Annotated in this window: 37 protein-coding genes and 2 pseudogenes (1 of these 39 running past the window's edge); 21 read left to right on the top strand and 18 right to left on the bottom strand. The window is 61.5% G+C overall.

Annotated features, from left to right (window positions below; all coding sequences use genetic code 11):
- Both CHB97_RS20980 and CHB97_RS20975 read left to right on the top strand, forming a co-directional pair.
- Positions 1 to 6,403, top strand: partial view of a filamentous hemagglutinin N-terminal domain-containing protein gene (locus tag CHB97_RS20980; protein WP_089289969.1) — the end only. 17,156 nt of this gene lie to the left of the window's left edge; only the last 6,403 of its 23,559 coding nucleotides appear in the window; the start codon falls outside the window, past its left edge; its stop codon occupies positions 6,401 to 6,403.
- A gap of 134 nt (positions 6,404 to 6,537) precedes the next feature.
- A complete protein-coding gene (locus CHB97_RS20975) occupies positions 6,538 to 7,260 on the top strand; it encodes a SapC family protein (protein ID WP_089289968.1) in 723 nt (240 codons plus the stop codon).
- 372 nt (positions 7,261 to 7,632) lie between these two features.
- Here CHB97_RS20975 and CHB97_RS20970 read toward each other — a convergent pair whose 3' ends face one another.
- The 3 genes from CHB97_RS20970 to CHB97_RS20960 all read right to left on the bottom strand — a co-directional run bounded on the left by CHB97_RS20970 (position 7,633) and on the right by CHB97_RS20960 (position 10,730).
- Complete coding sequence (locus CHB97_RS20970) at positions 7,633 to 8,448, bottom strand: amidohydrolase (RefSeq protein WP_089289967.1); 816 nt, start codon at positions 8,446 to 8,448, stop codon at positions 7,633 to 7,635.
- Positions 8,449 to 8,499: 51 nt separating this feature from the next.
- A complete protein-coding gene (gene fucP / locus CHB97_RS20965) occupies positions 8,500 to 9,798 on the bottom strand; it encodes an L-fucose:H+ symporter permease (RefSeq protein WP_089289966.1) in 1,299 nt (432 codons plus the stop codon).
- Between the two features lie 140 nt (positions 9,799 to 9,938).
- A complete protein-coding gene (locus tag CHB97_RS20960; protein ID WP_089289965.1) occupies positions 9,939 to 10,730 on the bottom strand; it encodes an IclR family transcriptional regulator in 792 nt (263 codons plus the stop codon).
- 290 nt (positions 10,731 to 11,020) lie between these two features.
- Between CHB97_RS20960 and CHB97_RS20955 the strand changes: the two genes are divergently transcribed.
- The 4 genes from CHB97_RS20955 to CHB97_RS20940 are packed head-to-tail and all read left to right on the top strand — an operon-like array spanning position 11,021 to position 14,664.
- Positions 11,021 to 12,409 (top strand): aldo/keto reductase, encoded by a 1,389-nt coding sequence (locus tag CHB97_RS20955; protein WP_160106102.1) that lies wholly within the window; start codon positions 11,021 to 11,023, stop codon positions 12,407 to 12,409.
- Positions 12,409 to 12,702: a UxaA family hydrolase gene (locus tag CHB97_RS20950; RefSeq protein ID WP_089289963.1), complete on the top strand. Its 294-nt coding sequence runs from the start codon at positions 12,409 to 12,411 to the stop codon at positions 12,700 to 12,702. Before CHB97_RS20955 ends, CHB97_RS20950 begins: the two co-directional genes overlap by 1 nt.
- Positions 12,703 to 12,706: 4 nt before the next feature.
- Positions 12,707 to 13,909, top strand: coding sequence for a UxaA family hydrolase (locus CHB97_RS20945; protein WP_089290008.1), 1,203 nt, complete (start codon positions 12,707 to 12,709; stop codon positions 13,907 to 13,909).
- 17 nt (positions 13,910 to 13,926) lie between these two features.
- Positions 13,927 to 14,664 (top strand): SDR family oxidoreductase, encoded by a 738-nt coding sequence (locus CHB97_RS20940; RefSeq protein WP_089289962.1) that lies wholly within the window; start codon positions 13,927 to 13,929, stop codon positions 14,662 to 14,664.
- A 654-nt stretch (positions 14,665 to 15,318) separates the two neighbouring features.
- On the opposite strand, the gene uca is transcribed toward CHB97_RS20940, so the two are convergent.
- The 4 genes from uca to CHB97_RS20920 form a co-directional block, all read right to left on the bottom strand.
- Positions 15,319 to 18,912 (bottom strand): urea carboxylase, encoded by a 3,594-nt coding sequence (uca, locus tag CHB97_RS20935; RefSeq protein WP_089289961.1) that lies wholly within the window; start codon positions 18,910 to 18,912, stop codon positions 15,319 to 15,321.
- Between the two features lie 19 nt (positions 18,913 to 18,931).
- Positions 18,932 to 20,719: an allophanate hydrolase gene (gene atzF, locus CHB97_RS20930; protein WP_244559644.1), complete on the bottom strand. Its 1,788-nt coding sequence runs from the start codon at positions 20,717 to 20,719 to the stop codon at positions 18,932 to 18,934.
- 122 nt (positions 20,720 to 20,841) lie between these two features.
- Positions 20,842 to 21,753 (bottom strand): DNA-binding response regulator, encoded by a 912-nt coding sequence (locus CHB97_RS20925; RefSeq protein ID WP_089289960.1) that lies wholly within the window; start codon positions 21,751 to 21,753, stop codon positions 20,842 to 20,844.
- Positions 21,746 to 25,108 (bottom strand): ATP-binding protein, encoded by a 3,363-nt coding sequence (locus CHB97_RS20920; protein ID WP_089289959.1) that lies wholly within the window; start codon positions 25,106 to 25,108, stop codon positions 21,746 to 21,748. Before CHB97_RS20920 ends, CHB97_RS20925 begins: the two co-directional genes overlap by 8 nt.
- A gap of 204 nt (positions 25,109 to 25,312) precedes the next feature.
- On the opposite strand from CHB97_RS20920, the gene CHB97_RS20915 reads away from it, so the two are divergent.
- The 7 genes and pseudogenes from CHB97_RS20915 to CHB97_RS20885 form a co-directional block, all read left to right on the top strand.
- Positions 25,313 to 26,482 (top strand): porin, encoded by a 1,170-nt coding sequence (locus CHB97_RS20915; RefSeq protein ID WP_200820050.1) that lies wholly within the window; start codon positions 25,313 to 25,315, stop codon positions 26,480 to 26,482.
- A 155-nt stretch (positions 26,483 to 26,637) separates the two neighbouring features.
- Positions 26,638 to 27,933 carry an urea ABC transporter substrate-binding protein gene (gene urtA / locus CHB97_RS20910; RefSeq protein ID WP_371333129.1) on the top strand — a complete coding sequence of 432 codons (1,296 nt, stop codon included), beginning with the start codon at positions 26,638 to 26,640 and terminating at the stop codon, positions 27,931 to 27,933.
- Between the two features lie 115 nt (positions 27,934 to 28,048).
- A complete protein-coding gene (gene urtB / locus CHB97_RS20905; protein WP_244559646.1) occupies positions 28,049 to 29,638 on the top strand; it encodes an urea ABC transporter permease subunit UrtB in 1,590 nt (529 codons plus the stop codon).
- A gap of 10 nt (positions 29,639 to 29,648) precedes the next feature.
- Positions 29,649 to 30,791: an urea ABC transporter permease subunit UrtC gene (urtC, locus tag CHB97_RS20900; protein WP_089289957.1), complete on the top strand. Its 1,143-nt coding sequence runs from the start codon at positions 29,649 to 29,651 to the stop codon at positions 30,789 to 30,791.
- Entirely contained in the window at positions 30,788 to 31,546 is a 759-nt protein-coding gene (gene urtD, locus CHB97_RS20895) for an urea ABC transporter ATP-binding protein UrtD (RefSeq protein WP_244559643.1), read from the top strand. The genes urtC and urtD overlap by 4 nt, the downstream gene beginning before the upstream one ends.
- Before the next feature lie 3 nt (positions 31,547 to 31,549).
- Positions 31,550 to 32,245: an urea ABC transporter ATP-binding subunit UrtE gene (gene urtE / locus CHB97_RS20890; RefSeq protein ID WP_089289955.1), complete on the top strand. Its 696-nt coding sequence runs from the start codon at positions 31,550 to 31,552 to the stop codon at positions 32,243 to 32,245.
- Positions 32,246 to 32,322: 77 nt separating this feature from the next.
- Positions 32,323 to 32,529, top strand: a pseudogene (locus CHB97_RS20885) (transposase); the annotation flags it as partial.
- Positions 32,530 to 32,979: 450 nt separating this feature from the next.
- Here the strand turns inward: CHB97_RS20885 and CHB97_RS26890 are convergent.
- The 5 genes and pseudogenes from CHB97_RS26890 to CHB97_RS20865 all read right to left on the bottom strand — a co-directional run bounded on the left by CHB97_RS26890 (position 32,980) and on the right by CHB97_RS20865 (position 38,428).
- A complete protein-coding gene (locus CHB97_RS26890) occupies positions 32,980 to 33,441 on the bottom strand; it encodes an IclR family transcriptional regulator C-terminal domain-containing protein (protein WP_244559642.1) in 462 nt (153 codons plus the stop codon).
- 171 nt (positions 33,442 to 33,612) lie between these two features.
- A pseudogene (locus CHB97_RS27125) lies at positions 33,613 to 33,762 on the bottom strand (helix-turn-helix domain-containing protein); the annotation flags it as partial.
- 148 nt (positions 33,763 to 33,910) lie between these two features.
- Complete coding sequence (locus CHB97_RS20875; RefSeq protein ID WP_089289953.1) at positions 33,911 to 35,263, bottom strand: MFS transporter; 1,353 nt, start codon at positions 35,261 to 35,263, stop codon at positions 33,911 to 33,913.
- A 73-nt stretch (positions 35,264 to 35,336) separates the two neighbouring features.
- Entirely contained in the window at positions 35,337 to 37,193 is a 1,857-nt protein-coding gene (locus CHB97_RS20870; RefSeq protein ID WP_089289952.1) for an alpha/beta fold hydrolase, read from the bottom strand.
- Positions 37,190 to 38,428 (bottom strand): acyl-CoA dehydrogenase family protein, encoded by a 1,239-nt coding sequence (locus CHB97_RS20865; RefSeq protein WP_089289951.1) that lies wholly within the window; start codon positions 38,426 to 38,428, stop codon positions 37,190 to 37,192. The genes CHB97_RS20870 and CHB97_RS20865 overlap by 4 nt, the downstream gene beginning before the upstream one ends.
- A 404-nt stretch (positions 38,429 to 38,832) precedes the next feature.
- Between CHB97_RS20865 and CHB97_RS20860 the strand changes: the two genes are divergently transcribed.
- Both CHB97_RS20860 and CHB97_RS20855 read left to right on the top strand, forming a co-directional pair.
- Positions 38,833 to 41,268 (top strand): TonB-dependent receptor, encoded by a 2,436-nt coding sequence (locus tag CHB97_RS20860; protein ID WP_089367495.1) that lies wholly within the window; start codon positions 38,833 to 38,835, stop codon positions 41,266 to 41,268.
- A gap of 67 nt (positions 41,269 to 41,335) precedes the next feature.
- Complete coding sequence (locus CHB97_RS20855) at positions 41,336 to 42,799, top strand: FAD-dependent oxidoreductase (protein WP_089289949.1); 1,464 nt, start codon at positions 41,336 to 41,338, stop codon at positions 42,797 to 42,799.
- A gap of 53 nt (positions 42,800 to 42,852) precedes the next feature.
- Here the strand turns inward: CHB97_RS20855 and CHB97_RS20850 are convergent, their stop codons facing one another.
- Positions 42,853 to 43,758: a LysR family transcriptional regulator gene (locus CHB97_RS20850; protein ID WP_089289948.1), complete on the bottom strand. Its 906-nt coding sequence runs from the start codon at positions 43,756 to 43,758 to the stop codon at positions 42,853 to 42,855.
- A 253-nt stretch (positions 43,759 to 44,011) separates the two neighbouring features.
- Between CHB97_RS20850 and CHB97_RS20845 the strand changes: the two genes are divergently transcribed.
- From CHB97_RS20845 to CHB97_RS20825, 5 genes are all read left to right on the top strand, one after another.
- Complete coding sequence (locus CHB97_RS20845) at positions 44,012 to 45,004, top strand: aldo/keto reductase (RefSeq protein ID WP_089289947.1); 993 nt, start codon at positions 44,012 to 44,014, stop codon at positions 45,002 to 45,004.
- The gene (locus CHB97_RS20840) at positions 45,001 to 45,813 is read left to right on the top strand and encodes an alpha/beta fold hydrolase (RefSeq protein ID WP_143271088.1); all 813 of its coding nucleotides are present in this window, start codon (positions 45,001 to 45,003) and stop codon (positions 45,811 to 45,813) included. The genes CHB97_RS20845 and CHB97_RS20840 overlap by 4 nt, the downstream gene beginning before the upstream one ends.
- An 89-nt stretch (positions 45,814 to 45,902) precedes the next feature.
- Positions 45,903 to 47,048, top strand: a complete 1,146-nt coding sequence (locus CHB97_RS20835; protein ID WP_160106100.1) for an alpha/beta fold hydrolase — start codon at positions 45,903 to 45,905, stop codon at positions 47,046 to 47,048.
- An 89-nt stretch (positions 47,049 to 47,137) separates the two neighbouring features.
- Positions 47,138 to 49,324: a TonB-dependent receptor gene (locus CHB97_RS20830; RefSeq protein WP_089289944.1), complete on the top strand. Its 2,187-nt coding sequence runs from the start codon at positions 47,138 to 47,140 to the stop codon at positions 49,322 to 49,324.
- Between the two features lie 129 nt (positions 49,325 to 49,453).
- Positions 49,454 to 50,476, top strand: a complete 1,023-nt coding sequence (locus CHB97_RS20825; RefSeq protein WP_089289943.1) for a DUF1838 family protein — start codon at positions 49,454 to 49,456, stop codon at positions 50,474 to 50,476.
- A gap of 152 nt (positions 50,477 to 50,628) precedes the next feature.
- On the opposite strand, the gene CHB97_RS20820 is transcribed toward CHB97_RS20825, so the two are convergent.
- The 5 genes from CHB97_RS20820 to CHB97_RS20800 all read right to left on the bottom strand — a co-directional run bounded on the left by CHB97_RS20820 (position 50,629) and on the right by CHB97_RS20800 (position 56,135).
- Positions 50,629 to 51,645, bottom strand: a complete 1,017-nt coding sequence (locus CHB97_RS20820) for a zinc-dependent alcohol dehydrogenase family protein (RefSeq protein WP_089289942.1) — start codon at positions 51,643 to 51,645, stop codon at positions 50,629 to 50,631.
- Between the two features lie 24 nt (positions 51,646 to 51,669).
- Entirely contained in the window at positions 51,670 to 52,110 is a 441-nt protein-coding gene (locus CHB97_RS20815) for a cyclophilin-like fold protein (protein WP_244559641.1), read from the bottom strand.
- A complete protein-coding gene (locus CHB97_RS20810) occupies positions 52,110 to 53,294 on the bottom strand; it encodes an MFS transporter (protein ID WP_089289941.1) in 1,185 nt (394 codons plus the stop codon). Before CHB97_RS20810 ends, CHB97_RS20815 begins: the two co-directional genes overlap by 1 nt.
- Positions 53,295 to 53,472: 178 nt before the next feature.
- Positions 53,473 to 55,686 carry a xanthine dehydrogenase family protein molybdopterin-binding subunit gene (locus CHB97_RS20805; RefSeq protein WP_089289940.1) on the bottom strand — a complete coding sequence of 738 codons (2,214 nt, stop codon included), beginning with the start codon at positions 55,684 to 55,686 and terminating at the stop codon, positions 53,473 to 53,475.
- Positions 55,683 to 56,135 (bottom strand): (2Fe-2S)-binding protein, encoded by a 453-nt coding sequence (locus CHB97_RS20800; protein ID WP_089289939.1) that lies wholly within the window; start codon positions 56,133 to 56,135, stop codon positions 55,683 to 55,685. Before CHB97_RS20800 ends, CHB97_RS20805 begins: the two co-directional genes overlap by 4 nt.
- 147 nt (positions 56,136 to 56,282) lie before the next feature.
- Between CHB97_RS20800 and CHB97_RS20795 the strand changes: the two genes are divergently transcribed.
- Entirely contained in the window at positions 56,283 to 57,179 is an 897-nt protein-coding gene (locus CHB97_RS20795) for a LysR family transcriptional regulator (protein ID WP_089289938.1), read from the top strand.
- Positions 57,180 to 57,671: the final 492 nt, after the last annotated feature.

The following is a 57,671-nucleotide window of genomic DNA, read 5'->3' as shown; positions in this document are numbered from 1 at the left end:
CGGCACCACGGTGTTGAGCGGTTCCGTCACCACCAAGGGCGATCAGAAATATCAGGGCGGCGGCACCATCGGTGCTTCCACCATACTGACCGCCGGCGGCGGGGTTGAGTTTGGCGGGGCGCTGAATGGCCCCGGCACCTTGCGGGTGAACAGCAGCGGCGTCACCCGCTTCGGCGGGGCGGTGCAGATTGGCGGTCTGGAAACGGATGCCGGCGGCACCGTGGATATTGCCGGCCGCGTCACCACCACCGGCAGCCAATCCTATGGCGAATTGCTGCGGCTGGATGGCACCAGCATCACCCTGACCGGCACCAGCGTCACATTGGGCGCAGGCGCCGATGGTAAGGGCAGCCTGATCATCAACGGCAATGCCGTGATCAACGGCAATGTCGGCGCCAGCAATGCGCTGGTCGATCTGGCCATCAGCGGCACCACCAATCTGCTGGGCGGCACGGTACAGACCAGCGGCAGCCAGAGTTTCGGCGGGCTGCTGACCCTTTCCGGTGACACGGGCCTGACCGGCAGCACGGTCAGCCTGCGCAACGGGGCCACAGGCAACCAGGCCCTGACCATCACCGGCGATGCTGTGCTGGAAGGTGGGGCCGGTGCGACCCTGGCCAGCCTGACGGTGACCGGCGGCACCACGCTGAATGGCGGTGCCGTCACCACCACCGGCGGCCAGTCCTATGGCCGGGCCGTCACCTTGAACGGCAGTCAGGTGCTGACCACCACGGGCGGGCGGATCAATTTTGCCGGCACCATCGATGGCACTTCCGATCTCACCATCAATGCCGGTGCGTCGGATGTGGTCTTTATCGGAGCCGTGGGCGGCACCAGCCGCCTGGGTACCCTGACCATCAACAGCAGTGGGCTGACCAGCTTCGCCGCCGCCGGCATGAACATGGCGGCCGTCATCACCGATGCGGCCGGCACGCTGAACCTTAATGGCGGCACCATCACCACCAGTGGCGTTCAGACCTATGGCGAAGCCATCAGCTTGGCCGTGGCTACGAACCTGACGGGCAGCACGGTGACCCTGGGCCAGGGTGCCACCGGCGCCCATGCCTTGACCATCACCGGCAATGCCCAGTTGGGTGGCACCAGCAGCCTGTCCGGGCTCTCCATCAGCGGCAGCACGCTGCTGGGCAGCACGTCGGTTACCACCAGCGGGGCGCAGACCTATGGCGGGGCCGTCACCCTGGCCAGCGATACGCAACTCACCGGGACGCTTGTTTCCCTGGGCAGCACCCTGGATGGGGCCTTTGCCCTGGCCATCCGCGGCGATGCCAGCTTTACCGGCGCGGTTGGTGCCGGTACGGCCCTGGCCGGGCTGGATGTCAGTGGGGCAACGGCGCTGAATGGTGGCAGCATCACCACCAGCGGGACCCAGCGCTTCGGCGGGGCGGTGACGCTGGGGGCCAACAGCCTGCTGAGCGCAGGTTCCGTTGACCTCCAAGGTACCGTGACCGGGCCGTTCGGGCTGACGGTGAACAGTGCCGGCTTGACCCGCCTTGGCGGTACCATCAGCGTCGCGTCGCTGACCACCGATGCGGCGGGCAGCCTGTCGCTGGCCAGCAGCAACATCACCACCACAGGTGCGCAGAGCTATGGTGAACGCCTGACCCTGCTGGCGGATACGACCCTGACCGGCAGCACCGTCACCCTGAACCAGGGCGCCGACGGTGCCTTCGGCCTGACCATTGCCGGCGATGCCGCCTTTGGCGGTGCCATGGGGGCCAACAGTGCCCTGAGCTTTGTCGATGTCAGCGGCAACACGGCGCTGAATGGCGGCAGTGTCATCACCAGCGGGGCGCAGACCTATGGTCGGACGGTGACACTGAACGGGGGCACGCTGGTGTCGGCCGGCTCGGTGAATTTCAAGGATGCCGTGACCGGCCCGGCCGGGCTGACAGTGAACAGCGCCGGCGTCACCCGCTTCGGCGGGACGATCACGCTGGGTTCCTTGACCACCGATGCCGCCGGCAGCCTGTCGCTGGCCAGCAGCAGCATCACCACCACAGGTGCGCAGAACTATGGTGAGCGCCTGACCCTGGCGGCGGATACCGTCCTGACCGGCAGCACCGTCACCCTGAACCAGGGCGCCGACGGTGCCCGCGCCCTGACCATCAAAGGTGATGCCGTCATCGCCGGGGCGGTGGGGACGGCGGCGGCCCTGACTGGGCTGGAGGTCAGTGGAGCGACCACCATCAGTGGCGGCACGATTAACACCAGCGGGGCGCAGACCTATGGTGGGGTCATCATCCTGGCCAGCAATACGGAACTGACCGGCGGCAGTATCAGCCTTGCCCAGGGGGCCGATGGCGCCTTCAGCCTGGGCCTGAACGGCAATGCCGTGATCGGTGGCACCGTGGGGGACAAGGCCACGCTCACGTCCCTCACTGTCACCGGCACCACCAGCCTGAATGGCGGTCGTATCACCACCAGCGGGGCACAGACCTATGGCGGGGGCGTTGCCCTGGCGGGTGCCACCTTGCTGTCCGGCGGATCGGTTGACCTTCAGGGGGTCGTGACCGGCCCGGCCGGGCTGACGGTGAACAGCGCTGGCGTCACCCGCTTCGGCGGGGCCGTCAGCGTCGCGTCGCTGACCACCGATGCGGCGGGCAGCCTGTCGCTGGCCAGCAACAGCATCACCACCAGCGGCGCGCAGAACTATGGTGAGCGTCTGACCCTGGCCGCGGATACGACCCTGACCGGCAGCACCGTCACCCTGAACCAGGGCGCCGACGGTGCCTTCGGCCTGACCATTGCCGGCGATGCCGTCTTTGGTGGGGCGGTGGGCAAGGCGACCGCCTTGACCAGCATCATGGTCAGTGGAGCCACCCGGCTGGCGGGCGACACCGTCATCACCTCCGGCGCGCAGACCTATGATGGTGCCGTCACCGTGGGAACGGATAATCTGCTGGCAGCCGGCGGCGATGTCCGCTTCAACGGCACGGTGAACGGTACCGCCGCGCTGACGATCAATGCCGCCGGGCAAACCCGCTTCCAGGATGCTGTGACACTGGCCAGCCTGACCACCGATGCGGCAGGCAGCCTGTTCATTGGCGGTCCCGCCATCACCACCAGCGGTGCGCAGAGCTATGGCGAGCGGGCTGTGCTGGCGGGGGATACCGTTCTGACCGGCAGCACCGTCACCCTGAACCAGGGCGCCGATGGTGTTGCCGTCGCAACAGCCTCCAATGGGGCCCTGGCGGCACCAGGGGAAAGCGCCCTGACCATCAAGGGCGATCTGGTCAGTGGCGGCGCCCTGGGCGGTGTCACGGCACTGAAATCCCTGTCCGTTTCCGGCACCAGCCAGCTGGGCGGCGCTGTCATCAGCAATGGCAGCCAGCGCTTCGACGGCAAGGTGACCCTGACGGGGGCTACGAACCTGACGGGCAGCACGGTGACCCTGGGCCAGGGTGCCACCGGCGCCCATGCCTTGACCATCACCGGCAATGCCCAGTTGGGTGGCACCAGCAGCCTGTCCGGGCTCTCCATCAGCGGCAGCACGCTGCTGGGCAGCACGTCGGTTAGCACCAGCGGGGCGCAGACCTATGGCGGGGCCGTCACCCTGGCCAGCGATACGCAACTCACCGGGACGCTTGTTTCCCTGGGCAGCACCCTGGATGGGGCCTTTGCCCTGGCCATCCGCGGCGATGCCAGCTTTACCGGCGCGGTTGGTGCCGGTACGGCCCTGGCCGGGCTGGATGTCAGTGGGGCAACGGCGCTGAATGGTGGCAGCATCACCACCAGCGGGACCCAGCGCTTCGGCGGGGCGGTGACGCTGGGGGCCAACAGCCTGCTGAGCGCAGGTTCCGTTGACCTCCAAGGTACCGTGACCGGGCCGTTCGGGCTGACGGTGAACAGTGCCGGCTTGACCCGCCTTGGCGGTACCATCAGCGTCGCGTCGCTGACCACCGATGCGGCGGGCAGCCTGTCGCTGGCCAGCAGCAACATCACCACCACAGGTGCGCAGAGCTATGGTGAACGCCTGACCCTGCTGGCGGATACGACCCTGACCGGCAGCACCGTCACCCTGAACCAGGGCGCCGACGGTGCCTTCGGCCTGACCATTGCCGGCGATGCCGCCTTTGGCGGTGCCATGGGGGCCAACAGTGCCCTGAGCTTTGTCGATGTCAGCGGCAACACGGCGCTGAATGGCGGCAGTGTCATCACCAGCGGGGCGCAGACCTATGGTCGGACGGTGACACTGAACGGGGGCACGCTGGTGTCGGCCGGCTCGGTGAATTTCAAGGATGCCGTGACCGGCCCGGCCGGGCTGACAGTGAACAGCGCCGGCGTCACCCGCTTCGGCGGGACGATCACGCTGGGTTCCCTGACCACCGATGCCGCCGGCAGCCTGTCGCTGGCCAGCAGCAGCATCACCACCACAGGTGCGCAGAACTATGGTGAGCGCCTGACCCTGGCGGCGGATACCACCCTGACCGGCAGCACCGTCACCCTGAGCCAGGGCGCCGACGGGGCCTTCGGCCTGACCATCAAGGGGGATGCCGTCATCGCCGGGGCAATGGGAGCGAGTACGGCGCTCTCCGGTCTTTCCGTCAGCGGCGGCACCGCCCTGAACGCCAATGTGACCAGCAGCGGAGCACAGACCTATGGCGGGGCTGTGACCTTGGGCAGTGATATCGCCCTCTCGGGCGGGACCATCAGCTTCAACAATAGTGTTGATGGGGCACACCGACTGTCCGTCACCGGTCCGGTCAGCTTCGCCGGCACGGTGGGGGCCGGGACGGCGTTGACCGGGCTGGAGGTCAATGGAGCCGCAACCATCAATGGCGGGGGCATCACCACCAGCGGATCTCAGCGTTTTAATGGTACCGTCACGCTGGGGCAGGCCACCCGCTTTGCCACCGGCACTGGCGACGCGCTGTTTGCCGGACCGCTGACCGGCGCTTTTGCCGTGACGGTGGACAGCGCCGGCCTGACCCGCTTCGGTGGGGTCACCAATCTGGCCAGCCTGGTCACGGATGCGGCCGGAACGCTGTCGCTGGATGGCGGCACGATCACCACCAACGGGGTGCAGACCTATGGTGAACGCGCCGTGCTGGGAACGGATACCGTGCTGAGCGGTACCATCGTTACCCTGAATCAGGGCGCTGACGGGCAGGCCTCTGGTGCTCAGTCCCTGACCATTACAGGCGATGGCATCATCCGGGGCGGGGTTGGTTCCGGCACTCTGTTGAAGTCCGTGGCGGTCAGCGGCCGCAGCACGCTCAGCGGCGCTGTCAACAGCACGGGCGCCCAGACTTATAGCGGTCCGGTAACCCTGGTCGGGGCCACCAGCCTCAGCAGCAATGCCGGTTCGCTGACCTTTGGCGGCGCGGTGGACAGCAATGGTGGCGCCAGTCTGACCCTGACCACCGCCAATGGGGGGAATATTGCTTTCAACGGCGCCGTGAGCGTTGGCAGCCTGCGTGCGACAGGCGGCAATATCACCTTCAACGGTATCACCACCGCCACTACAGGCGCGATCAACCTGACGAGCAACAGCGGCACCGGCGTCATCAGCTTTGCCACCGGTGCCGCTGTACAGGCCGCCACCGGCTTTACCCAGGCGGGCGGGGCACGCGTATTGCTGCCCTCCAGCGTGGTGGTCACGGTGGGCGACATCAGCTTCGCCGCACCGGCGGAACTGCCGGCTGGGGCGGCATCGATCAGCACCAGCGGTACCATCACCATGCCGGGTCTGACCGGTGCCAGCACCAACCTGACCCTGTCGTCGGGTACCGGTGCGCTGGTGATCGGTGTCAGTGGCGGTGCGCCGGCACAGACCATCCAGGTACTGACGCTGGCCGTACCGACGGCTGGATCGGCCAGCATGTTCGGCAGCATCGGTGCCAGCAGCGGCGCCCAGGCGGCAACGGTGATCAACAGCCCCCTGCGTTCTGCGCCCTATTTCATCAATGGTACGCCATGGGGTCAGGTGGACGCGGTGACGCAGGTTGTTTCCGTCATCGTGCCGAAGACCCCGGTTCCCAGCACGCCCACCGTCACGGCGCTGTTCTCCGGGACCGTCACCAGCGCCGGTGTCACCCCCAATGCGCTGGCGGCGTATCAGGCCCCGCAGGTTCTCACCTCTGTCAATACGCTGGGTGCCGGCAGTACCCCGCAGGTGCTGGAAACCACCAGCGGTAACGCACCGGTGGTCAGCAATGGCGGGTCCATCGGAAGTGGCGTACAGGGGGCCGCCAGCCCATCCGTTCTGACAAATGCGCCGGCTTCAACGGCCCCGTCGACGGGTGCCGTATCCGGTCAGGCGTCGGGCGGGGCTTCAACCGGCGCCGCCACCGGGCCGGCCCAGGGTGAGACCACGGGCCAGAATGGTGGTTCGACCCCATCCAGTTCCGTGACGGACGAGGAAAAAGGCAGGAAGAACTAAATTCCCCTGTATCGGCACCCAACCGATGGTATAAGGGCGCTCAGTTGCCTGTTCGCATAAGTCGTATAACAGACGGGCTGAAAGCCGATATTCTTTCTGCCCGTCTGCCTCTTGATCCACAGAGAGTTGACACTATGAGCAATCCCAAGCTGCCCGTGATGTATCAGCGCCCCCGCCCGGTCCTGGCGGAGCAAGATGCCAACACCTCCCTGGTCAGCAGCGGCGATTTCGGTTTTGCCGCCAAGACCAATTCGGTGCCGGTTATCGCCACTGAATTCACCCTGCTGTGCAAGTTCTTCCCCATCCTGTTCGCCGACGCGGAATTCCCGCAGCCGGTCGCCCTGTTGGGGCTGCGGGATGAAGAAAACCTGTTCGTGAACACTGACAGCCAGTGGGAAACCGACATTTATGTGCCGGCATATGTGCGCCGCTATCCCTTCATCTTCCTGGAAGACAAGGAACGCGGTGAATTTGTGCTGTGCCTGGATGAAGCCAGCCCCGCGCTGGTGAAGGATGACAGCAACCCGCTGTTCAAGGATGGCAAACCGACGGAGCTGGCCGATCGTGCCCTGGAATTCTGCCGTCAGTTCCAGGCTCAGCACGCCGCCACCGCCGAGTTCGTGAAGGCGCTGGTGGAGAATGATCTGCTGGTGGAAAACCGCGCCGACATCACCATGCTGAATGGCACGAAGCTGAGCTTGAACGGCTTCAAGGTGATTGACGAAGCCCGTTTCAATGCCCTGCCGGAAGAGGAATTCCTGCGCTGGCGCGGGCGTGGCTGGCTGCATCTGGCCTATTGCCACTTCATCTCGATCAGCAATTGGGCTGGTTTGATCGAACGCGTCGCCAAGCGCTGATCCTCATTGCATCTTATTCCCCGGCAGGCCCCGCCTGCCGGGGTTTTTCTTTTAGGGCGGCGATGGGGACGGCCTATTTGCCAGCTGTCAATATTGGAGCCAGATACGTTTAACGGGAAACGCACCTGGCTCTCGAGGGTTTGACCCTTGGCGGATTGGAGGCCGGCGACGCGAGTGTCAGGAAACGGGGCACATATCCGGTAGATGGTATCAACCCTGCTCTTCATCCACACCAAGACGGTCTCATCACCAAAGACAAGTCATCCAGAATGGCCGGTTTGCTTGTAGGCAGACGCCTGTCACTGAACGGCACAGACGACACAATGCCGAAGCTCGATCGCCTGTTCCGCTTCAATTTTACAACGGGGTGATTTAAGCCAAGTGATAGAAACGCTGGGCGTTTCGGGCAAACAGGGCTCCATGCCGGCCCGTCGGGGTCCACTCCCCGCACATGGCATGCCAGCCCGCATAATTGCCGGCAAGGTTCAATACGGGCCAGTCGCTGCCCCACATCAACCGGTCCTCCCCAAAAACATCCAGCAAATAGCGCGCATAGGGGGCCACCATGGCGGCGTCTGCCAATGCCCCCGCCTCCGTCAGCAGGCCGGATAATTTGCAATGCACGCCGGGCAATGCCGCCAACGCGCCCAGCGCCGCCGCCCACGGTTGCCACGATCCCTTTTCGATAAAGGGTTTTGCCCCATGATCCACCACCACGCGTAGCCCCGGCCAACGTTGAACCAGGGTCGCGATGGCGGGGATATGGGCCGGGCGGATCAATGCATCAAAGGAAAGGTCGGCCTGCACCATGGCCGCGATGGCCGGCTCCAGCGCCAGATCCAAAATCCAATCCGGCGGCAGGTCCTGCAACATCGGGCGCAGCCCCTTCAAGGCGGGGTTTGATGCAAGCCGCGCAATCTCCGCCGGCGCATCGGGGCTGGCCAGATCGACCCAGCCGACAACACCCAACACCAATGATTCCACGGCGGCCAGTTCCAGCAGCCAGCTTGTGTCCCGCCTATCAGGCTGGGACTGCACCAGCACCACACCGGAAAGGCCGATATCACGGGCAGCGTCAATCAGATCGGCAAGGTCAAAATCACGGTGGATGCCAGGCAGATCGGGCCCAGGCCAGCCATGACCGTTGCGACCGATCTGCCAGAGGTGGCAATGGGCATCAATCAGCATGCAACAATGCCTTTGACGATGTCGGCGGACGACTCCGGCATTTCCGCCATCTCAATGCCCCCCTACCGGCAGCATGGAATGGCCCGCCACATTGCGGGGGGCAGACAGGCCGAACAGGCCGACAATGACAAAACAGAAACAGGGAACCAGAAAGGCCCAACGGATAGTGCTTGCATCGGAAATGCCGCCCATCAGCGCCGTCAGCACCGCGCCGCCGATAATGCTCATCACCAGGAAGGAGGAACCGGTTTTGGTCAGCGGCCCCAGTCCTTTCAATGAACTGGCGAAGATCGTGGGAAACATGATGGACATGAAGAAGCTGGTCGCCGCCAGCGCCAGCAATCCGTCATGGCCACCGACCAGCACCGCGAACAACATCAAGCCGACATTGGCAACAGCGAACAGCGCCATCAGCTTGGTGGGGTCGACACGGCCCATCAGGGCCGTACCGGCAAAGCGCCCCGCCATGAAGGCGACCAGCGACCAGGTGAGATACGTTGCTGCCGTCTTTTCCCCCATGCCCGGCACTTCATGCTGGGCATAGCGGATCATGAAGCTCCAGACACCGACCTGCGCGCCGACATAGAAAAACTGGGCCACCACCCCGAACAGGAAACGGCGATGGGCCAGCAACCCCATGATCGGCCTGTCTACATGATCACGCGGGCGATCATGCACCACCGGACGCCCGGCTTCCTCCGGGAAACGGGTGACGGCCACCAGCAGCGCCCAAACCAGCACCACTGCCGCGATGATCAGATAAGGCACCTGCGTGGCCGATGCCTCCGCCGTCTGAAAGGCCAACAACTGATCCGGGCTCATGGCGGCGAATTCCGCCGCTGTCGGCTCCACGCCGGACAGGATGAACTGGCGACCGACCAACACCGCCGTGACCGCCCCAAGCGGGTTGAAGGCCTGGGCCAGATTAAGCCGCCGCTCCGCCTTATCGGGATCGCCCAGCACGGTGATCAACGGATTGGCCGATGTTTCCAGAAATGCCAAACCGGAAGCGATGACAAACAGCGCCCCCAGAAACAGCCCATACTGCCGCAATTCCGCCGCTGGCCAGAATAGCAGGGCACCTGTGCCAAACAGCACCAGCCCAACCACAACCCCAACCTTGTAACCATGGCGGCGCATCAGCAGGCCCGCCGGCAGGGCCAGGAAAAAATAGCCCAGATAGAAGGCCGACTGCACCAGACCCGATTGCAGGTCGGTCAGGAAAAAGGCCTTCTTCAGATGCGGGATCAACACATCGTTCAGGTTGTTCGCCACGCCCCAGAGAAAGAACAAGGCGACAATAAGGATGAGCGGCCCCCATTGCTTGGGGCCCCTGGCCACGGACGTCATCGGCGTTCTCCCTGTACCGCCCTTATGGGCGTTATTCGCCCTTGTTCATGGGCACCCCGATGATTGTCATGGATGAACTGAATGTCAAATATGAAATATTGCTACAGTGAGATCAAAATGGGCCGATATATTCCCTCCCCTTACAGGCGGCTATCGGACGCCAATAGGGCCCCGGAAATTTGTGCGGCGGCGGCGCGCAGTTGTTTCAACGCATTATCCATCGTCGTCACCGGCTGCATCACCTGCATGAAGGGGACGGTCAATGCCGCCTCCGCACTTTCCCCCCGCAGGATCGGGGCGGAAAGGTCCGTCACGCCCTGGGTGAAATCGCTTCTGGCCTTGTCATAGCCCCGTTCCCGCACCAGATCGGCGTGCCGGCGGAAAGTCTCTATCTGCTCTTCCGTCACCTCTGACGGCAGTTCGGCGATCCAGCGCTCCCGGATGGCCGGTTCCTGGAAGGCGAACAGCACCGCCCCGGAACGGGTATTCAACAGGGATCGGCGGAAGCCGACACGCACGGCAAAACCGATCTGTTCCGCCGACTCCATGCGCGCCACCACCACGATGTCGCTGCCCGACCGCACAGCCAGATGGCAGGATTGGCCGATGGCCATGGATAATTCGCGCATCACCGGAAGGGCGATTTCCAGCAGACTTTTCGTCGGCGCCCGGTCAACACCCAGGGAGAACAGGCGGTCGGTGGGTACATATCCCTGGCCATTGGGTGCCTGTTGGATAAAGCCGCGATATTCCAACACCTGAACCATGCGGAACAGTTCGCTCATCGAACGGCCCAGCTTCTGCGTGATCATGGACGTGGTCAGCGGGCGACCTTCACGGGCCAGAAGCTCCAATATATCCAAACCCTTTTCCAGGGCCGGCGCGCGGTAACGCCGATCATCACCATCCATTTCCGCTTCTTGCCCGTCCATTTTCATCCCCTGGCCTTGTACCTCAGCTTCGCCCCCCAACCAACGGATCGGAGGGCAAGCCAAATGGCAATTCATGGTTTCATATATGAAATCCAAACCGGGATGAAGCCAAGAACCGCGTTTTGTCATTTGAAAATATTTTTATATATCATAAAGTGGTGCGAATAAGCCGTGAACCAGGACGGCGCGCAAACCTGTTCGATAAAGACCGCCCACCATGCAGAAGCGGGCGTGTCGCAGGGAGGATGAATGACCAAGCCAAGGGTATATCACCTTGGGTGGGGGCCCGCATGATGCGACGGCTCTGCTTCACCCTGGATTTGGCCGATGATGCGGACCTGATCGCTGAATATGAACGGCTGCATCAGCCCGGCGGCGTCTGGCCGGAAATTGCCGCCTATATCCGGTTCACCGGCGTGGACCGGATGCAGATATGGCGCACCGGCACACGGTTGTTCATGATTTCCGAGGTGGCGGCGGATTATCCGCGCCCAGCGCCCCACGCCCTTTCTGACGCGGCAGCCCGCTGGGAAGCCTTGATGCTGCGTTTCCAGCGGCCTGCGCCCGATCTGGACGGGGAAAAATGGCGATCCATGCACCTGATCTTCGATCTGGATGCCCATTCACCCGCCAGCCACAACAATATGCCCCCAGCAAAACGGACGATTGGGCGTACCGGGCTGCGGGTCAGCGAAATCGGCTTTGGGGCCGCCCCGATGGGCAACCTTTACCGTCCCTTGGCTGACACGGTTGCCCGCTCCACTCTGGCGACGGCCTTGGATTGCGGCCTGGGCTATGTCGATACCGCCCCCTATTACGGGTTCGGGCTGAGCGAACGCCGGGTAGGGGACGGCATCCGGGGCAAGACGGGCACCGTCATCTCCACCAAGGTGGGGCGCCTGCTTCACCCCGCATCAGGCACCCCGGCAACCGGTGAACGCCACGGTTTCCACAATGCCCTGCCCTTCGATCCCGTTTACGATTACAGCTATGATGGCGTCATGCGTTCCTATGACACCTCGCTGGACCGTCTAGGGCTGGCGCATATCGATATCCTTTATGTTCACGATATTGGCCGCGTCACCCATGGCGACCGCAATGAGGAAATGTTCCGGCAGTTGACGCGGGGTGGCGGCTTCAAGGCGCTGCAAAGCCTTAAGAATCAAAAGGCGATCACTGCGTTCGGCATTGGCGTTAACGAGGTGGAGGCCTGCCTGGAATGCCTGGACGTGGCGGACCTAGACGCCATTTTGCTGGCCGGGCGCTACACGCTGCTGGAACAGGGGGCGCTGGACCGGCTGTTGCCGGAATGCGCGCGGCGCGGCGTGTCCATCGTCATTGGCGGGGTCTTCAATTCCGGTATCCTGGCGACCGGGACGCGGGGCGACAATACCCCTTGCTATAATTACGCCCCTGCCCCGGCGGCGGTGTTGGAAAGGGTGCGGCAGATCGAACAGATATGCGACCGCCATCAAGTCACCCTGCCGGCGGCGGCCTTGCAGTTTGTACTGGCGCATCCGCAAGTTGCCAGCGTCATACCGGGCCTGGACAGCCCGGACCGTGTGCTCGCCATCCGCCATTTCCATCAAACCCCGATCCCCAACGATTTCTGGGCGGAGCTGCGGCAGGCTGAACTGATCCGTCCTGATGCCCCCCTTCCCGGTTTGGAGCTTGCCTGATGGCCCCCGCCGTTATTCTTCTGCATCCAGACGACAATGTGGTCGTCTGCTGTCGCACCGTCCATGCGGGGGAGCTTATCAGCGTTGCTGATGTTGAGATCACCGCCGCCGAAACCGTGGCGTTGGGGCATAAGCTGGCCCGTTATCCGCTGCCTGCCGGTGCCAAGGTCATCAAATACGGTGCCTCCATCGGCTCCATGACCGCACCGGTGAGTGCCGGCGGCTGGGTCCACATGCACAATATGAAAAGCGACTATATCAGCGCGCATCTGCGCGATGCGGCAAAGGGGTGATGCCATGCAGGCACAGGGCTATCTGCGCACCGATGGGCGTAAAGGCATCCGCGATATTCTGATCGTCGCCTATCTGGTGGAATGCGCCCATCACGCGGCCCGCCGTATCGTTGATCTGGCTGCCGATCCCCAGGTGCATCTGGTGGGCTTTCCGGGCTGCTATCCCAACGATTACGCCAAGCGGATGATGAAGGCGCTGGTTTCCCACCCCAATGTCGGCGGCGTGGTGCTGTTATCATTGGGGTGTGAGAGCTTTGATCGGGAAGGACTGGCCGCCCATGCCGCCAATAGCGGTCGCCCGGTGGAAACCATTGTGATCCAACAGGCCGGTGGTACCCGGTCAGCCATCGAAAACGGGCTTCAGGCTGTAAAACGGATCAAGGCAGAAATGGCAGACCGCGCCGTGCGGGTGCCGCTTTTCCTGTCCGATCTGGTGGTCGGCACCATCTGCGGCGGCTCCGACGGCACCAGCGGGATCACCGCCAACCCGGCGGTTGGCCGTGCTTTCGATCTGCTGGTCGATGCCGGTGCCACCTGCATCTTTGAGGAAACAGGGGAAATGATCGGTTGTGAAGGGCCGATGGCGGTCCGCGCCGCCACCCCTGCGGTGGCCGACGCCATCGTCGCATCCATTGCCAAGGCCGAAACCTATTACCGTACGATGGGGTATGGCAGTTTCGCCCCCGGCAATGCCGAAGGCGGCCTATCCTCGCAGGAGGAAAAATCCGCCGGAGCCTATGTGAAATCGGGCAGCCGCCCCATCGTCGGCGTCATCAAGCCGGCGGAACAGCCGATAGCACCCGGCCTTTATCTGCTGGATGTGGTTCCGGATGGGGAGCCGAGATTTGGCTTCCCCAATATTTCCGACAATGCCGAAATTGTTGAGATGATGGCCTGCGGCGCGCACCTCACCTTGTTCACAACGGGTCGCGGATCGGTCGTTGGCTCTGCGATCGCCCCCGTGATCAAGGTCACCGGCAATCCAGAAACCTGGCGGCGCATGGGGGAGGATATGGACATCAATGCCGGGGCCATCTTCGACGGCTCCGCCACGCTGGACAGTGTGGGGGCCGATATTGTCGCCCTGGTGGAGGCGGTGGCCGCCGGGGCCGAAACCAAATCGGAAGCTATGGGCCACCGCGAATTCATCCTGACCTACAAAAGCTTTGAACCGTCTGGGCCCGGCTGCATGCCGCGCGTCGCCTGACCGGATTGGGAAAGACCATGCAGAAGACCGGAAGACTGGCGGGAAAGACCGCCCTGATCACCGCCGCCGGCCAGGGAATCGGTCGCGCCACTGCGGAACTTTTCATCGCTGAGGGGGCCCAGGTCTGGGCGACCGACGTCAATGCCGACAGCCTGACGGGGCTGGCCGGATGTCACCACCGCCGTCTGGACGTTTGCGATCCCGATGATATCCAGGCGGCAGTGACGGAGATCGGTGCGGTGGATATTCTGTTCAACTGCGCTGGGATGGTCGCCGGTGGCACCATTCTGGACTGCACGGATGAGGATTGGAGCCGTTCCTTCGACCTGAATGTGACAGCCCAGTTCCGCCTGATCCGTGCCTTCCTGCCCGGAATGCTAGCCCGTAAGGGCGGGTCGATCATCAACATGTCGTCGGTTGCCAGTTCCATCAAGGGTGTGCCGAACCGCTTTGCCTATGGTGCCTCCAAGGCCGCCGTGCTGGGGCTGACCAGGGCAGTGGCGGCTGATTTTGTGGGAAGCGGCATCCGCTGCAACGCCATTTGCCCCGGCACCGTGGACACCCCGTCCCTGAATGACCGCTTGCGGGCAACAGGCGATTACGAAGCCGCATGGGCCACCTTCACCGCGCGTCAACCCATGGGCCGGCTGGGCAACCCAGGCGAAATTGCCGCCTTGGCGCTCTATCTCGCGTCTGACGAAAGCAGCTTCACCTCCGGTCAAGCCCATATCATTGATGGCGGCTGGACGATCTGAACGATAACACGGGGTTAGGTGGAAAATGCAATTTTACATCACCCCGACCAACGCGATCGCGACGGGCCTGTGATTTGCCGCACTCATCGTATCCTGTTATAATTATAGTCCTCTGTTTTGGCTTTGTTGTTGAGTGAAGTTCAGGATTGGGATCATGCCCCCAATCCTGAACATTGCGAACTAAGCGGGGGATTGGTCAGCAATTCCCGATCGATCAGGGATTTTAAAAAGGCGATAATATCGGCCCATCTGGTCCGCCTATGGTCGTCCCGATCCACAAGTTCCGGAGATCCACATGAGCATCTGCGATCGGTCACGATCAAGGGAGATTGGTGTTAGAAGAGAAAATCGCGGGGTTTCTGGAAACGCCCCCATTTATTAAGCCACTCGCAACAACCGCAATGAGCCTCAAGATGGTGGTTTACAAAGGTGGAGGTGGCAACCGGAAGCGGGCATAGGGACATAGCAAGATATGGGCTGATGGCGGTTCCCCGTGGCCAACCTAACCAACCTGGGTTGTCCCTCGTCGGATACCACCAGAACCTACGCTCACAACATCACCAAGCCGTCCCTTTTGTTTTGACGACGGACACGATTAACTTAAACCCGTCCGCAAACACGGGCGCAGATCACGCTGGACAAGACTGCCCACCGTCAGGCCCCCTCCATCGATAATAAGGCGTCGCCCGCCGTCACGGACCTTCCCGCCCGGCAATGAACGGCCATGACACGACCGGCGGTGCGTGCCTGGATGGCGAATTCCATCTTCATGGCTTCCAGGACGACCAATGTCTGGCCAACCTCCACCTGCTGCCCCACCTCCACCAGCACCTTCCAGACATTACCGGAAATATCGGCCTGGATGGCGTTATCATCCGCCACCGCCGACGGCGCCATATCGGATTCTGTCGTCGGACCAGTCTCATCCGACTGCCAACGGGCCACCTCCGCTGTGAAGGCCGCTTGCTGGCGGGCGCGGAAGGCGGCGATGTCATCGGCCTCTACCGCCCAGGCGGCCTCATGCACCTCCAGATCGAAAACCGAATCCTCCACCGCCACCTGCGCCCGGCCCGCGCGGAAATCGGCACGGAACCGGTCCAGTTCCGGCTCCGTCACCGGGTAGAAGCGTACACGATCGAAGAAGCGCAGAAGCCAGGGTTCGGCCCCAAACTGCCGATTGGCCAGGAACTTGTTCCAGATGGGCACGGTGCGCCCTACAAGCTGGTAGCCGCCGGGGCTGTCCATGCCATAGATGCACATATAGACGCCGCCGATGCCCACCGTGCCCTCTGCGGTGTAGGTGCGGGCGGGATTATATTTGCTGGTCAGCAGCCGGTGGCGCGGGTCCAGCGGTACCGCACAGGGGGCACCCAGATAAACATCGCCCAAGCCCAGCACCATGTAGCTGGCATCAAAGATCGTGTCGCGCACCTGGCCCCTTCTGTCCAAGCCATTGATGCGCTGAATGAAATCCACATTATTGGGCAACCAGGGAGCGTCCGCCTTCACCGTTTCCTGATAGCGGGTGACCGCCCCCAGGGTGGCACTATCCTCAAACGCCATGGGCAGGTGCACGATGCGGCTGGGCACCTTCAGCCCCGCCACCGACCCCAACCCTTCTTCCAGCATCAGCAGCGTGGCGACCAGCGCATCCTGATGGATCACACGGCTGTCATAATGGATCTGCACCGACCGCACGCCGGGCGACAGCTCGGCCACACCGGGAACCTTGGCCGCCGTCAGCGCCTCCATCAACAGATGGATGCGCAGCCGCAGCCGCAGGTCCAGCACATTCTCCCCATATTCCAGCAGGATATATTTATCGCCGGCCTGACGATAGGTGACCATGGGCCGGTCGCCCCTGGCCGGCAGGCGGGTCAGGATGCAGCTATCGGGTGCGATCACCGCCGGGACCGGCAGGGGCGCATCCGCCAGCCCGGCAATGGCCGCATCCTGCGCCTGTTCCAGGGCCAGCGCGTCGGCGAAGCTGACAGGGCGGAAGCGGATGGTGTCGCCCGGCTTCACCTGCCCCACCTTCCACAGGTCGGCCTTGATGATGGTAGCCGGACAAACGAAGCCGCCCAGGCTTGGCCCGTCACAGGTCAGGATGACGGGCGTGTCGCCGGTAAAATTGATGCTGCCGATGGCATAGACGCAATCATGGATGTTGGACGGGTGCAGTCCCGCCTCCCCGCCATCGCTGCGCGTCCATTCCGGCTTTGGCCCCACCAGCCGCACGCCCAGCCGGTTGGAATTGTGATGCACGCGGTAATCGCTGGCGAAAAAGGTTTCCATGGCCCCGGACTTGAAAAAGTCGGGGGCGCCATGCGGCCCATACAGCACCGCGATATCCCAATGTTTGCCATAGGCAGGAATCAGGCTGGCCGGCACAGGTGCCGGGTTCAACGCCGGTGCCGGGGTGGTGCAGGCGGGCGATCCCGGACGGCTGACCGGCAGCACATCGCCCACGTGCAGGGAGCGGCCCGCATGGCCGCCAAACTGCCCCAGGACGAAGGTCGATTTGCTGCCCAGATAATCGGGCACGTCCAAGCCATTGCGGATAGCGATATAAGTCCGGCACCCGCTTTCGGCCCGACCCAGGCGCAGAACCTGCCCCGCCTTGACGCTGATCGGCATCCAGAAGGGCAGCGCCTCTCCCCCCTCCAGCGTCGCCGCCATGGCGGCACCGGTCAGGGCGATGGTGGCATCGCCGTGGAACCGTAGCGTCGGGCCTTGCAGGGTGCATTCCAGGCCCGCCGCTGCCACGTCATTGCCGACGATGCGGTTGGCCAAACGGAAGGCATAATCATCCATCGGCCCCGACGGCGGCACGCCGATATCCCAATATCCGTGCCGGCCCGGATAATCCTGCACCGTCGTGTAGGTGCCTGGCTCCACCACCTCCACCACGGGCGAGACATGGTGATAGCTGTCCAGAAACCGGGTGGACATGCGCCCCTGGATGAAGGTATCGCCCGACAGGATGCCGCGCAGATAATCCAGATTGGTGGCGATGCCATGCAGGCGCGTGGCATCCAGGGCCGCCAGCATCTTCAACCGCGTCGCCTCCCGATCCGGGCCATGCACGATCAGCTTGGCGATCATCGGGTCATAGTTGGCGGACACTTCCGTGCCCGTGCGCACCCAGCCATCGACGCGCACACCAGCGGGGAAATACACATCGGTCAGGGTGCCGGGCGATGGTGCAAAATTGCGCACCGGGTTTTCGGCATAAAGCCGCACCTCAATCGACGTACCCTGCGGTTCGGGCAGTTGGCTGAAATCGGGCGGGTCGCTGGCGGCGATGCGGATCATCCATTCCACAAGGTCCAGACCGGTCACCGCCTCCGTCACCGGATGTTCGACCTGCAGGCGGGTATTCACCTCCAGGAAGTAGAAGGCATCGCGGGCGCCGTCATAGATGAATTCCACCGTTCCCGCCGAGACATAGTCCACCGCCTGCCCCAGACGCACGGCGGCGTCCAGAAGGCGGCGGCGGGTTTCGGGCGGCAATCCTGGAGCGGGCGTTTCCTCGATCACTTTTTGGTTACGGCGCTGTACCGAACAATCCCGTTCGCCCAGCGCGACCACATTACCCCGGCCATCGCCGAAGATCTGCACCTCGACATGGCGGGCGTCCGACACGAACCGTTCGATGAAGACGCCGCCATCCTTGAAAAAGGACTGGCCCAGACGCTTCACACTGTCGAACGCCGCGACCAGCTCCCCCGCGTCGGCGCAGCGCTGCAAGCCGATGCCGCCGCCGCCCGCGGTACTTTTCAGCATGACGGGATAACCAATCTCTGCCGCTGCCGCCTTGGCCTCTTCCACATCCTTCAACAGGTCGGTACCGGGCGTCAGGGGCACGCCCGCCGCCTTGGCAATCTCGCGCGAGGTGTGTTTCAGGCCGAAACGGCGGATCTGGTCCGGAGTGGGACCGACAAAAGCGATGCCGGCGGCGGCACATTGTTCTGCAAAATCCGTATTCTCCGACAGGAAGCCATAGCCGGGGATGATGGCCTCTGCCCCGGTCTCCCTGGCGATCTCAATGATCCGGTCACCGCGCAGATAACTTTCCGCCGGCGTCTGCCCGCCCAGCGGGATGGCGATATCAGCCACGGCCACATGCAGACTGTCGGCATCGGCGTCGGAATAGACCGCGACCGAGCGGATGCCCATCCGCTTCAAGGTGGCGGCGATACGAACGGCAATCTCACCACGATTGGCGATCAGAACAGTGCTGAACATTCTCTAATCCCCTTCGTGATCAAGCAGCGTTCTGCGCGCGCAGGCGCATATAGGCGCGCCATCCGCCCAGGCTGGTAATGTCAGAGGCGTCGCGGGTGGCCCAGGCTTCGCACAGGAAGCCCTGCACATGCCTTCCATCAACCAGTTCCAGAGTGCCGATACCCAGCGGCGGCGGGATCAGGGCCACGAAAGACCCGTAATGGGCCACCGGCATGTCCCAGAGTTCAACGGCGATGGGCATCCCCTCCCCCGTCCGGACCAGCCCCGGCTTGGGCGGGGTGGTCCCCGGCAGGGCGTAAAGGCGATAGGCAGCAGAGGTCAGCGTGCTTTCCAGCAACACGGCCCCGCGTTCCGTCAGTTGCCCGTTCAACGGCATGCCCGACAGATGTGCGCCGACAACCGCCAGCGTAATATGCCCGTGCCGTCCATCCACCATCTTTTCCGGCTGCGGCAGGGACTGGCTGCTGGCCCCGCGCTTCCACGGGCTGGCCGCATGCCACAGCCGCCCGAACTCAATCAGCCGCGCTTCGTTCCAAGCGGGCGCGATCAGGGTGATGCCGGCGGGCAGATTATCGCTGCGCATACCCCCCGGCAGGGCGATGGCCGACCAGTCCAGCAGGTTCACGAAATTGGTGTAGAGCCCCATGCGGCTGTTCACCCCCACCGGATCGGCCATTACATCGGCGATGGTGGGCAGGGTCGGGGCCGTGGGAACCAGCAGCCCATCCAGGCCCGCCATCAAACCTTCCGCCCGCCGCGCCAGCTCCATACGGCGGTATTCGGCCTTGAACCCATCGGCGGCGGTGAAGTTGTGGGCCTTCTCAATGATGGACCGGACCACGGGATGCACAATATCGGGCCGGTCGCGCATCACGCTTTCGATGGCGGCATAGCGTTCGGCCACCCATGGCCCTTCATAAAGCAGGGCCGCGACATCCCATAAGGGCTGAAAATCAATGGGCTTCAGGTCCACACCCAGGGAGGTGAGGCGGGCCAGTGATGCCTGATAGGCCGCCTGTGCCGCATCATCGCCAAACCAGTTGGGAGCTTTAGGAATGCCCAACACGGGCCGCGCCGGCCAGGCCGTGGGCGGTGCCCCGGCCTTGCGGGAGTAGGCGTCGGCGGCGTCATAGCCCTGCATCTGTTCCAGCACGCTGGCGGCGTCATCAACCGACAGGGCCATGACGGTGATACAGTCCAGTGTGCGGCAGGCGGGCACCAACCCGCGCGTTGAAACCAGACCCCGCGTGGGCTTGAACCCCACCAGATTATTATGCCCCGCCGGCACCCGGCCCGAACCCGCCGTATCGGTGCCCAGCGAGAACGGCACCAGACCGCGCGCCACAACCGATGCCGACCCGGAACTGGACCCGCCGGAAACATGATCCGGGCTGAAAGCATTGGGCACGGCGCCATAGGGGGAGCGGGTGCCCACCAGCCCCGTGGCGAACTGATCCAGGTTGGTTTTGCCGATGACAACGGCCCCCGCGGCCTCCAGCCGCGCCACGGCGGTGGCACTGACATCCGGCTGATAGGCAAAATCCGGGCAGGCGCAGGTGGTGGGCAGGCCGGCGGCGTCGATATTGTCCTTCACGGCAAAGGGAATGCCGTAAAGCGGGGCCGACGGGTCCAAAGCCGCGATCCGCGCCATCAGCGCATCCGGCCCGATCAGGCTGATCCAGGCCGGATCATCGGCGGATAGCGCCGCCAGCAGCGTGGGCAGCAAATCCTGTGGCCGTTGCCCGGCCCGATAGGCATTGGCCCAGTCCTGCAGGGTCCAGAATTGTGTGACAATCATCGCGCTCATGGTCCGATCTAGTTCCTGTACCGCTCCCCGGTCAGGCCAGTATGCGGACCCATGCTGCACCGCCATATACGCAGGATGACGTATTGGGGGGGTGTCGGGGATCGTAAGTACGCGTCAGTTCCTCACCCCTTGCCCGCCATGATCCGCATGGCCAGTGACGTGGCCGAAGCGCGGTTTTCCACGCCCATCTTGGCGAAGATGCGTTCCAGGTGCTTGTTCACGGTGCGCGGGCTGATGCCCAGGATTTCGCTGATCTCGCGGTTGGTCTTGCCATGGATCAGCCAGCGCAGCACCTCCACCTCGCGCAGGGTCAGGTCGATCTGGGCGCGCAATATATCCTCGCCCGACGGGCCGGCGGCGGTAAGCTGGAACAGATATTCCCCCGGCCCGGTGGGCAGCAGATAGCGCGCGGGCCCCACCCCAGCGGCGGGGGCCAGAGGCTCCGCCGTTTCCGTGTCCGACCCGCCGGCCACGGCGCGGAGCAGAAGGGCCTGGACCGGGGCGGGCGGTGCGGCCCCTTCACCGAAGGCCGCCGACAGCAGACTGGTCGCCTGTGGCGTGGACCAAAGGATATGGCCCGCCGGGTTGATGGCGAACAGGTGCCGGCCCGATGCATCCAGCGCCAACCGCGCGCCATGGGCGGCGCGAGCCGTTGCGATATGCACACGGATGCGGGCTAAAAGCTCAACAAGATTGACGGGCTTGGTCACATAGTCGGTCCCGCCCACCTCCAGCCCGCGCAGCACATGCGCGGTTTCCGTCAGGCCGGTCATAAAGATGACGGGCAGATGGGCGATGCGGGGATCACGCTTGATCTGCTGACAGGTGGTGAAACCGTCCATGCCGGGCATGACGGCATCCATCACCACCAGCGACGGTATCACCCGTTCCAGCAGGGTCAGCGCCGCCTCGCCCCGCGTGGCTGCCAGAGCGGTAAAGCCCCCGCGTTCCAGCGCATCGACCAGCATGTTCAGCTCGTCACGATTATCATCGACGACCAGGACCATATCGCCGGCGGCTACCCCGTCATGCATGATCAGCCCCCGTCATCCCAGCAGTCCCCAGTACCTCTGCCAACCGTTCATATTCAAATCCCTGGGCCAGCAGCGACAGCCGATCGAACCAGCCGTCATGTCCAGGATATCCCGCCCGCAACTCCCGCAGCAGTAGTTCGATCCCGCGCGCATGGCCGATCTTGGCCAAGTTGAGCAGGCCAGCGATTTCCGCTGCAGTGAGGGGGGGCGCCAACGGCACTCCCTCGGTCGTGGGTTCCTCGCGCCGCCATTCCAGGTCCAGCAGCACCTCCAGCCGCTCCAGAAGCTGGGCGATGTCGACCGGCTTCACCAGGAAATCATCATGCGGCTGATCGGCCCCGCGCCCGCGTTCAGCCAGATCATGCGCTTCGGCCGACAGCAGCAGGATCAACAAATCCTCCATCCCGCCATCACGCAGGGCTTGGGCCACCTGCCAGCCATTCAGGCCGGGCATGGAGATATCCAGGATCAGCAGGTCCGGCTTGTGATGCGGGGCAAGGTCCAAACATTCCGCACCATTGCTGGCAAAGATCAGGTCAAAGCCCAGCGGTTCCAGCAATTGCCGCATCATGGAAAGATGCTGCGCGTCGTCATCGCACAGCAAGATGGTGCGGCGATCACCATGATAACCCAGCACCCGGTGGCTGGGTCTGGCCTGAATGGGGGCCCGCACCTCTGACAGCAGCATCCGCACCTTGAAGCTGCTGCCCTTGCCCGGCTGGCTATCCATGGTCAACTCCCCCCCCAGCACATGGGTCAGCAGGCGCGTGATGGTCAGGCCCAGGCCCGTACCCGGAATGGCGTCCATACGGCTGGGCAGGTTGCCCCGGTCGAACGGCAGGAAGATGCGCTCCCGGTCTTCCGGCGCCACACCGATGCCAGTGTCGGCCACCTCGAATTCCGCCGTTTCCCCGCGCCGCCGCACGCTGAACCGCACCTGCCCGCGCTCCGTGTACTTCACGGCATTGGACAGAAGGTTCATCAATATCTGGCCCAGCCGCTTCTCGTCCGTCAGGACAAAACGCGGCAGGGTCGGGTCGGGTCGATACTCAAACGCCACGTCCTTGGTCGCCGCCTGCGGCCCGAACATGTCGGCCAGTTGCGCCAGAAAGGCCGGCAGGTCCACGACATCGCGGCTGATCTGCACCGTTCCGGTCTCGATCTTGGAAATATCCATCAACCCATCGACCAGCCGCGTGATGTGCTCCGCGCTGCGCCGGATCACGCGCACGGCATCCTCCGGCTGGCGCAGCCCGCCGCGTTCCAGCAACTGGGCATAGCCATTGATGGAATTCAGCGGCGTGCGCACCTCGTGACTAAGACCCGCGATGAAGCGGGTCTTGGCGATATTGGCGGATTCAGCCGCTTCCTTGGCCTTTTGCAGGGCGGCATCGGTCTGTTCGTGGGCCTCGATCTCGTCCAGCAGCAGCGTCATCCGCCGCTCGCTCTCTTCCTCTGCCAGATGCCGGCTTTCATTGGCCAGAACGATGGCCCAGGCCGCCAGCCCCATGATGATCAGGGCCGACGCAAAGACGATCTGCAGGGTGGTCCGCACCGTTTCTTTTGGCACGCCCGGTATCGCCCCATACTGCGTGCCGATCAGGGCCAGCAGCATCGCCATGCCCGCCGTCAGCAGCGCCATGACGGCCGCAAACCGCCCGATGCGGCTGCCCAGCCAGCGGCGCAACGCGGTCGGCAGATGGTTGCCCACCAGATCGGACAATTGCTCCCTCAGCGTCGCCCGCACCTTGCAGCGGTCATGACAGCGCGTTTCCAGCGAACAGCAGAGCGAGCAGATGGGCGCGCCATAGGCCGGGCAATAGGACATGTCCGGCGGCTCGAACATATTCTCGCACACCGAACAGCGGATCAGGCCGCTCTCCGTCACCATTACATCCGGCTGCCGCGCGATGTAATAGCGCCCCTTGGTGGCCCAGGCGATGACGGGGGCCGAGACAAAGGCCGACACCAGCCCCAGCAACGGCGCAAAGGCCCGCGCCAACTCCCCTAGCAGCCCGAAAAAGGCCGAGAGCGACAGCAGCAGCGATATGCCCATGGCTCCCACGCCAACGGGGTTTATGTCGTACAAATGCGCGCGGCGGAACTCGATGTTGGGCGGGCTCCACCCCATCCGCTTGTTGACCAGAAGGTCGGCGGTCAGCGCCCCCACCCAGGCCACGGCCAGATTGGCATAGATGCCCAGGATGCTCTCGATCACCCCGAATATCCCCATCTCCATCAACATCAGCGCCAGCATGACGTTGAAGACCAGCCAGACGGCGCGGCCGGGATGGGAATGGGTCAGGCGGGAGAAAAAGTTGGACCAGGCAATGGAGCCGGCATAGGCATTGGTGACATTGATCTTGGCCTGACAAACCACGATGAAAACCACCGTCAAGGCCACGGCCAGACCGGGAGAGGACACGATCCGTTCAAAGACCATGCGATACATGGCGGTTGGGGTTGCGGCCTCCAACGCAGTCATCCCCGCCTGCATGGCCGCATAACCCAGCAGCGACCCCGCCACCAGCTTGGCCCCGCCGATGAAAATCCAGCCCGGTCCCGCTATCAGCATGGCGCTCCACCACCCAACAGGGCCTGCGCGTCGACGATCTGGCAGGAAGCGCAGATAGTCCACCTGTTCGCCGATCTGCGGCAGCAACGACAACAGGACGGACGTCGCCAGACCAAAGGCCAGCAGGGAAAAACCACCTTCCGGTGCATGCAGGCCCGCCAGGCTTGTCCAGCCTGACAGTTCGCCCGGTTCGGCCAGAACCACAAAGACCAAGGGGGAAAGCTGTAAAATCAGCCAGATGGGCTGTGTCCAGACCTGCATCAGGCTGATTTTTCGGATGCCATGGATGGCGATTGGCAGCACGATCAGGGCACTGATCATGTGTGATAGCCAGAGCGGGATTCCCAGACAGAGTGTCAACGCCTCTGACATGATGGCCGCTTCAAGCGCCAGCAAAATGAAGGTGAAGCCCGCATAGATCAGCGATGTGAAGGTGGAACCGATGTAACCGAACCCAGCACCGCGGGTCAGAAGATCCATATCCACGCCAAATTTGGCCGCGTAATAGGCAATGGGCACACCAGTGGCCAGCACCAGCAGCGCCACCAATACGATGGCCGCCATGGCGTTGGTAAAGCCGTAGGCCAGCGTGATCGAGGCCCCAATGGCCTCGCACGCCAGGAAGGAGATGGCGCCCATCGCCGTATTGCCGACGCGGAACGGCGACCAGCGCCGCGCCCGGTCGGCGGTGAAACGCAGAGCGTAATCCTCCACCGTCTGGTCGGAGACCCAACGGTTATACTGGCGCCGCACACGCACGATGGGCAGCGATTTCAGCATTGGCACATTTCCATCAACGCCCAAGCCCCCCAGAACCTGTTCCACCCCATGCCCAGCACCCTAGCCGGGTCCAGGATACGCAGACATACGTCGTCTGACGTATTCGTTTTCGCATCTGCGAGACATTAACCTTCCCATCACAAACAAGGGCCATGGGCCGCAACAGCCCGGCCACGGATTTTTCCGCATAACAGGGGGTGCTTCATGATGGGACGCAAGTTTGCGCCGCGGCCGGCGGCTGCGCGCATGGCGGTATCGGCCTTGGCGCTTATGCTGGCCAGCCTGTCCGCTTCCCCGGCTTCGGCCGGTTTCACGCAGACCTTCGGGGATGGCAAGTCGCTGTCCATCGGCCTGGGCATGCGCGGTTCCTATACCAGCGCCGAAGATGCCGCCCCCAGCGGCAATGACCGCTCCAACGAATTCAATCTGGACAGCGTGCGCGTCTTCATTTCCGGCTCCCTGTCGGACACAATCAAGGCGACCTTCAATACCGAACGCGACGGCGACGGGAACCTGAAGCTGCTGGACGGTTACGCGCGCTTTGAATTCTCCGATGAATTCAACATCTGGGTCGGTCGCATGCTGCCGCCCAGCGACCGCGCCAACCTGGACGGTCCCTACTATATCAACGCCTGGTCCTATCCTGGTGTGGTGTCGCAATACCCGGCCAAGTTTGCCGGCCGCGATGATGGCGCCACTGTCTGGGGCAAGCTGCTGGACAAGCGCCTGACCTATGCTGCCGGCGCCTTCAAGGGCCATAACCGGATCAAGGGCGCCAGCAACCAGGGCGACAATGTGCTGTTCACCGGGCGGCTGGCCTATAACTTCCTGGATGTCGAGGACAACCCCGCCTATTACACCAGCAGCACCTATTACGGTTCTGCCGATGTCCTGACGCTGGCGATCGCCGGGGCCTATCAGGAGGATGGCGTGGGCACCGCCGCCAAACCGGGCGATTACGGGGCTGTCAGCATCGATGCCCTGTTTGAAAAGAAACTGGGCGATGCCGGGGCCATCACCTTGGAAGGGGCCTGGTATTCCTATGACACCGACGGCGTGGCCGACGTGGCCCCCGGTTTTGGCGGGGCATCGGGCACATCGAATGTTGGCGGTATTGCCGCGGGTGAGGCTTGGCTGCTGGGGGCCGCCTATCTGCTGCCGGGCAAGGTGGGCATGGGCCAGGTCCAGCCCTTCGTTCGCTATCAGACCTTCGATCCCGACGCCTCGCGCTCCGACACCAAACAATATGACTTCGGCGTGAACTACGTGATCAGCGGCCATTCCGCCCGCATCAGCGCGGAATATTCCACCATCGACACCGGCCCCGGCGCCGACAGCGACCGGTTCACGGTCGGGTTGCAGTTGCAGTTCTGATGGTGCGAGGTCGCTGGCTACAGCCAACGCTGCACCTCGATTGCTTTCCCCGCGTAGGTGGGGAAGGCAGGTAGGGCCAAGCGACCACGGCAGGGCATCCAACTGCCCCCCCCCCCTTTCCCCCAAAACCATTTCTGCTGACGGGAGATAACCCCATGTCGCGTCGTCAATTCCTGCGTTCCGCCGTCCTTTCCATCACCGGTGCCGCCCTGATGCTGGGGACCGCCGGGGTGGCGCTGGCCGCTGACAAGCCGCCGATCAAGGTCGGCATCCTGCATTCACTGTCGGGCACGATGGCCATCAGCGAGACGACCTTGAAGGACGTCATGCTGATGCTGATTGAAGAGCAGAACAAGAAGGGCGGCGTGCTGGGCCGCAAGCTGGAGCCGGTGGTGGTCGATCCCGCCAGCAACTGGCCGCTTTTCGCGGAAAAGGCGCGGGAACTGCTGGCAGTGCAGAAGGTCTCGGCCACGTTTGGATGCTGGACCTCTGTGTCGCGCAAATCCGTGCTGCCGGTGTTCGAGGAGCTGAACGGCATCCTCTTCTATCCCGTGCAGTATGAGGGCGAGGAGAGCAGCCGCAACGTCTTCTATACCGGTGCCGCGCCCAACCAGCAGGCCGTGCCCGCCGTCGATTACCTGATCGGCGAAGGGGTGCAGCGCTGGGTCCTGGCCGGCACCGACTATGTCTATCCGCGCACCACCAACAAGATCCTGGAAGCCTATCTGAAGGCCAAGGGCGTGAAGGCGGAAGACATCATGATCAACTACACACCCTTCGGCCATGCCGACTGGCAGTCAATCGTGAAGGATATCAAGAAGTTCGGTAGCGCCGGCAAGAAGACGGCCGTGGTGTCCACCATCAATGGCGACGCCAATGTCCCCTTCTATAAGGAACTGGCCAACCAGGGCATCAAGGCCACCGACATCCCCGTCATCGCCTTCTCGGTGGGGGAGGAGGAACTGGCCGGCATCGACACCAAGCCATTGCAGGGCCACCTGGCCGCGTGGAACTATTTCCAGAGCGTGAAGACCCCCATCAATGCCGAGTTCATCAAGAAGTGGCAGACCTTCACCAAGAACCCCAAGCGCGTCACCAACGACCCGATGGAAGCGCATTTCATCGGCTTCAACATGTGGGTGCAGGCGGTGGAAAAGGCCGGGACCACCGATCCCGACAAGGTGATCGATGCCATGGTCGGCGTGGCCGTGCCCAACCTGTCGGGTGGCTATTCCGCCATGCTGCCCAACCACCACATCACCAAGCCCGTCCTGATCGGCGAGGTACAGGCCGATGGGCAGTTTGAAACCGTGTGGAAGACGCCGGGCCTGGTGGCCGGCGACGAATGGTCCGACTATCTGCCCGACAGCAAGGATCTGATCGCCGATTGGCGCAAGCCGCTGTCCTGCGGCAACTTCAACACCGCCACGGGCAAGTGCGGGGCGAAGTAGCGCGGATGAGCGAAGCGTAATCCGCGGGGATCCCGTCGCGGGGACCGCGGATTACGGCTTGCGCCTCATCAGCGCTACGCCCCTCCCTCACACCCCGAAAGGCCACCCCATGCGAATGCTGCTGTTTCTGTTGTCGCTGCTGCTGACGCCGATGTCTTGGGCACAGGCGACGCCCCCCCTCATCGACGCGCTGGCCACCGATGATTACGCGGCCAAGGAACAGGCGCTGACCTCCCTGACAGAGACGGGCGACCCCTCCATCGTCCCGGCCCTGAAGGCGCTGGAAGGTGGGACGCTTTATCGACGACTGGCCGATGACAAGGTGGTGATCGGACGGGAGGACGGGGACAGCATCACCCTGACCGATCCGCTGTCAGGTGCGGTCTTGGGCACGGAGCCGGCGGGCAATCTGGAACTGATCCGCGTGAATAACCGCCTGCGCCGGGCCATTGGTGCCTCGCTGGGTGCCTTAACCCTGCGCAGCCCCGACGCCGCCGTCCGACAGACGGCGGCTGATGCTGTTTTTGTCAGCCGTGATGCCAGCGCCCTGCCGCTGCTGGACGCGGCTTTGGCCGACGAAAAGGATGCAAAGGTCAAGCGCAGCCTGGAACAGGCCCGCGCCGCCATCCTTTTGGGCGATGAAACCCTGAGCACCGTTGGCAAGCTGTCAGCCATCGCCACCATCGCCGACAAGGGCGGACAGGCGGCCCTGGCCCTGCTCAACCCGTTGACGGGCAGCGAGGATGCGGCGGTGGCCAAGGCCGCAACAGAGGCGGTACGCCTGATCGAGAACAAGCTGGCCTGGGCGGCGGCGGCGCAGAACATCATCTATGGCCTGTCGTTAGGGTCTGTCCTGCTGCTGGCCGCCATTGGATTGGCCGTCACCTTTGGGGTGATGGGCGTCATCAACATGGCGCATGGGGAGATGGTGATGCTGGGGGCCTACACGACCTATGTCGTGCAGGAGATGATCCGCACCCATGCGCCGGGCCTGTTCGACTGGTCGCTGCTGATCGCCTTGCCGCTGGCCTTCATCGTGGCGGGTGGCGTGGGCATCCTGATTGAACGCGGCATTATTCGCTTTCTGTATGGCCGCCCGCTGGAAACGCTGCTAGCCACTTGGGGCCTGTCGCTGGTGTTGCAACAGGCCGTGCGGTCGATCTTTGGCCCCACCAACATGGAGGTGGGGAACCCCACCTGGATGGCCGGTGCCTTTCAGGTCGGGGAGGTCACAATCACCTATGGCCGCATGTGGATTTTCCTGTTCGGTCTGATGGCCTTTGCCGCCCTGATGCTGTTGCTGCGCCGCACGCCACTGGGCCTGCAGATGCGGGCCGTGACCCAGAACCGGGCCATGGCGCGGGCCATGGGCATCCGCACGGCACGGGTGGATGCGCTGACCTTTGGCCTGGGCTCTGGCATCGCCGGGCTGGCGGGGGTGGCACTGTCACAGATCGACAATGTAAGCCCCAATCTGGGCCAGGGTTACATCATCGACAGTTTCATGATCGTCATCTTCGGTGGGGTCGGCAACCTATGGGGCACCCTGGTCGGGGCCATGTCACTGGGCATCGTCAATAAGCTGCTGGAACCCATGGCCGGGGCCGTGCTGGGCAAGATTCTGGTTCTGGTCGGCATCATCCTGTTCATCCAGGCGCGTCCGCGGGGCCTTTTCGCCCTGAAGGGCCGTGCCATCGAACATTAAGGGGACGCCCATGAAAAGCGGAATTCTGTTGCCTGGGCTGGACCGGGCGGGATTGCTGTTTGGTGCCGTGGCCCTGGGTCTGGCCATCCTGATCCCGGTGCTAAATCTGGCGGTGCCAGCCGATAGCGCGTTCCATGTGCCCCCGCATGTGGTGGCGCTGATGGGCAAGTATCTATGCTACGCCCTGCTGGCCCTGTCGGTCGATCTGGTCTGGGGTTATTGCGGTATCCTGTCGCTGGGCCATGGGGCGTTCTTCGCCCTGGGTGGGTACGCCATGGGCATGTATCTGATGCGGCAGATCGGGCCACGTGGCATGTATGGTCACCCGATCCTGCCCGATTTCATGGTGTTCCTGAACTGGCAGGAACTGCCTTGGTACTGGCTGGGCTTTGACCAATTCTGGTTTGCCGCCCTCATGGTGCTGGTGGTGCCGGGACTGCTGGCGGGCCTGCTGGGCTGGCTGGCCTTCCGCAGCCGGGTGACGGGCGTCTATCTGTCGATCATCACACAGGCCATGACCTTTGCCCTGCTGCTGGCCTTCTTCCGCAATGATATGGGCTTTGGCGGCAATAACGGCCTGACCGATTTCAAGGATATCCTCGGGGCCTCCATCCAGGCCGATGGCACGCGTAGCGCGCTGTTTGCGGCATCTGCCATTGCCCTGGCGCTGGGCTTTTTCCTCTGCCGTTGGATCGTGCGGTCGAAGCTGGGCCGGGTGCTGATCGCCATCCGTGATGCCGAAAGCCGCACGCGATTTCTGGGCTATCGGGTGGAACATTATAAGCTGCTGGTGTTTGTCACATCCGCCTGCATGGCGGGTGTGGCGGGGGCGCTGTATGTGCCACAGGTCGGCATCATCAATCCGGGTGAATTCAGCCCCGCCAACTCGATCGAGGCGGTGATCTGGGTGGCCGTCGGCGGGCGCGGCACTCTGATCGGGTCGGTGATCGGTGCGGTTCTGGTCAATTTCGGCAAGACCCTGTTGACCAATGCCCTGCCGGAGATCTGGCTGTTTGCGCTGGGCAGCCTGTTCATCGCCGTCACCCTGTTCCTGCCGCGCGGCATTGTCGGTCTGTGGACCGGCTACTGGACCCGGCGGCGCGAAAAACAGGCAGCATCCATCACCACCCAGCCCGTGACGGAGGGGCAATGATGTCCATCAGACACGACCCGCAGCATACCCAGCTTTACCTGGATGGCGTCTCCGTCAGCTTTGACGGGTTCCGCGCGCTGAACAACCTGTCGCTGATCATCATGCCGGGCGAGATGCGCGCCATCATCGGCCCTAATGGTGCAGGCAAGACCACCATGATGGATGTGATTACCGGCAAGACCAGGCCCGACAAGGGCACCATCCTGTTCGATGGCGACACCGACCTGACCCAGATGGACGAGGCCGGGATCGCCACCTTGGGCATCGGGCGCAAGTTCCAGAAGCCCACCGTGTTTGAAAGCCACACCGTCTGGGACAATATCGATCTGGCCCTGGCCGGAAAGCGGGGACCGGTCGCCAGCCTGTTCCACCGCGACGGCGCCGATAATGATCGTATCCTGGCCATCCTGGATACAATCCGCCTGGCCGCCCGCCGCCATGCCCTGGCAAGCTCCCTGAGCCATGGTCAGAAACAATGGCTGGAGATCGGCATGCTGCTGGCGCAGGAACCGAAACTGCTGCTGGTCGATGAACCGGTGGCGGGCATGACTGATGCGGAAACGGCGGAGACGGCCCGCCTGCTGCGGGAAATTGCGCAGACCCGCTCCGTCGTCGTCGTCGAACATGACATGACCTTTGTCCGCGACCTGGATGTGAAGGTGACAGTACTGCACGAAGGATCAGTGCTCTCCGACGGGTCGCTGGACCATGTCAGCGCCGATCCGCGCGTGATCGAAGTCTATCTGGGGCGGTGAGAGATGCTGAACGTCAATGACATCAACCTGCATTATGGTGCGGCCCAGGCCCTTCGCGGCGTCAGCGTCCAGGCACAGTCGGGCAAGGTCACCTGCCTGATGGGCCGCAATGGGGTGGGCAAATCCTCCACCCTGCGCGCCATCATCGGCCATCGGCCCATCAGTGGCGGCTCCATCACCTGGGAAGGGGCGGATATCTCCAAACTCTCCACCGAAGACCGGGCGCGGCGCGGCATTGCCTATGTGCCGCAGGGGCGGGAGATTTTTCCCCTGCTGAGCGTGAAGGAGAATCTGGAGACCGGCTTCGCCCCCCTGCCCCGCCGCCAGCGCTTCATCCCCGATGAGATATTCGAGCTGTTCCCAGTGCTGAAATCCATGCTGTCGCGGCGGGGTGGTGATTTGTCCGGCGGGCAGCAGCAGCAATTGGCAATTGGCCGCGCCCTGGTCACCCGCCCGCGCCTGCTGCTGCTGGATGAACCGACAGAGGGCATCCAGCCCAGCATCATCAAGGATATCGGCCGCGCCATCTCCTGGCTGCGCGACCGGGGCGACATGGCCATCGTGCTGGTGGAACAATATTTTGAATTTGCCCGCGACCTGGCTGATCTTTATGTCGTGATGGACCGGGGCGAGGTGGTGATGGCAGGGGACAAGGCCGGGCTGGTGGAAACTGAAGTGCGCAAATTCCTGACGGTATGAATGAGGGACATTGACCTGCTCCCTGAAAATGTGCCCGGTGTAAAGTAGAGTCCCTCCCATGCGAGGAGGGCCATTTGATGAAGAAGAGCCGTTTCAGCGAGGAACAGATCATCGGGATCCTGCGGGACCAGGATGCTGGGCATAAGACGGCGGACATCTGCCGGCGGCACGGGATATCGGAGGCGACATTTTACGCCTGGAAATCGAAATATGGTGGGCTGGAGGTGTCGGAGGCCAAGTGCCTGAAGAGCCTGGAGGAAGAGAACAGCCGGCTGAAGAAGCTGCACCAGAGGCCTATACTTATAAACGGTGACAATTAGGGGAGCAGGTCACCCGGCTTCATTTCGCCCTTGTCCATGCCGACGGCTTCCAGCATTGGCTGGGCCGACGCCGGTATACCAGGAGCACAATCGTCGAGTGCCTGCGGTTCCTGTCGCACTGGACCGACTGGGCCCATAAAGCCGGTTTTACATGTGAGAACATCCTCGCGGGATTTCAGGCGTCCAGGGCAATCTTTCAGGATTGCCGGAAGAGTCAGGAACGGCTGAAAGCCGGGTCATTATTCATCCGCTATCTCCAGGAATTGGGGCTGGTGACGCCTCCGGTGCCGCCGACATCGCCGACGCAAATCTGGCCGTTGCTGGGCGCATTCCGAACCTGGATGCAGGATCAGCGCGGTGTTGCCCGATCTATCGCTTCATACTGCACACCATGACAGCCATGGGTTATGGCCGTCATGGTGTGTTCAAAGGCGAATAGTTTTGCAATATATTGGATATGGACGAAGATACAGATCGCATATCATCCAAATATTTTGACAATGCCGTATCTACCGACATTGATGATATAAAAAATACAACGGTCATTGCCGCTAAAAATACATCATCTTTTAAGATCGGTATCGCAATTGATGCTGTTTTTCCAGGCGTAAGATTGTGGAGGTTGCGTCCTTGAACTGCATACCCTTGTTCTTTTATCTGATCCAGATTCAGGGCGTAAGAAGCGCCCCTAAGATACTCTGAATCCACCAACTTTGATACCCGAAGCCAACGAAGCAGCGCGTCCCGTTCTTCTTGAGGAGTGAATGCCAGACATAGACGACCAGAAGCGCTGTCCAGAATAGGTAACGTAAAACCTGGATAGTAGCGTTCGAACGTCAAAGACGTGTTGGCGTGCGTACTATCACGCAGAATCATGTTGTGCCCGACCCTGGACGAAATTGACACAGGCCAGCCAATTCTCCTGGTAAGAGACACTATGCAAGGTCTTGCGACTTCTACAAGTAGTTCACTATCCTGAAAACCACAGGATAGTGACTGTACCTGTGAAGTGGGCTTGTATCGTTTTAGGTCGGTGTCCAGCTCGATCATACCTTCATAGATCAACGTCTGTACCAACCGAAACGCTGTCGGATATGGCACGCCCGCCGCTCTAGAGATTTCCATCATCGTCAGGGGCCCTTTGCGGTTTACCGCTTGCAGGACCGATATGGCGCGACATATCGCGCGGATTGGCACTCCCTTTTCCAAGGTTTTGCCTCCTTAGCATGAAAGCAGCAGAGTTGAGGGAGATCAGGTTAATCTTCATGGAAGATTTACTTTTAATGGAAAAATTATAGATTGTTATTTTTCTGCTTTCTGGAGTTAAGAATACCGCAACACTCGTCTAAAGCCGAAATTTTCTGAATACCAACAAGGCAAAGATCTGCATTGAGGCCGGGATAACGCTGTATAACATTAGAATGCCGAAAAGCGCCCCATCACTTTGCGTTATCATGCCATGTGTAGAAGATTGAAAGTCAAACAGGCTCAGTACAACTCCAGAAAGAAGCGGTCCGACAGCAAATGCCAACTTCTCCATCGCTGAGAACAGGCCAGCGAAGACCCCTTCATTTGCCGCACCTGTGGACCGGCGCTGATAGTCCACAGTGTCGGTCATCAACGAAAGCGCCAGCAGGACAAAGCCGCCATTGGCGACACCGATTATCACCGACCGCAACAGAATGAGAAGATGTTCGCCGGTCAGTGCCTGCCCCACCGGGAGGTGGACAATCGCATCACCACCGGCACCCAGGAATAGCCAACTGAAGGTCACCGCGATCCAGACAATTGAAGCAAGGACGTAAGAACGGGCTTTACCAATCTTCCGGGGCAACCAGAGCCAAATCGGCTTGGCTGCAAGGCTGGATGACGCCATGACCAGAATATAGAGTGGGATAAGCCAGACTGCCTGCGCTACATACAAGAACACAAAGCCGATTACGGTGTAGCTGGCCGCCTGTCCAATGTTCGATAGGAAGCTGGCCGAGAGCAAAATTAGAAACGGCCGGTTCTTCGACACCACCCTGATCTGCGCGAAAAGATGGCCCGGTACCCAGGCAACGCCGATCAACGGCACCCCACGAAGGCCAAAGGCCGTGATCAGCATAGATGCCAGGCAGATGGAACCTAGTATCCAACTCATCGCGTGCCAGCCGCCCGCACCACCGCCGAAATGAGCGATCAGCAACTGAGGTGCCCCGACCCCAACAAGCACGCCGAAAGAGCCGAAGATCATACGCAGAACCATGACGCGGTTGCGTTCAAACGGATCGGGGGAAAGCTCTGCGGCCACGGCGAGATAGGGAACGGAGTATATGCTGAAGGCTGTCGAAGCCAGGAAGAAGATGATACAGACCGATATGGCGGCAAGCCAGGGGTTGGGATAGCCAACCACCATAAACAGGGACAGAAAGCCCAACGCGGTGCCTAGGGCACCGAACAACAGGAAAGGCGTGCGCCCCACCCTGCCCTTTACCCGGTCAGACCAGAGGCCGACCAGGGGGTCACAGGCGATCAACCAGAGTTTAGGGATCAGAACCACGATCCCGGCCAACCAAGCCGGCACTCCCAACATGGTTGTCATAAACAGGGGCAGCAACACGGCTGGCGTGTCGCGAAAAATCTGCGCACCCAGTTGTCCGACGCCATAGCGCAGAACGACCGATGTCGGCAACCGATGCGCGGATCCAGTGTTCATGCCAACAAAACCCCTTTTTACGTGAAGCACATCCCATGGCTGGGTCTGCCAGCGCAGACTGGCTTGTAGCAAGCTATTCAGCCAGCGTAATCACGACCTTGCCAAAGGCACCGGTCGCAGCGTGGCGGTACGCTGCGTCGGCGTCGTCGAAGGCGAATACCCGGTCAATGATCGGCTTGATCCCGTGCTCAACCATGAAATTCAACAGGTCCTGATGATCCTGGCGCGAACCCACCAGGACCGCGCTGACCCGCAGGGCAGAGAAGATAAGCGGCAACGCGTCGATTTGGCCACCGAACCCGTCGAGCGCGCCGATCAGCGCCAGATGCCCGCCTAACCCCAGGCAGGCGATGGAGTTAGCCAACGTGCCAACGCCGCCCAGTTCAACGACATGATTGACCCCCATGCCGCCGGTCAACTTGCGTACCGGCTCTGCCCATTGCGGGTGATCACGATAATTGACCCCATCGACCGCCCCCAATGTTCTGGCACGGTCGATTTTGTCAGCACTGGACGACAGAATGATGGGCCGCGCACCGGAAGCCGCCGCGATCTGAAGCGCGAACAACGCAACGCCGCCCGTGCCCAGGATCGCTACATAGTCGCCCGATTTCAATCCGCCCAAGGTTTTCAGTGCGCTCCAGGCCGTAACACCGGCGCAAGGAACGCATGCCGCTTCCTGATAGGTCCAGCCATCAGGGATGGGCAGCACGCCCGTTTCCGCCAGCACGACATGGTCTGCGAACACGCCAGGGCCACCCGCCCCCAAAGAAGACAGTACGGCCGGTAATGTCGGCCGACCGCCCGGATAGTTCTGAAAGAAAGTAGACATCACCCGGTCACCGGGTTTGAACGCTGTCACCCCCGAACCAACGGCCACGATATCGCCTGCGGCATCCGATAGGGGGGTAAAGTTGTCGGCCCCATTCACGGGGTAGGAAAGGTCGCGGACGCCAAGGTCGCGGCGATTCAAGGATACCGCCCGCACGCGAACCACCACTTCCCCCGGACCAGGACGGGGTATGTCACCATCGGCCCGTGCCAGACCATATCCCGCTTCGCCCCGTACCAATATGTGCCGACGGCTGTCCATGCCCGTGTCCCCTTTGATGAAATTGATAATGGCGCGTGTGAAGGCACCAGTCTGACGCTCGGGTGTCGCAAGGAATGCCGGGCCCGTGATTGTCACCGGAACTGTTGGAAACATGTCCCGAAAGCGGGCCAGCATGCCATTCAGCGTCAGAGGATCGTCGGATGCTTGTACCGCCTGCACGGGCACGCGGCCTTCATCAATGATCGTGCGGATGACGTTGGCGAAATCCTGATCGAAGATGGCGTCAAAGGCCAAATCACGTCCCCGTCCCGCCACCAGCGCACCCACTGCCTCGGCATGGACAAGATCCGGCACGGGGTCCAGGAACAATCCCTTCATCTGCCGGTAGGTGCCGGCAAAATACGCTCCCTCGGCATCAATCGGGGGCGCATAACCGATATCCGCCCTCAGCTTCCGCCGCTCTTCCTCCGGTGCCAGAAGAATACCGGAGAGTGTCAAGGACCGCACACGATCGGGCACCGCGGCCGCAATTTCAGCCGCAAAATGGGAACCTGTATGATGCGCTACCAGATGAAAGTTGCCGACGCCCAACGCATCAAGCGCCTGCAATATCCATGTGGCGTAATCGGTTGTACCGGGGACGCCCTCCGGCAGAAAGCTTTCACCAAAGCCCGGTGTGTCCAGGGCAACCGCCGAAAAGCCGGCATCCGCCAACATGCGCATTACCTGCTCAAAGCCGGCGGAGCTGATCGGTGTGCGGTGAAGGAGGACCACTGTCTCGCCGCTGCCCTGGATGCGACGTCCGTGGACCTGACCTGACTCTGTCTGGGCGTAGAGCTTCGTAATCATGGCACGCACCCCATTGATAATGGTCATATCTGGGTGCCGATGATCACGCGATCAGCCCTGGGATCGGTTGCCTCACGGTCGATCAGCGGGTCACCGGTGGGCAGGCCCAGCGCCAGCATCCCCGTCGGGGCCATACTATGATCCCAGTGCAACTCCACATGGGTCGTGATGCTGCGACAATCCGTGTAAAGACGCGGAACGGGATTGGATTGAAGCTGGCCACCGGCCCCCAGCCCGGCCGACAGCCGATCAGCCGCCGACAGGCACAGGCGTGACGCGAAGGTCACATTGCGCTTGCCCCACAATAGATCGTCAGGCGCAATATCCTGCCCTGACAATCCCCAGGCGTGCAGGCGACGAATATATTCATCGAAGACCAGCGTGGCCGCATCAATCTCGGCCGTAGCGACACCGAGATTGACCTGAACGGGGGTCTGAACGGCAACACGCTCGCCAACGATCTGCCCGCGGCGCTTGGCCGTTTGTTCAATGGTCGCCGTCAGCGCACCCTTTGCCGTTCCTAAAAGGGGCCCCATGAAATAGCTTTTTTGCAGCGGGGCCGGTCGCAGACGATAGACGTAGCTGCTGTGGATTCCCGATCCGGGCGGGTTGGGCGCCAGATATACGTCGCGTTCGACCAGCCGCTCGTCAGGAATGAACTGGTTCACGATCTTGACGTGATGGCTTCCCGTCGCATGCAGACCGGCTGAATCCCATGTGTCCTCAATCGTGTATTCACCCGGCAACAGCAGACAGAAATGCGTGAACAGCGGCCCATCGCCTTCCTTGGCGATGACCATCAGTCCCCCTGCATGGCGCACGCCGCTGGCCCAGCCCCAGCGACCACTGAGCCGCATCCCCCCTGGCACCCGCTCCAAAACGCCCGATCCCGCTGAGGCCGTCGCCAGGATTCCGTCGGGGGACGCCGTGAAGAAAGCGTCTTGTGCCTTCTCCGGAAAGCGACCGATGCACATGACATGGGTGAAAACCAACCCGGCGATCCAACCCGCCGACCCGCAGGCCTGGGCGATTTCGCGCGAAATGTAATAGTGCGCACCCCAGTCCAATTCGTAGCCACCGTAGCGAAGTGGCATGTAGGACTTGTGCAGGCCAGCCTCCTTCATCGCAGCGACTACCGAAGCCGGCAGGTCACTGGCTCCACGGTAAGACGGAACAGCAGCAGCAATTTCCGGGGCCAGATCACGGGCAGCGGTGACGAGATCGGCGCACTTCGCCGAAATCTCGGGACGACTCATGGTCATGGGACGCTCGATGTTTCAATTGGACGGAATATGTCGATGTTATTTCAGGCTCAATATTCCAGCCAAAAACTGTTCGGGAATCATAACCCCATTTGGTTGTCTGCCCGGCACGCCACTGTCGTGACACCTCCCGGGGTTCAAATGCGGTCTGTCCGCCAGGTGGTGAACATCAGCCAGAAGGTGTTGAGAAAAAATTTTTGCCGGAATTATCTGGAAAAACCAAAGTTGGCTCCGGGACTGTTTCCTGATTTCGCTCAAGCGCCGTCGACGTTCAGTGGGGTGCCTAAACGGGTAGCACCCCCACGAATTGATGTGCATCCGGTGCCGCGTAGATCGGAAACGCGACTTTGGAATTGCGGCAGGTCCGCGCCTTTCCCAATACACTCATTAAAGCAGGGGGCTTCATGCACCGTTCCAAAATCATCGCGCTGACCACGTCCGCCTTGGTCAGCGCCTTCGCCGTTTCCGCTGTCGTTCCTGCCGCCCTGGCCGCAGAGGACGAACTGATGTTGGAAGAAATCATCGTTACGGCCCGTAAGCGTAAGGAGGACATTCAGACCGTTCCCATCGCCATTCAGGCCTTGACGGCGGGCGATCTGGCCGAACGGAACATCAGCAGCCTGACCGACCTCGGCAGTTCGACACCTGGCATTACTGTTTCAAACATCACCGGTGGCACGTTCACAAACGTGATGGTGCGTGGTCTGGCACCGGCGAACTCTTCGTCGGACCTGAATATCGAAGCGAATGTCGGCATTTTTATTGATGGCATCTACCAGACAAGCCGGAATGCCGCGGATGTCCTTTCAACGGTCGACATTGCCCAGGTTGACGTCGTCAAGGGGCCGCAGAGCGCGCTCTATGGCCGCTCAACCTTCGCTGGCGCGTTGGGTATCACGACTGCACGACCGGGCAAAACCCCGGAAGGTAAGGCCACCGTTACCATCGGTAATAACGGCGACTACCGGGGCAAGGTCTCGCTGTCCAAGCCGATCATCGAAGACAAGCTGTCGGGTTCTATCGCTGCCAATTGGTCGACCTATGGCGGCGAGTTTGACAATCTGAACAACCCGTCGGACAAGCTCGGCGGGTATGAGAAGCGCGGTGTTTCCGGCGCACTTGTCTTTACGCCAACGGAGAATTTCACAGCGACCTTTACCGGTTTTGCGACCAAATCTACTTTTGAATTGCCGGGTCTCTCGCGCAATCCACTAGAAAGCCACAATTGCGGTGGCTTCAATGCCCAGACGCAGGCCTATTTCATCTATTGCGGCGAGGTGCCGACGAATCTTCCAATAGATGTCAGCAGCAATATTCCTGACAGCACTTCCAAGTCACGCCAGGGCGCACTGGAACTGGAATACGAGTTTGACGCATTTTCCATCGTCAGCGTCACCGGCATCTCCGCATCGGAGGTCTACGCGTCCAACGACGCGGACACAATCGGCAATGGCGCGCTTTACGGCGTCTGTACGGTGGGCAGCACCTGTGGGGCCACAACAGGCACCTACACACGCACCGTACGCGGCAACTCCATTACCGTCAGCAATGACAGCGTGGTGACGAAGAGCCAGGAATTGCGCATCCAGTCGCCCGACACGGATCGGTTCCAGTGGCTGGCCGGTGCCTTCTTCTTCCAGTCCAACGTCGATGCCAAGACATGGTCGGGCACGACAGCCGCGGGACTGACCACGACTGAACGCTTGGTCCAGATCCTGCCCGGCATGGCGGCGGGTACCGGTCCGTTGGCGGCCACGGCGAATTCAGGCCTGGTTTTTGAACCCGGGTCTTTCGTTCGGATGTCCAGCCTGTCCTACAAGCAGAACATCACCAGGTCCCTGTTCGGCTCGTTGGGCTACGAGGTGTTAGACGGTTTGCGTGTCTCTGCAGAGGGTCGATACAATATCGACCGTAAGACCGACGATTGCCGCTTGAGCTTCTTCGCCGCCTGCGCCGGTGTCCAGCCGCTGTCAGGCGAGTTCACCAGCTTCACCCCGCGTTTCACGGTGGATTACAAGGCATCGGAAGATGTCTTCCTGTTTGCATCTGCCGCGAAAGGCGTGCGTTCCGGCGGCTTCAACACGGTGGCCGGTCTGACCGAAAGCGAGCGGACCTTTGATGAAGAAGAAAATTGGACATACGAGGCCGGGCTGAAGTCCTGGCTATTTGACCGCCGCGTGATGTTGAATGCCTCGCTGTTCCGGGTGAATTGGAAGAACCTGCAGATTTCCACTTTCTCCCCCAACACCACCGTTGCCCAGGCCATCATCATGAATGCCGGGGAGATGAAGACCAACGGCGTGGAGGTTCAGACCGAATTCAAGGCGACAGATATTCTGTCATTTGGCGGATCAGTGACCTATTCCGATCCCAAATATGGTGACGGTGCCTATGATCCTGCCTATACGACCCAGTGCGGTAACCCTTCGACCGTTTGCGACTTGGTGACAATTGCCGGACGCGGGCTCCAGGCCTCTATTGAGGGGAATCGGCCCGCGCGCTCGGTGAAACTGCAATACAACCTGCATGCTACCGCTGACGTACCGGTTTCCGCTGACTGGAACCTCTCCGGTCGCGTGGATGTCAGTTACGTTGGGCCGACCTATACCAACAGTCTCAACCTGACCAGCTTTGGCGAACGGACACTGACCAACCTGCGGGTCGCGCTTGACAATGATGTTTATTCCATCGCGGCCTGGGTCACCAACCTCACCGACGAGCAATACAACGCCAATGTCATCCAGCAGCCGCGCAACTACTCGATCGGTACCCAGCGCATTTTGGAGGTTTATCGTGGCGATGGGCGGCGTTTTGGCGTGACCGCGTCGGCCAAGTTCTGATTGACAGTTTTGTACGCGTCCCCCTGCCATCTTGGCGGGGGGACCACCTCTTTCTTCGGAGAATGCCATGAGAAGCAGTACGGTTCCGCTGTCTCGCCGTACAGTCGTCGGTGGCCTGCTGGCCGCCGCCCCCCTGGTCATCGCGTCACGCGGTTGGGCCGCCGGTCCAAAAGAAGTGGATGTCATCGTTGTCGGTGCCGGTCTGGCCGGCTTGAACGCGGCAATGCTGTTGCAGGAACAGGGGCTTTCCGTACAGGTGCTGGAAGCGTCCGACCGCGTCGGGGGACGGCTGCGCACGGGGCGCGCGGAGGGTTATCAGGCTGAGTTGGGCGGTAGCGAGGTCGGAGACCTTTACGGACGTGTGCGCGATGCCTGTCAGCGCCTGAATGTCGGCCTGACGAACAAGGCGATCAAAAGCGCCGACGCCATGTTCCATATTGACGGCACAACGGTTCTGGCATCCGACTGGTCGGGCTCTGCGGCCAATCACACGCGGGGACGGGAACGGGCCTTTCTGCCCAATATTCTGCAAAACCGCCTGATGCACGATTGGCTGCCGTTCAAGCAGACCAATGCTTGGCTGCAGCCAGAGAACATGCAGTATGACGTATCCGCAGCAGAGTTCATGCGCTCCAAGGGTGTGTCAGAGGCGGCCATCCGTCTGGCAGACGTTGATCTGAATGGATCGAGCCTGGAGGGTGTGTCCGCCCTGTCGATCTTCCGCGATATGGCCCGCGCCCAGATAGAGGGCTATGTCGATCCGAACCGGCCGCAATACGGCTCCAATTCCGAAGCCGCCCGCAGCTTCATCGTCGGTGGTTCCGATATGCTGCCCCGAGCTATGGCCGCGAGCCTTAAGCTGCCCGTCCGTCTGCACAGTCCTGTCCTGGCCATCGACCAGACCGGGGATAAGGTCAAGGTTCAGTTGGGTAGCGGCGAAGTCTTAACCAGCCGGTTCGTGGTCGTCGCCGCCCCGTTCAGTGCCGTTTCCCGTATCCGCTTCACCCCGGGCCTGCCAGATGCCCAGGCGGATGCGGTCGCAGGCGCACGCTATTCCGCGACAACGCAGTTCCATTTCAAGATCGTCAAACCCTATTGGGAAAAGGACGGCCTGCCGCCTTCGATCTGGAGCAACGCTTCGTTTGAACGCGCCTTTGCCCGCAAGGATCCTGACACAGGGGCCATCGACACGATGATCGTCTGGGTCAATGGCGATGGAGCCACCCGATGGGATGACCGCGATACGGACAAGCAGGTGGAACTGGTCCTGGCTGAACTGGCCCGCATTCGCCCGTCCATGGCTGGTGCCTTGAAGTATCAGTTCGGCTATAGCTGGGGCCGCAATCCCTATGTCGGTGGCAATAAGCATTTCTATGCCCCCGGCCAGGTCAAGCGGTTTGCTGCCGACATGGGCAAGCCCACCGGACGGATCCATTTTGCGGGCGAACATCTGCGCCGTCTGGAACATGGTATGGAAAGCGCCATGGAAACGGGCGAAGCGGCTGCATTGGAGATTATGGAACGGCTCTGATTGCCAGACCGTTGACAGGCCAGACAGCAGGCGCTGTCTGGCCTGTCTGCGTTTCAATCGCTGCTGCTCATCAGGCAGGAACGCATAACTGTCTGGAAATCCATCATTTTAAGCGCCGGGCTGTAATCCCTGCGGCTTACCATGATCAGATCCCATGGCGTGTCAGGCGGGTCCACCGGCAACATCGCTATGCCCCCGCTGTTCAGTCGGCTGCGCACCATGATATGGGGGGCGACCCACCATGAATCTGAACCGGCAACACGCTCAAGGCTTAGATGTGTGGACTCCACGGTTAATGCAGGACGCGGAACCCGCATAGTGGCGGCGGCGGCCAATCGTTCAATATAGGCGGCACCGCGCGGATAATTCAGCGTCGCAATCTGCGGATAACCGGCAAGATCATCAAACGCCACACTCTGCTTGCTGGCAAGCGGATGTCCTGACCTTACCACAATGACATTCCGATCCTGCCCAACCGTTATCTTTCTGACAAGATGGGCGCTGTTCTCTGCCGGTGAGGTAGAATAGAACAGGTCGATGTCGCCCCGCATCAACAATGTGCATAAGTACGCGAAATCACCGCGTTCGACCTTGATGGGCGTGGTCGGATAGCGCTGCTGGAATGCGTTAAGCGCCTCCGGGACCACGCTTTCCAGGAAGGTCGGCGTAGCCCCGATAGAGAGAGAGCCGGTGCGCACATCGCCTGCGGAGGCGACCGCATCGTCCAGCCGCCGCGCGGCGGCAAGCACTTCCTGCACATAGGGCAACAGGTATTTCCCCTGCTCCGTCAATACAACGGACTGCCGGTCGCGATCCATGAGCCGCAGGCCCAACTGGGACTCCAACTGGATGATGCTTTTACTGATTGCCTGCTGCGACAGATTCACCTTCTCTGCCGCCCGGTGGAAATTCAGGGTTTCCGCAACGACCGCGAAATGGCGCAGAACGCGCAGCCTCATGTCCACTCACCGATTTGGTTGTCACGAAAAGTGCAATATTTGTTTCTCTCGCCACACCGATCATCAATACCATGATGTTAGCTTTGAACAACGACGCCTGGGATACAAGCCTGATGTATCTGGCGGCGTTCGATCGCTTCTTTGGCCGTCACGTTGACGGCCTCATGTAATAGCCGCCATTCGCGGCCATATTCGCAATCCGTCTATCCACCTCTGTCCGACTGGCGAAATCGGCCGGAACCGGGAGCATTTGATGAAGATCGCTGCCAAGCTTTGTCTGGGATGCATGTCGTTCGGAACCAGCCTGTGGCGTCCCTGGGTACTGGATGAACCGGCGGCAATGCCCTTGCTGGATAAGGCTGCGGACCTAGGCATCCGTGCATTTGACACTGCAAATGTCTATTCCGGGGGCGAGAGCGAGCGCATCTTGGGAAGGTTCATCCGCTCTCGTGGCTTGCGAGACGAAGCGTTTATCGCAACAAAGCTGTATTACGACACTCCAGACCGACTTGGTCAGAAGGGCCTGGGTCGCAGCAACATCATTGGCTCAACGGAAGCTTCTCTCCAGCGGCTTGGTGTTGACCGCATTGATCTGATGCAGATCCACCGTTGGGATGACGACACGCCGATCGAGGAAACGCTGGAAGCCTTTGCGCTGTTGATTGAACAGGGAAAGATCGGTGCGTTTGGTGCCTCCAACCTCTCTGCGTGGCATCTGGCCAAGGCGGAGATAGCTGCAGCACGCCTTGGCTTGCCGGGCTTTGGTGCGGTACAGCCGCATTACAACCTGATCTACCGCGAGGACGAACGCGATTTGATCCCCCTGTGCCATGAACAGGGCATAGCACTCCTGCCGTGGAGCCCACTGGCGCGGGGACGACTGGCAAGAGGGGCCGCCCAATCAGCCCGGTCACAAGCGGACGACGTGGCGACATCGCTTTACGGTCAGAGCGGAGAGACCATCATCAACGTCCTCCAGGGCGTGGCGGACCAGTTGGAACAGCCGCCCGCCGCTGTGGCGTTGGCTTGGCTGATCGGCAAGGGCACGACGCCGATCTTTGGGGCCACGCGACCGGAGCAGATCGAACAAACGCTTTTGGCCACGTCCATCAGTCTGACCGACGAACAGGTGGCAGCACTGGAGGCCCCCTATACAGCGCTGCCCATCGTAGGGCTGCCACAAACGGCAAAGAATCAGACACCGACCGCGACGCTGGCGCGCATCATGGAAGGACAGAAGCAATGACAGCGACGGTTACAATCACCAAGGGGTACGCCGACACGCAAGAAGGGCAACTCCACTATCGCACCTGCCCCAGCGGTGATCCGTCGGCAGCACCGATCCTGTTCTTTCACCGTGCTCCTGTTTGCTCCGGTTCTTTCGATCAGGTGCTGAAGCGGTTGTCAGGATGGCGGCGGATGGTGGCGTTCGATACGCCGGGCTTCGGACAATCCTACACGCCGGATGCCGGAACGCCGATAAGCCGCGTTGTGGATGCGTTCGTGCAAGCGGTGGAGGGGCTGGGGATCAACCGATTTCACCTTGTGGCGCACCATTCCGGTTCACATTTTGCCTCCGAATTGGCATTGCGTCTGCCGGGGCGGGCGCTGTCCTTGATGCTGGACGGTGCCATGGTCGCTTCGGCGGAAGAGCGGGCCAAGGTCACCCCCGCGGCGACGCTGCCGACCATCGACCCGCAGGGCGGTTACATTGAGGCGGCCTGGAAATTCCTTCTGCCCTACTACACTGTCTTTGACGAGCGTTGCATCCACAATGAGTTCGTGGGTGCCATGGCCAGCACCTTTACCCGTGCCGCCACCATGGACATGGTGCGCGCCCATGATCTGGGGGGTGTCATCGCGGGGTTGGATTGTCCCATCCTGGCGTCTGCCGCTGTTGACGATGTCTTCGTAGCACACCTCGATAGGATCGCCGCGCTGGCGTCACAGTCCATCATCCGCCGTTATGGCGCTGCCGGGATTGCCTCACCAGCGCTACAGACAGAGGTCTTCTGCGATTTGGTCCGCGAAAGCGTGGGTCGGGCGGAAGGCTGAAGCACCACATCACCCAGCAGCACACTGCCCGTCCGTGAATGAGGGACTGGCGGCAACGCCATTCTTTTATCCTGAAGGAGCTGTCCCAGATGCAGGTCGACTTCGACGGTTTTGCGGGCATCAGACTGATCGGCGACGCGATTGGCCAGCCGAGCGACCCCGCAATTCTATTGCTGCATGACATTGCGCAGACACGCGAGACGTGGCGCAAAGCAGCCGATGCGCTGGTCAGGACCGGTCGTTACGTCCTGAACATGGACCTGCGTGGGCATGGCGACAGTGAATGGCCGCTGGACGGCCAGTATAGTATCGACGCTTTCTCCAATGATCTTCGGGCCTTGTTGGCCCAGATGAGCCGGCGCCCCGTCATCATCGCCCATGGCGTGACCGGCTGGCTTGTCTTGCGCGCGCTGGCGACGGACGCTCATAAACTGGTCGGCGGCCTGATCCTTGTCGACCCGGTATCGTCATTTAGTGCCGACATTATTGGCAATTGCGACCCCCGCATTGCCGGTACGCTGGATCTGACCTCGGCCATCGGCATCCTGTCTCGAAACGCGTCGGGGTTTAGCATTCCGGTCAGCATCATATCGGGTGACAAGATAGAGCGTGACGTCCACCGGGTTTCCGACGGGCTGGCACCAGCCACCGTTGACGGCCCGGCAGACCACACTATCGCGCTGGAAAGCCGTGTCCCAAGCCTGACAAACCTGATTGATAGCATCCAGACCGATCTGGCCTGCATGTATCGACAAGGCGGCAGCACTCGGACGCTACGGGACATGATGGGATGTTTTGCCACGGGGGTCACCGTGGTGACGGCCATGGCACCGAATGGTGAGCCAATTGGTTTCACCGCCAACAGCTTCACCTCCGTGTCACTGGACCCGCCGCTGCTTCTTGTTTGCATCGTGAAGAATGCACAGCGGGCACAAAGCTATACGAATGCAGGCCACTTCGCTGTCAATATCCTTCAAGCAGATCAACAATTAATTTCAAATCACTTTGCCATGAAGAAGGACGATAAGTTCACAGATGTTGCGTGGCGAAGGGGGGAATATGGCAATCCAATTATATGCGGTTCGCTTGGTCATTTTGAGTGTGAAAAATTTAATATAGTTGAAGCTGGTGATCACTACATCCTTATCGGCCGAATTCTTAACGCTTCGTTCGAATCGTGGCGCGATCCACTCATCTACTACAGGGGTAAATATCGGGGCTTGGACTTTAAGTAAAAGTCCCCGCAGACGTGCTTCAGCGATGCGCCAAGCCGTACAAAAAAAATCGGGAGGCTTGTGAGCATGACATCTGGGAGACAGAAGAGATGGCCAATCATTACAATGTGCACAGGCCGCTGCTGCTTGCATCGGCCATTATATGCACCAGCCTGCCGGCAGGGGCACAGAGTGACAATCTCGTGCTGGAAGAGATAATCGTCACAGCGCAGCGCCGTGAACAATCGCTCCAGGCGACACCTGTGGCGGTTACCGCCCTTGGTGCCGCCGCACTGGCCGATCAGCAGATTACCAGTGCCGACGATCTTTCTTCCATCGTCCCCAACCTGACCATCGCCGCAACATCCGCCAGCAGTTCCACTGTGTCGATCGGCCTGCGCGGCGGGTCGGAACAAACGGGTGGCATGGTAACGTCGGAATCCGCCGTTGCCTTCTATGTGGATGACGTCTATCGCGGGCGTCTGGCCGGTTCCAACATGGAACTGTCGGATATTGCCCGGATCGAAGTTCTGCGCGGGCCCCAGGGCACATTGTACGGTCGTAACGCATTCTCCGGTGCGGTCAAGATTGTCACCCGCACACCGGGTGAGGAGGAGTGGGCGGAAGCGCAGGCGGGCATCGGATCCTTGAACGACATCCACGCCTCCGCCTCCTGGGGCGGTGACCTGATTGATGACAGCCTGGGCGCCTCGCTCTCCGTGCTGTTCCGCAATCGTGATGGTTATATCTATAACGAAGCGCTGGACCGGGACGTTAACCGCCAGCGCAATCTTGCCTTGCGCAGCAAACTGCATTTCTATGGCCGGGATGGTCTGAAGGCCTCACTGTCCGTGACACGCACCACCGACAACAATGATGGCGCGGCCAATCTGATCCCGGTCACCTGGTCAAAACCCTATCCAACCCTCGCCGCAAACAGCATCACGACCGAGGATGCGGTTCCGCGCGCAGGCTCCCGCTATGTCACCCAGTCGCCAGTGGAACCGGACGGCTATACCAAGCAGACAACCGTATCGCTGGACATTACATCCGACTGGGGCGACGTGACGGTACGGTCGATCTCCGCCTATGTCGGTACGGATGACGGCTTCACCTTCGACTTCTCAGGTGGCATCCGCAACGCCAATGGCAGCTATCGGGCCAACGGCCTGGTCCGCAACAGCGTGGCGTCGACGGACCAGTACAGCCAGGAGGTCCAGTTTCAAGGAGACGGGCTGGACGGCAAGCTGAACTGGATTACCGGGCTCTATTATTTCCGGGAGGACAGTGTTCAGGTCCTGCGCGACCAACTGGTCAGCGCCGCCGGCGCCCTGTCCATCCTACCGCAGACAATCGACAGCAGGACCGACAGCTATGCGGCCTTTTCCCAAGGTACGTATATGTTGACCGATAGGCTCTCGGTAACTGGGGGAGTGCGCTACACCAAAGACCAGAAGAAGTTGGATGGCACGATCCAGAGTTCAACGGCTCTGGCCCAGCTTGTGCCTGTGGTCCGCGAACCAAGCTTCAGCGCATGGTCGCCCAAGGTCGGCGTCGATTTCAAGTTGTCAGAGGATCTGTTCACCTACGCCTCTGTGTCCCGTGGCTTCAAGGCCGGGGGTTTCAATGGTCTTGCCGTTGCCAACCCAATCGTGTTCGGCACTGTGTATGACCCGCAAACCGTCTGGGCCTATGAGGCTGGCGTCAAGGCAACAATGCTGGATGGCCGCCTGCGCGCCAACCTCTCCGTCTATCGCAACGATCTCAACGACCTTCAGCAGACAGAACGGGTCGCGGCCAGTTCGTTCGCCATCCGTAATGTGGGCAATGCCCGCGTCCATGGTGCCGAACTGGAGCTGACCCTGAAGGCGGCGGAAAGTTTGGACCTGTTTGCGAACCTTGGCTTGATGGATGACAAGTACAAGTCAAAGAACCCACAGTCTGACAGCTTCACGGCGGGTGCCAACCATCTGCCTCTGGTTTACCCATGGAGCGTGCAGACGGGCTTCAGTTACGAGACACCGTCCTTCTGGCAGGAAATGGCCAAGCTCCGGTTGTCTGGTAACTATCAGCACCAGGGCGATTATTATTCAAACGTCAACAACTTCATCAAAAGCAAGCCCGTCGGACTGGTGAATGGCTCACTTGCCCTTCTGTCGGATGATGACAGATGGAGCCTGACGCTTGCCGGCAAAAACGTCCTGAACAAGGCCTACTACCTGACATCGGCGGTCACAACCTCTGTCGCTGTTGGTGAACCACGTACATGGACGCTGACCGCAGGCTACAGGTTTTGATGCCTGAGCAGACTTGGGCGCAACACCAAAGAATTCCGTCCCCAGTGATGCAGATGGGGATTCGCGACCTTAAGCACATGGCGCTGCTTTCAGCGCTTGGTCAAATTCTGGAAAGGGAGTTTAGCGTAAATGAGCGGACCGATATTGACGCGGCGTCAGGGTTTGGGACTTGCGGCCCTTGCCGCCTCTGCCAGTGCAATGGGTGGGCTGGCGACAACCGCGATCGCCGCCAACAAGCCTTCCTTCCTCACCAAGATTGATTTCAAGAACCCGGAATGGAATCGGGACAGCTATGCCCGGCTGGACATGGATCTCGACCCGACCAAGGAGAAGATCGGCTGGTTCCGGGGAAAGGTCTATGGTGTGCGCGACAATGAACCGGTGCGGCCATTGTTTATACTTGATGGCTTCAGTTTCGTGCGCTGCAAGCGGCTGGAAGATGGTTCCTATCGCCGTATGCTGCGAGAAATTGGCTTCTATCGTGATGTGAAGACCGGGGAAATCCTGAAGACGTGGCACAACCCCTACACCGACGAGGATGTGCGCGTTGTCCCCATTGCCAACGATCCATTCAACTACACGATCAGCGCCTTCCGGCAACCTCCCCCTTCCTATGGCGGATTGAATACCGAAAAGCGAGAGCCGGTTCCGTTCCTGCTGGACTGGCGATATGGTCCCGACGACACCGTCATTGTCAGCACCGATATCCACCTGTTCTATCCGAACGCATTGCAGCCGGACAAATGGCCACGTGAGTCCGCGGGTGCCTTCAACCGGGTGTCGGAGATGTTCACCTATATTATGAAGCGCCGCGATCTGGAAAACCCCGATCTGACGCATGTGAAGTCTGTCGGCCAATGGTCCCGGATCAACCCTTGGCTGCCGTGGATGTTGATGGGGCATGCGCCGGGCCATATTTCCTATTTTTGTTCATTTGGGGCCTATGACAGCGTTAACGATATCCCGGCTGATATCCGCGAGGCTGCCCGTGCCATGGACCCCAAATGGTTGGCTGCACCGACAGAGGATTATGGCCCCTCATTGTCCAGCCTGGAAAACTACGCACGCCAGCAGACGCCTGCGCCGGTGCCGGTCGGCTGGGTCCCGCCGCAGCCGCCGGCACCACGAACATTGCCTGGCAACAAAGGTTAGAAAACAGAGAACCGCGATTCCGTCTGCCGATCAATCCTGCAAAGGTCACGCCCCCTGATTCTTGCCGTAGCCGGTTTCGGGAGGCGCTGAATGAAGGAGGCCATGGGGTTGCCCTCTCCCATGGCCTCCTTCATGCGGACACGCTGGATTGATCAGACCCGCAGCAGGGTCTTGATGGCACGGCGTTCATCCATGGCGCGGTAACCCTCCGCCACATCCGCAATAGGCAGTTCCAGGTCGAAGACCAGACCCGGATTGATCTTGCGCTGTAGCACCAGGTCAATCAGGTGCGGCAGAAAGCGACGGACCGGGGCCGGGCCGCCCAGCATGCCGGTCTGGGAGAAGAACAAGGCCTGACCGTCCAGCTCCACCTCATGCGGCACCCCGACATAGCCGATCATGGCACCAGGCCGGGCGACACGGATCGCCTGCTGCATGCTCTCATTGGTGCCGACACATTCCAGCACACCATCCACGCCGATGCCCTTGGTCAGTTCCTTGATACGGGCGACACCGGCGTCACCGCGTTCAGTGACAATGTCCGTGGCGCCATAGGTCAGGGCCAGATCCTGGCGGGCCTTATGTCGGCTCATGATGATGATGCGTTCGGCCCCCATCTGCTTGGCAGCCAGCACGCCCATCAGGCCGACGGCCCCGTCACCGACAACCGCGACCGTGGAACCGGGTCGCGTGTTGGCGGCATAAGCAGCGTACCAGCCCGTCCCCAGAACGTCGGACGCTGCCAGCAGGCTGGGGATCAGATCATCTGGGGGCAGTTCGGGTGTGGCGACCAGGGTACCGTCTGCCAGCGGTACGCGGGCATAGGGGGCCTGGGCACCCAGCATGAATTCACGCTGTACGCAGGATGACGGGAAGCCGAAGCTGCAATGCGGACAGGTATTGTCCGACAGCGCGAAGGAGCCGACGACGAACTGTCCGGGCCGAATATTTTCTACCGCACTGCCAACCTCTACCACCACGCCGCAATATTCATGACCCATGGCGGTGGGCGCATCCATGCCCTGAATACCGCGATAGGGCCAGAGGTCGGACCCACAGATGCAGGTGGCCGACAGCTTGATGATGGCGTCGGTGGGTTTCAGGATTTGTGGATCGGGTACGGTCTCGTAACGCACATCGCGCGGACCGTGCAACACAGTGGCCAGCATGTCGGGCCTCCTTGGTGAAAGATTTCAGACTAAGGAACGGATACGCAGCGAGAAGGTGCCGCGCACCATCAGGGGGGCGATGCCGCCATCCAGGCGGCCCAGCCGGATCAGACCGTTTGACCAGCGGTATCCGGCGTAGAAGAAGACGAGATTGCCCCATGGCGCGTAATAGCAGAAGTCACCCGGTGTCTCGCCACCGAACCGGGCAGCACCGGCTTCTGTCAGTTTACGCGGCAGATAGGCGATCTTCTCGTTCGTGGCGTAATCGGTGATCGACAGGTTGTTCAACGGCAGGAGGGACAGCAGATCATGGGCCGAAGGATTGTCGTCCAGCGTGATTGCGAAGACCTGATCATCAAAGCTGCATTCAATCTTCATCTCATTGTCCTTAGCCAGAGCAAGCCGTGGCGACATGGCGACCGTCAGCATGGTGCCCACAATGGTGCGGCGGTAGAGCGACTTCATCAGCGTCTCCGTGTGTCAGCCCAGGCCGCAAGCCCGGTCAGGGTGGCGCCCAGCAACAGCAGGGCGGCAAAGGCAAAGGAACTCCGCCAGCCAGCATGGTCGAACAGCACACCGCCGATCGCGGCCCCCAGGGTGATGGCCAACTGGATGATGGCGACCTGCAGGCCACCACCTGCCTCTGCCTCTTCTTTCAAGGTGCGCGCCAGCCAGGTGCCCCAACCGACCGGGGCCGCCGTACCGACGAAGCCCCAGGCCACCAGCAGCAATGTGACCGGCATTGTCTGGCTTCCAATGACAATCAGCAGCACAGCCACGCCAGCCATGATCAGCGGAATGCCGACCAGGATCGAATAAAGCTGGTGGTTCAGCATGCGGCTGACGCACCAGGTCCCCGCCACACCCGCCAGCCCCATCGACAGCAGCACCAGTGACAAGCCATTGATGGAGAACCCAGACACGGCCTCCAGAAAGGGCCGCAGATAGGTGAACAGCGCAAACTGGCCCATGAACAACAGCAGGATCGCCGTCATGCCCAGCGCCACCTGCCGGCGGCGCAGCAAATGGAACACATCGCCACTCCGCGCCACCCGCTGTGGCGGCAGCGACGGTAGGCTAAGCCATTGCCAGCCCAGCGCCAGGATGGCCAGCGGTACCACGCAGAAGAAGGCCCCGCGCCATCCAATCATGTCGCCCAGAAAACTGCCCATTGGCGCCGAGATGGTGGCAGCGATGGCATTGCCGGCATTCAGCAGGGCAAGCCCGCGTGGCACGGCCTGTTCCGGCAGCAGGCGCATCACAATAGCCGTGGACATGGACCAGAAGCCGCCAATGGCGATACCCAGCAAGGCCCGGCCCATCATCAGGACCCCATGGGACGGAGCCAGGGTGACAATGTTGCCGGACAGGACCAGCAAGAGCGAGAAACCCACCAACACCAGCTTTCGATCCAGCCGCCGCGTCCAGCCCGCAATGAAAAGGCTGGTCCCGACGGCAAACAGTCCTGAGATCGATATGGCCTGCCCCGCCTGTCCCTCTGTCATCGCCAGGTCTCTGGCGATAGGTGTCAACAGGCTGACCGGCATGAATTCCGACGCGATCAGCACGGACACACACAGCGCCATGGACAAGACCGCACCCCAGGCGGGGTGTGGGGCGGTCAGTGTGTCGTCATAAGTCGGGTCCATGCATCACCAGTCATTCACGTCAGAGGATGAAGGTACGCCACCCTCGTTCCATGGATTAGACCGCTAAATCCGCATGAATTTATAAGTCCAGTCGATTAATGGCGATGATCACCCGGAACAGGGGAGGGGATGGGGGCGTTCCGGGCGATCACCGCCAGACCGGCAGACCTGCTTGGGTTCAGGTCAAACCGGCCTTTGACAGGGGCAGGCTGCGAATGCGCCGGCCTGCCAAGACGGAAGTAGCATTGGTCACGGCTGGTGGTACGGCAGGCAGACCCGGCTCCCCTATCCCTCCCATTGCCGCCCCACTTTCGATGATCCGCAGATGGACACGCGGCATGCGGTCGGGAGGCAGAATGGGATAGCCGTCAAAGTTCCGCGCCTGGGGCTGGCCATCGGCATAGACCACTTCCTCCAGCAGCGTCGTGGAAAGGCCCAAAGCCACAGCGGAGTTTATCTGTGCCTCCACAATGGCGGGGTTGACGATGCGGCCAGGATCAATGGCCACCCAGATATCATGCACCACCACCTCACCCGACCGCAGCGAGACCTCGGCAATGGCGGCCGCTTCACTGCCGAACGGAGAGGCCATGGCGACGCCGCGTGCCCGCCGGCTGCCATCGGTCGCCTGAAACGGGCCACGCCGCCAGCCGCCGGACAAATCCACCACCGCGTCCAGCAATGTCAGATGTCGGGGGCTGTGCGCCAGCAGACGCTGACGCAGGACCAGCGGGTCCTGTCCGCCAGCATCGGCCATCTCGTCAAAGAAGGTCTCATAGAAGAAATCATTCATGGAATGGCCGACAGAGCGCCAGAAGCCGATCACCGCCGGATCATCGACATGGATCTGCCCGACGCGCCGGTGCGGGATCGCATAGGGCTTTCCGGCGATACCCTCCACGGCGGAACTGTCCACCTTGCCAGGCTGCCGCCCGTACCAGCGGCCTGTCGCCCCCTCGCCAACCGCAACGGCGGACATAGCAACCGGCAGGCCCGCGTCATCCGGCCCGGCGCGGAAGCGGGCCACGCCCATCGGGCGCAGGGCATCTCGCAGAAACTCCTCCTCCCGGCTCCAGATCAGCTTGACCGGGCGGCCCGCCGCCTTTGACAGAAGGATCGCCTGCGGGAACGGGTTGGCCGACGCATACAGAAAGTGCCGTCCGAAGAAGCCACCCAGTATCGGTGAATGGATGAACACTCTTTCGGGTGTCAGACCCGCCACCTTGGCCGCCGCAGCCTGGAACATTTCCGGTGCCTGGTTGGGCAACCACAGGTCCAGCGTCCCGTCCTTGTTGAAGCGCGCCAGGGCAGACGGCGGCTCCAGTTGCCCATGGGCCAGATGCGGCGCCTCATAGGTGGCTTCCACCACCCGCGCGGCACCACGCAACCCGGCAGCCACATCGCCCTCCGTCTCAAAGGCGATGCCGTCGCCTTGCGTGGTCTTCAGTTTTGACCGGTGCGCCTGACTGGAGAAGTTAGCGGGCATCACGATCGCACCGGCAGGCTCTGCCCAGGTCACGGTCAGGGTCTCCACCGCCCGCCGGGCCCGCCACCAGCTATTGGCCAGGACGGCCACCGCGCCGGGCAACCGGTGGATTGAATGCACGCCCGGCATGGCGCGCACGTCCGCTTCGTTCGTCAGGCTGGCAGGTTCAAGTCCAAGGCGGGGAGCATGCTGAACGGCAGCGTGCAGCATGCCCTCCACCGACAGGTCGATGGAATAACGAGCCTGTCCTGTTGATTTCTCCAGGACATCCAACCTGGCAACCGGCTTGCCGATCCAGCGGAAATCAGCACCGGATCGCAAAGGGGCATCGGATGGCACCGGCAGCTTCGCTGCTGCCGCCGCAACGGCACCATAGTCCAGGGTGCGGCCGCTGCTGGCATGTATCACCTGCCCCGGCTTGGTCGACAAAGACGCGGCGGGCACACCCAGACGCTGGGCAGCCGCCTGTATCAGCATCAGCCTTGCAGCCGCCCCCAACCGCCGCAGCGTGTCGTAGCTCATCCGTACCGACATGCTGCCGCCCGTGAAGCGGGCACCCATGGTCAGCAGGTAATCCGGACCCGGCGGCGCACATTCGACAATGAACTGCGCAGGATTGACATCCAGCTCCTCGCCAACGATCTGGGCCATGGCGGTGAAGATGCCCTGGCCACCCTCGATGAAGGGGCTGCGGAACATCACTTTATTGTCGGGCCTGATTTCCAGGAAGGCGCTGACCCTTGTACCCGGCACGATCCTGGCTGCTTGCGCCCTTGCATTGCCGATCGGCAGAGCGACGCTGAGAACCAGGGCGCCTGCACCAGCGCCCAGAAATCCCCGCCGCGACAGTTTGGCCGGTTGGTCCGGCAAGGGTCCCCCGTGGGGTGCCAAGCGACGCATCATCATGATTTCACCCCGGCCACGTCACGGACGGCTGCGGCGATGGCATTATAGGTGCCGCAACGACACAAATTGACCATTGCCGCCGCGATCTCCTCCTCGCTGGGCTTGTCGGATTGCTTCAGAAGGGCGGTTGCCGTCATCACCTGACCGGACTGGCAGTAGCCACATTGCGGAACCTGATGCCTGACCCAGGCTTCCACCACCTCGCGGCCAACGGGATCATCGCTGACGGCTTCGATAGTCGTAACAGCTGCTCCAACCACTGCCTCGACAGGCGTCACACAGGACCGCGTCGCCTGACCGTCAACCAGCACCGTGCAGGCACCACATTGCGCCAGACCGCAGCCATATTTTGTGCCCGTCATGCCCAGTTCGTCACGCAGCACCCACAGTAAGGGGGTATCGGGCTCGATCTCGACCTGTTTTCTGTGGCCGTTGATGATCAGTTCCATGGTCACTCCCAGGCGCCAGCACAAAGACAGTGCCCTTATCGCTTCATCAAGGTAAGGCGGCGCCGTCATGCCGATTAGCCGGCTATACCCTCTTGCATTTATCGACCTGGCCCATAAATCTCAGCCTCAGATCGAAGGGACGAGGCTGTGGCGAAAGAGGATTTCAACAATCTGCTCTGGTTCCTCGCGGTGGCGGAGGAGCGCAGTTTCACCCGTGCGGCGGCGAAGTTGGGCGTATCGCAATCGACGCTGAGCCATACGATCAAGCAACTGGAAAGCCGTATGGGAATCCGGCTGCTGACCCGCACCACGCGCAGCGTGGCCACTACCCAGGCCGGCGAACGGCTTCGTCAGTCACTGGCGCCACGTATATCGGAGATTGAGGCTGAGATTGCCGCCCTGATGGAGTTTCGCGACAAACCCGCCGGCCGGGTTCGCATCACCTTATCCGATCATGCGCTGAACAGCGTGGTCTGGCCCAAGTTGAAACCGGTACTGGCCCAATACCCGGATATCGCACTTGAACTCTCTATCGATAACGGGCTGCGCAATATCGTGGAGGATGGGTTCGATGCGGGTATCCGGCTGGGGGAGAATGTCGAGAAGGACATGATTGCCGTCCGCGTGGGACCGGATTGGCGATTGGTGGCTGTTGCCTCTCCACAGTATTTTCTGTCGCACAAACAGCCGGTACACCCCCATGACCTGATCAACCATGACTGTATCAATATGCGGCAATCGACCATGGGCGGTCTTTATGCCTGGGAGTTTGAGAAGGATGGACAGGAACTGCGCGTCCGCGTGGACGGACAACTGACATTCAATACAAGCTACGCCATGATTGACGCGGCGCTGAATGGCTTTGGCATCGCCTATGTGCCCGAGGATATGGTCACCCAGCATATCGCGACGGGCGATCTGGACCTTGTACTGGATGATTGGTCGCCCCACTTCCAAGGATATTTCATCTATTACCCCAGCCGCCGCCAGAACCTGCCGGCCTTCCGGGTCATTGTGGATGCCCTGCATGAAAAGGCGTCTTGACCAGATGAAACGTAACGCTCCGGTGAGCACCGTCTTGCGGATTTGGGTTAGGGCTTTGAGATTTGCGTTGTCGTGCAGGAGTGAACCGCGCCGGTAGTCCCACCGGTGCCGATGGCGCCGGTGATCGAAGTGGTGATGGCACGTGGTGCTTGCGTGCGCTTGGCCAGGGCGGTTGATCCGGCGCTGACGGTGACGGAGTTGCGGACGATGGCGGGGCTGGGGACGCGATGTGGGTCGATACGCACAGGGTAAGTGCGAGTACCGCAGCCCACCCGGATCGTGCCCCCCCCTGCCCTGTCGGCCAGTCCGTCGCCTTGCGATATGGTTGCGTCATCGGCCAAGTCCCTGCTCCATCGCTACGCGCCACGGGAATAGCCCGCGATCACCACGGCTGATATAGTACTACAGTTGCGGTTATTGATTTATCGTGATTCCCTGTGCCTTCGGGATATGGAGGTTGAGGCATGGGAGTATCGGATTGGTCTGGGACGT

This window comes from Azospirillum sp. RU38E, assembly GCF_900188385.1.
Taxonomy (GTDB): Bacteria; Pseudomonadota; Alphaproteobacteria; order Azospirillales; family Azospirillaceae; genus Niveispirillum.
Note: the sequence above shows the minus strand (reverse complement) of the source record. Positions and strands in the feature narration are given on the sequence as shown.

Coding starts and splice junctions, on each gene's coding strand:
- CHB97_RS20970 (WP_089289967.1), bottom strand. CDS start 8,448: ATGCTGATTGATGCCCATTGCCACCTCTGGCAGATCGGTCGCAACGGT.
- CHB97_RS20950 (WP_089289963.1), top strand. CDS start 12,409: ATGGCCCCCGCCGTTATTCTTCTGCATCCAGACGACAATGTGGTCGTC.
- urtD (WP_244559643.1), top strand. CDS start 30,788: ATGATGTCCATCAGACACGACCCGCAGCATACCCAGCTTTACCTGGAT.
- CHB97_RS20915 (WP_200820050.1), top strand. CDS start 25,313: ATGATGGGACGCAAGTTTGCGCCGCGGCCGGCGGCTGCGCGCATGGCG.
- CHB97_RS20870 (WP_089289952.1), bottom strand. CDS start 37,193: ATGACCATTATCAATGGGGTGCGTGCCATGATTACGAAGCTCTACGCC.
- CHB97_RS20975 (WP_089289968.1), top strand. CDS start 6,538: ATGAGCAATCCCAAGCTGCCCGTGATGTATCAGCGCCCCCGCCCGGTC.
- CHB97_RS20840 (WP_143271088.1), top strand. CDS start 45,001: ATGACAGCGACGGTTACAATCACCAAGGGGTACGCCGACACGCAAGAA.
- CHB97_RS20855 (WP_089289949.1), top strand. CDS start 41,336: ATGAGAAGCAGTACGGTTCCGCTGTCTCGCCGTACAGTCGTCGGTGGC.
- CHB97_RS20835 (WP_160106100.1), top strand. CDS start 45,903: ATGCAGGTCGACTTCGACGGTTTTGCGGGCATCAGACTGATCGGCGAC.
- uca (WP_089289961.1), bottom strand. CDS start 18,912: ATGTTCAGCACTGTTCTGATCGCCAATCGTGGTGAGATTGCCGTTCGT.
- CHB97_RS20860 (WP_089367495.1), top strand. CDS start 38,833: ATGCACCGTTCCAAAATCATCGCGCTGACCACGTCCGCCTTGGTCAGC.
- urtE (WP_089289955.1), top strand. CDS start 31,550: ATGCTGAACGTCAATGACATCAACCTGCATTATGGTGCGGCCCAGGCC.
- CHB97_RS20920 (WP_089289959.1), bottom strand. CDS start 25,108: ATGCTGAAATCGCTGCCCATCGTGCGTGTGCGGCGCCAGTATAACCGT.
- urtB (WP_244559646.1), top strand. CDS start 28,049: ATGCTGCTGTTTCTGTTGTCGCTGCTGCTGACGCCGATGTCTTGGGCA.
- CHB97_RS20800 (WP_089289939.1), bottom strand. CDS start 56,135: ATGGAACTGATCATCAACGGCCACAGAAAACAGGTCGAGATCGAGCCC.
- atzF (WP_244559644.1), bottom strand. CDS start 20,719: ATGAGCGCGATGATTGTCACACAATTCTGGACCCTGCAGGACTGGGCC.
- CHB97_RS20830 (WP_089289944.1), top strand. CDS start 47,138: ATGGCCAATCATTACAATGTGCACAGGCCGCTGCTGCTTGCATCGGCC.
- CHB97_RS20960 (WP_089289965.1), bottom strand. CDS start 10,730: ATGGACGGGCAAGAAGCGGAAATGGATGGTGATGATCGGCGTTACCGC.
- CHB97_RS20810 (WP_089289941.1), bottom strand. CDS start 53,294: ATGGACCCGACTTATGACGACACACTGACCGCCCCACACCCCGCCTGG.
- CHB97_RS20850 (WP_089289948.1), bottom strand. CDS start 43,758: ATGAGGCTGCGCGTTCTGCGCCATTTCGCGGTCGTTGCGGAAACCCTG.
- CHB97_RS20815 (WP_244559641.1), bottom strand. CDS start 52,110: ATGAAGTCGCTCTACCGCCGCACCATTGTGGGCACCATGCTGACGGTC.
- CHB97_RS26890 (WP_244559642.1), bottom strand. CDS start 33,441: ATGATTCTGCGTGATAGTACGCACGCCAACACGTCTTTGACGTTCGAA.
- CHB97_RS20925 (WP_089289960.1), bottom strand. CDS start 21,753: ATGCATGACGGGGTAGCCGCCGGCGATATGGTCCTGGTCGTCGATGAT.
- fucP (WP_089289966.1), bottom strand. CDS start 9,798: ATGACGTCCGTGGCCAGGGGCCCCAAGCAATGGGGGCCGCTCATCCTT.
- CHB97_RS20820 (WP_089289942.1), bottom strand. CDS start 51,645: ATGCTGGCCACTGTGTTGCACGGTCCGCGCGATGTGCGTTACGAGACC.
- CHB97_RS20955 (WP_160106102.1), top strand. CDS start 11,021: ATGATGCGACGGCTCTGCTTCACCCTGGATTTGGCCGATGATGCGGAC.
- CHB97_RS20805 (WP_089289940.1), bottom strand. CDS start 55,686: ATGATGATGCGTCGCTTGGCACCCCACGGGGGACCCTTGCCGGACCAA.
- CHB97_RS20945 (WP_089290008.1), top strand. CDS start 12,707: ATGCAGGCACAGGGCTATCTGCGCACCGATGGGCGTAAAGGCATCCGC.
- CHB97_RS20865 (WP_089289951.1), bottom strand. CDS start 38,428: ATGACCATGAGTCGTCCCGAGATTTCGGCGAAGTGCGCCGATCTCGTC.
- CHB97_RS20845 (WP_089289947.1), top strand. CDS start 44,012: ATGAAGATCGCTGCCAAGCTTTGTCTGGGATGCATGTCGTTCGGAACC.
- urtA (WP_371333129.1), top strand. CDS start 26,638: ATGTCGCGTCGTCAATTCCTGCGTTCCGCCGTCCTTTCCATCACCGGT.
- CHB97_RS20875 (WP_089289953.1), bottom strand. CDS start 35,263: ATGAACACTGGATCCGCGCATCGGTTGCCGACATCGGTCGTTCTGCGC.
- CHB97_RS20940 (WP_089289962.1), top strand. CDS start 13,927: ATGCAGAAGACCGGAAGACTGGCGGGAAAGACCGCCCTGATCACCGCC.
- CHB97_RS20825 (WP_089289943.1), top strand. CDS start 49,454: ATGAGCGGACCGATATTGACGCGGCGTCAGGGTTTGGGACTTGCGGCC.
- urtC (WP_089289957.1), top strand. CDS start 29,649: ATGAAAAGCGGAATTCTGTTGCCTGGGCTGGACCGGGCGGGATTGCTG.